The sequence below is a fragment of the Gordonia sp. JH63 genome (genome assembly GCF_009856645.1).
Taxonomy (GTDB): domain Bacteria; phylum Actinomycetota; class Actinomycetes; order Mycobacteriales; family Mycobacteriaceae; genus Gordonia; species Gordonia hongkongensis.
Window position 1 is genome coordinate 858850 of the sequence record NZ_CP047235.1, and the last position, 56676, is coordinate 915525.

The window sequence follows — 56676 nt, forward strand, 5'->3', positions numbered from 1 at the left end:
GATCACGGTCGACAAACCGCCTGCCTCGCTGTGGATTCCGGGGCTCAGCGCCCGGATCTTCGGGGTCAACCCGTGGTCGATCCTGGTGCCCGAGGCGCTGATGGGCGTCGCCTCGGTGGCGCTGCTCTACCTGATCACCCGGAAGTACTCCGGCCACTGGGCCGGCATCTTCGCGGGGGTGACCCTCGCGGTGACACCGGTCGCGGCGATGATGTTCCGCTTCGACAACCCCGAGGCGCTGCTCATCCTGCTGATGATCGCCGCGGTCTGGTCGATGATGAAGGGACTCGAGGACGGTCGCTGGCGGTGGTTGATCCTGACCGGCGTGTTCGTCGGCTTCGGTTTCCTCACCAAGCAACTCCAGGTCATGCTGATCGTGCCCCCGCTGGCGATCACCTACCTCGCGTTCGGACCGCGTGGTTGGTTGCGCCGGATCGGACAACTGTTCGCCGCGCTCGGCGCGATGATCGTCAGCGCGGGCTGGTGGATTCTGGCCGTCGAGCTGTGGCCCGCATCGTCGCGTCCGTACATCGGTGGCTCGCAGAACAACTCGATCCTCGAGTTGACCCTCGGTTACAACGGCCTCGGCCGGCTCAACGGCAACGAGACCGGTGCCGTCGTCCCCGGTGGTGGGGGAAACGCGATGGAGGGCATGGGCGGTGGACCGGGTGGGCCCGGCGGCGGGGGCGGCGCCTGGGGCGAGACCGGCTGGCTGCGGATGTTCGAACCCGCGCAGGGCGGTCAGATCGCCTGGCTCATCCCGACCGGCCTGATCCTCGCCGCAATGGCACTCGTACTGATCGGCAGGGCCCGACGAACCGACCCGCGCCGTGCGTATCTGGTCGTCTGGGCGCTGTGGTTGCTGGTCACGATGGGTGTCTTCAGCTTCATGGCCGGGATCTTCCATCAGTACTACACGGCGGCACTGGCTCCCGCGGTTGCCGCGGTCGTCGCCGGCGGCGCGGCGATGTGCTGGTCGCACCGGGACCGGCTGTGGGTGCGGATCGCGCTCGGGATCTCCGTCGCGGCCGCCGCGATCTGGGGCTTCGTCCTGCTCGATCGCACACCCGACTTCGTGCCGTGGCTGCGATACGCGGTCCTCGTCGTGGGGCTGCTCGCCGCGGTGGCCATGGTCTTTGCCCAGCGTCGGAGCATCGCGATCGCAGCGCTCATCGGGGCCATCATGGCCGGCCTGGCCGGGCCGGTCGCCTACACCGTCGACACGATCGCGACCGAGAAGAGCGGATCCATCATCACCGCCGGACCGCGCGTCGAGGGCGAATTCGGTCCCGGTGGCGGTGGACCGGGTGGACGAGGTGGCCCGGGTGGACCCGGCGGACGGGGCATGCCCGGCATGCCACCGCAGGGATCGGGAGCACCCGGGCAGGGGATGCCCGGTATGGGTCAACAGGATGGGGGCGGTCGCGGTGGCGACGGCGCCGGAGGACTGCTCCGCGGTTCGACGCCGTCGGCGGCGCTCGTGGACAGGCTCACCGCCGACGCCGACGAGTACACGTGGGTCGCAGCTGCCGTGGGCTCGATGTCGGCGTCGGGCTACCAGCTCGAGACCGGGCACTCGGTGATGCCGATCGGCGGATTCAACGGCAGCGATCCGTCGCCGACCCTGGCCGAATTCCAGCAGCTCTTGGCCGCGAAGAAGATCCACTACTTCATCGGTGGCGGTTCTGGTCCCGGTATGGGGGGCGGCATGGGCGGCAACTCGTCGCAACCGTCGTCGCAGATCAGCACCTGGGTGCAGGAGAACTTCACCGCCGTCACCGTCGACGGCGTGACCCTGTACGACCTCACCCAGCCCACGAGCTGACCGGCGCCGACACCGTTTGGGCGGTCACGGGTACCGGCGTTTAGAGTCATGGACGTGCGCGTACTCGTGATCGGCTCGGGCGGCCGCGAACATGCCCTCCTCATCGGTCTGGCGAACGATCCGGCGGTCACCGACCTGCACGTCGCCCCGGGCAACGCCGGCACCTCGTCGATCGCCACGAACCATCCCGTCGACGCCGTCTCCGGCGACGCGGTCGTCGCGCTGGCACGCGAGATCGGCGCCGACCTCGTGGTCATCGGTCCCGAGGTGCCCCTGGTCCTCGGGGTCGCCGACGCCCTGCGCGCGGCCGGCATCGCGACCTTCGGTCCGAGTGCCGAGGCCGCGCAGATCGAGGGGTCGAAGGCCTTCGCGAAGGACGTCATGAAGGCCGCGGGGGTCACGACCGCCCACGCCGAGATTGTCGACAATCCCGCCCGGCTCGACGCCGCACTCGACCGGTTCGGCCCGACCTGGGTCGTCAAGGACGACGGTCTGGCCGCGGGCAAGGGCGTCGTCGTCACCGCGGACCGTGACGTCGCCCGCGATCACGCGGCCGAGTGCCTCGAGAGCGGCCACCCCGTCCTGCTGGAGAGCTTCCTCGACGGGCCGGAGGTGTCGCTGTTCTGCCTCGTCGACGGTGAGACCGTGGTGCCCCTGCTGCCCGCGCAGGACCACAAGCGCGTCGGCGACGACGACGCCGGACCGAACACCGGCGGGATGGGTGCCTACACGCCGTTGCCCTGGCTGCCCGCCGAGATGACCACGCGCATCGTCGACGAGGTCGTCAAACCCGTTGCCGCCGAGATGGCTCGACGCGGCATCCCGTTCTCCGGCCTGCTGTACGCCGGCCTGGCGATCGGGTCGGACGGGCCCGCCGTCGTCGAATTCAACTGTCGCTTCGGCGATCCCGAGACCCAGGCGGTGCTGGCCCTGCTCGAATCGCCGCTCGGGCAGGCGCTGCACGCGACCGCCACCGGCACCCTCGCCGACCTCCCGCCGCTGCAGTGGCGCGACGGGGCCGCGGTCACCGTCGTGGTCGCCGCGGAGAACTACCCCGGCAAGCCGCGCACCGGCGACCTCATCACCGGTGCCGACACCGACGGGGTGCTGCACGCCGGCACCGCGCGCAACGCCGACGGCGCCGTCGTCTCCTCGGGTGGGCGGGTGCTCGCGGTGGTGGGTACCGGCGCCAATCTCGCCGAAGCTCGTGAGCAGGCCTACGCGCGGATCGCCAACATCAAGCTTCCCGGTTCGCACTTCCGCCGCGACATCGGCCGCAACGCCCTCGAGGGCCGGATCAGCATCTGAGCCGCGCTCACTCGTCCCCGTTCCCGCTCACCGAAATCGGTTGAGCGAGAACGAAATAGGGAACGACGGTCGACTCAGACCGCCAGGTTCCGCCCGAGGAACTCGACTTGCTCGGGCAGGACGCTGCGCCAGTAGCGGTTGGTGTGACCACCCGCCGCGGTCCCGAACGCCGCCGGCGGGCGGAGTCCGGCGGCCCACTGCCGCGTGTAGGTGTAGAATTGGTCGCTCGAGCCGATGTTGATCAGCAGCGGGATCTTCGCGAACTTCGGCTGGGCCCCGAACAGCGAGTTCGCCTGGTAGTCGGCGAGGCCGTCGAAGGCGCGCGGCGGGAAATTGCGCGGGTCGGCCCACATCGCGGGGGAGCTGACCGCGACCGCGGCGACCCGCGGCGAACCCAGCATGGCCGCCAGGCGCAACGCGCCGTACCCACCCATCGACCATCCGAACAGGCCGATGCGTTCGGTGGACAGGTCCAGGTCGGGATTGCTCGCGAGCATCGGCAGGAACTCGTCGAGGATCATCGCGCCCCCGTCGGCGCCGTCGGTGCGTCGGTGGTAGTAGTTGCGCCCGATGTCGGCGGCGGCCAGCGCGAACGGCGCGTTCCCGGCGTCGACGTACTGCTGCATCACCGACTGCATCTCGAGCTTCGGCCCGAAGATCGACTTCTCGTTGGTGTTGAGCGCGTGCAGCACGACGACGACGGGCAGGGTGCCCGTCACCCCGTTGGGCCGGGCGACGGCCCAGCGGGTGTCGCGCCCGCCCATGCGCGCCGAGCGGAAGCTGCCGGTGATCAGCGGTGGGCCGCCGGTGACCGGTGGCGGCGACGCCTCGACCGGTAGTTCGTCGTCGGCCCGACCCTCGAGCTTGCGGGGCTCCACGGACGTCGGCGGGGTCGACCCCGAGCACGCGGCGACCCCCAGGGCGGCGGCGCCGAGGCCGGCAGCCAGGACAGCACGACGCCCGACGAACGCACGGGCGTGTTCGTCGGGATTGCTCGGGAGGGGTGGCACTCGGGTCATCGAGTCAACAGGGTAATGGCCGACCCCCGTCCCGCCGCAACGGAATGGCTCCCGACGCGCACCGTTGTGAGGAATCTCCTCTCAGCTGTGCTGCCAGAAACCGGCGTGGACCTCGTGTGCGGCGTCGATTGCGAACGGACCGCGTACCACGATCGGCCGACTGCCCGCCTCGAAGATCCGTCGGCACGGCATCGCCAGCGTGGGATTGGCGGGATCGTCGCCGGTCATCTCCCCGCAGGTCGTCCTCGCCGAGCGCGTAGACGACCGTCCCGACCCCGGCCCAGTAGATCGCGCCGGCGCACATGGCGCACGGCTCGGTGCTGGTGTACAGCGTCAGCTCGGCGCGCGTGTCGAGATCGAGGTGCCCGACCGCGCGGACGACGTTCGTCTCGGCATGCCCGGTCGGGTCACCCGCGGTGTCCACGGAATTCATCGCTTCGGCGACCACGCTGCCGTCCGGCGCCACCAGCAGTGAGCCGAACGGGTGGTCGCCGCGCGTCCGGGCCCGGGCGGCGAGGTCGATCGCCTGCCGGAGATGGGTGATGTCTGGGTCCTCGCGACTGTCGGGGGACATGTCCCGATCGTCGCACGGTTCCGCACGCCGGCGTGGGGCGAACGGCGAGTGTCTCAGGCCTGCCCGACGAGTTCACAGCTGAAGTCGACGGGCCGCGCGCGCCGGTCGAACTCGACGTGCGCCACCGACTCGCCGTCGGTGACGTCGCAGATCGGCGACCGGCCGCCGTCGGAGCCGGTGCGCCAGCTGATGTGCCAGCCGCGGCGGGCGGCCATCCCGTGGATCGCCACCCGATGATCGTTGACCGCAAGTGATCTCATCACCGTCGGCATCGTGGTGGCGAAGTCGGCGAAGGTCGGTTCGGGCAGCGCGACGTCGTCGAGGAGGTACACCGCGAGATCCCCGTCGTCGTGCTGTGCCGTCCAGTACGGACTGATCCCGGTGCTCTCGACCGCGGCCGCGGCCACGATGTCGATCGCCTCTGTCCGGTAGTCGGCGATCTGGTCGCGAGACAGGCTGGGCGGCAACGACACCCGGGGAACGGCGAAATCGTCGACGCCGAATCGGGCGCCGACGTCGCGCAGCGCGGCGGCTGGACCCGCCGGTTCGCCGCGGGGATGGGCCCACCCCCACACGATCGCGTCCGATTCGATGACCGCGATCAGGGTGGCACGCGAACGGACACAGTCGCGCTGCCCGCCCGGGTCGGACGAGGTCGTCGAGGTGAAGACGACGGACCGCTCCGCCGGGTCGCAGCGCGACTCGAAGCTACCGAGCCGTTCGCGCAGGAAGTCGGCGAACGCGACCTGCCGCAGACAGGTGTAGAGCGCCGCGTAATCGGCGACAGCATGGAGGCCGTCGAACTGCATGAGGTCACGGTAACCGCGGGTATGGTCGTCGTACCCCTCTGTCCGACGTCCGACTGACGGCCGACCGCCGTCGGGCATTTCGCCGAGGTCAGCGGGCTTATACGGGAATCCGCCTGGGCGTGTATCGCTTTGGTGAAAGCGATACGACGGTACCGGCCCTTTGGCAGCATTGACTCCCATGATGACCTCGGCGGCGACACCGAAGGGTGCGCGGCGGCGGTCTCGACTGATCGAGGCTGCCGGCGAGTTGCTGCTCGAAGGAGGCTTCGATGCGGTGCGTCATCGCGCGGTGGCCGAGCGTGCGCAACTACCGCTGGCGTCGACCACCTACTACTTCGGTTCCCTCGACGACCTGATGGCCGAGGCCGCCGCCAATCTGTGCGCGCACGACGAGACCGCAGTCGCCGCCCGCTGCAGCGCTCTTCCGCGCCGGCACCGGGGCAGCACGGCGACGGCGGGTGCCCTCGCCGACGTCTTCGTCGGTTCCGACACCACCCTTCAGCAGCTGTCCGCGCGGTACGAGATGATCGCGCTCGCGGCGCGGTATCCGCTACTGCGCGAGGTCGTCGCGAGTCGGGGACAATCGCTCGCGTTCCATCACTGCGAGGTCCTCGTGAAGTCGCACCGGGTCGCCGATCCGGCGCACATCGCGCAACTGATCGGCATCGAGGACGGAGCCATCGTGGGAGCGTTGTCCCAGACGGCTGTACGACCGGTCGACGCGGTGCGCGACGCCCTGCTCAACGTCGTCGACGTCCTCGCCCCACGGGAGTGACCGGACGGAGTGTCCGGGCCGAACCTCGCGAACTCACCGTGCGGTGGACCCAGCGATGACACGATGGGTCGTCAGGTCACCGACGGGGAAGGGGATCGCGTGTCAGCGAGACGATGGATGGTGGGAGTCGGGGCCGCGCTCGGCGCGGCCGTCATGGCAGCGACGGCGTTCGTCGCCCCGACAGCGCAGGCGGCGCCGGCCGGGCGGGTCGATGCGTCGATCCCGTTCTCCTCGGCGGTCTACGGCACCGGCTGCACCTATCCGCTGACCGTGGCGGTCAACTCGTCCGGCTGGGTCGAGTTCTTCGAGGTCAAGGCGGGTCTGCCGCCGCGTTTCGTGGGCCGCGACCTGCCTCAGGGTGCGCTCGCCTCGACCACGTGGGTCCCACACCGGACCGGTGACAAGTACCTGTATGCCGTGCAGAACGGGAAGGTGTCGGCGCCGACGTTCGTCCGCGTGCGACAGGGTTACGGGTCCAACGGGGCGTGCATCGCGTTCTGACGGTGTGTGCTCGGCCCTCGCCGGGTTTTGAGGATCGCGACGGCCGCGACCTACACTGACCGGGTGTCGAAGCCCGTCATCGCCAACGTCCTGGCCAGCCGCTATGCCTCCGCCGATCTCGCCGAACTGTGGTCGGCGAGCACCAAGATCGAGCTCGAACGGCGACTGTGGATCGCGGTCCTCAAGGCGCAGCGCGACCTCGGCATCGATGTACCGGCCGACGCCATCGCCGACTACGAGCGCGTCGTCGACCAGGTCGATCTCGCATCCATCGCCGAACGTGAACGGGTCACCCGCCACGATGTGAAGGCCCGGATCGAGGAGTTCAACGCCCTGGCCGGCCACGAGCAGATCCACAAGGGCATGACCAGCCGCGACCTCACCGAGAACGTCGAGCAGCTGCAGATCCTGCGTTCGCTCGAACACGTCCATGCCCACGGCGTGGCGGTGCTGGCGCGCATCGTCGCGCGTGCCGCCGACTACTCGTCGACGGTGATGGCCGGACGCAGTCACAACGTCGCCGCCCAGGCCACCACGCTCGGCAAGAGGTTCGCCTCGGCCGCCGACGAGCTGATGATCGCGCTCACCCGGTTGCGCGAACTCATCGACCGCTACCCGCTGCGCGGGATCAAGGGGCCGATGGGCACCTCGCAGGACATGCTCGACCTCCTCGGTGGCGACGCGGTGAAGCTCGCCGACCTCGAGGGCCGGGTCGCCGACCACCTCGGGTTCGCCCGCTCGTTCACCTCGGTCGGCCAGATCTATCCGCGGTCGCTCGACCACGACGTGGTGTCGGCACTCGTGCAGCTGGCGGCCGCGCCGTCGTCGCTGGCCCACACCATCCGGCTGATGGCGGGCCACGAGCTGGTCACCGAGGGCTTCCAGCCCGGTCAGGTCGGCAGCTCGGCGATGCCGCACAAGATGAACACCCGCAGCTGCGAACGCGTCAACGGGCTCGCGGTCGTACTCCGCGGATACGGCTCGATGGCCGCCGAACTGGCGGGCGCGCAGTGGAACGAAGGCGACGTCTTCTGCTCGGTCGTCCGTCGTGTGGCCCTGCCCGACGCGTTCTTCGCGATCGACGGACTGATGGAGACCTTCTTGACCGTTCTCGACGAGTTCGGTGCCTACCCGGCCGTGATCGCCAACGAGCTCGACCGTTATCTGCCGTTCCTCGCGACCACCAAGGTCCTGATGGCCGCGGTGCGCGCCGGCGTCGGGCGGGAGACCGCGCACGAGGCGATCAAGGAGAACGCGGTCGCGGTCGCGCTCGCCATGCGGGAGGAGGGACGCGAACCCGACCTCCTCGACCGGCTCGCCGCCGACGACCGCATCCCGCTCGACCGCGCGCAGCTCGACGCGTTGCTGGCCGACAAGACGGCCTTCGTCGGTGCCGCCGAACAGCAGGTCGCCGACGTCATCGCGGCCGCGGAGAAGATCATCGGGCAGTACCCCGACGCCCCCGGCTACTCGCCGGCGCCGATCCTGTAGCTCTCCGCCACCTCACTCCGGCGCGCTGACGTCGGAGTGCCTGCTACCCCCTGCTCACTGAGGTGCGCGACCCCGTCTGCTCCCTGAGGTGCGAGCGAAGCGAGCCACGAAGGGCTCCGCAACGTGTCTCACCAGGCCCTTCGTGGCAGTGAGAATGGGTGTGGGTGGTTGACCGGGTTTGGGTCTGACTTACTTCGTGGCTGACGGTGCTGTCATGGGCGAGATGTGTCGGCCCGGAACTCCGGTCGATCACCTGCACCAAGTGACCTGTGAGGACCGGGGCGGGTGTGACCTGATTAGGACCCTGTCTGGCTGGTAGGCCGTGACTCTTCACTGTCCTGTCCACCCGCCCCGGTGAGGTCATCCCACACCGCAGTGAAGGAGACACCGCCAGAATGGCTGAGACAGCAGTGACCACGCAAGTGGTCGTACTCGGAGTCGACACCCATCAACAGACCCACCACGCCGCGATCGTCGCCACCGACGGCCGCCCGCTGGCCGATCGCGAGTTCCCGACCACCACCGCCGGCTACACCCAGTTGTGGCAGTGGGCGTGTGGCTTCGGCCGCGTCGAGGATGCCGCAGTGGAATCGAGCGCCTCCTACGGGGCCGGGTTGACCCGGATGCTCACCGCCGAAGGGGTGCGAGTGATCGAGGTCAACACCCCCGATCTGCCGCGCCGCTACGCCCACGGTAAGACCGATCAACTCGATGCCTACGCCGCAGCGATGGCAGTCATCACCGGCCGCGCGACCGCGGTGGCCAAAGACACCCGCGGCGCGGTCGAATCTATTCGGATGCTCACCGTGGCAAGGGCTTCGGCCGTCGAGGAAGCCACCCGCATCGGTAACCAGATCCGTGACCTGTGTACCACCGCACCAGCCGAGTACGCCGATCAAGCGCGCCAGGCCCGCACCATCGCCAAGCGGGCAGCATTCATCAAAGACTTGCCGGTACCAGCCGAGAAAGCTGATCTGTCCGGGCCGGCCGCGGCGTTCGTGCGCGCTGCGCGGTCGCTGCTCGACCGACACCGACTCGCCCAACAACAAGCCCGGTCTTTGGCCCGCGAACTCACACGACTGCTGAGCAAGCTGGTACCCACCCTGCTCTCGCGCCCGCAGATCGGGCCGATCACCGCCGCCCGCCTGGTGATCACCGCCGGTGACAACGTCGAGCGGATGGGCACCGAGGCACGGTTCGCCAAACTCGTCGGCGCCGCCCCGTTACCGGCATCCTCAGGCAAAACCAGCCGTCACCGACTCAACCGGGGCGGGGACCGGCAAGCCAACAGTGCTCTGCACATGATCGCGGTCGGACGCATGAAATCCCACGCCCCCACCCGCGCCTACGTCGAGCGACGTTCCGCCGAACACAAAACGAAGAAAGACATCCTCCGCTGCCTCAAGCGCTACATCGCCCGCGAAGTGTTCCGCGACCTCACCACTGACCTCGGAGCACTTGACAAGCTATAGGACCCTCTCGTCGCTATCGCTCCTCACACCTCAGGGAGCAATGGGGTCGTTCTTTCGGATTAGGAGACTGCTGAAATAGTCGGTGTCGTTTCGGTGTGGGGTGAGCGGGTTTGCCTGGTGGGCTGGGATCCTGGTGGGTATGCAGGGTGAGCCGGATCGTCAGGGTGAGTTTCTGGATGTGAACTCGGTCGTCGGGCATTTGCTGGCCGAGGGCAGTGTGTTCGCGTTTTTGGCTGCTCATCGCGAGCAGTTGTTTCCTGCGGAGATGTTCGCGGACCTGTTTCCCAGCGGCCGGGGCCGTCCGTCGATCCCGCCGGCCACGATGGCGTCGGTGATCGTGCTGCAAACGCTGCAGGGTTTGTCCGATCGCGAAGCCGCTGATGCGGTCACTTTCGATCTGCGGTGGAAAGCGGCGTGTGGATTCGTGTTGGGTAACAAAGGTTTTCATCCGTCGACTCTGACGTACTGGCGTCGGCGACTGGCAGCCAGCGACCGGCCGCACCGCATTTTCGAGGTGGTACGCGAGGTCATCACCACCACCGGGGTGCTCGCGGGTAAGAGCCGTCGAGCGCTGGATTCGACGGTCTTCGATGACGCGGTGGCCCGCCAGGACGCCATCACCCAGGTGATCGCGGCGATCCGGCGGGTCGCCCGAGAGGTCGACGGTGGTGCGGTGGTGGTCGAGCAGCACGCGACTCGTCTGGCCGCGTTGACCGGCGGCGGCTATGACCGGCCCGGCAAGCCGCGGATCGCCTGGGATGATGAGTGTGCTCAACAGGACCTGATCAGCGCCCTTGTCGAAGATGGGTTGGCCGTGCTCGACGGTCTGGACCTCGAGGCCATCGACAAGGAACCGAGTAACGAGGCCCAGGCGCAGGCGGTGGCATTGCTGGCATTGGTGACCGGCCAGGATGTGGAACCGGCACCAGGTTCTGATGGCACCGACGGACGCTGGCGCATCGCGCCCCGGACCGCCCCGGACCGGGTGATCTCCACCGTCGATACCGACACCCGCCACGCCCACAAAACCCGGGCACGCCAGCAGGACGGGTTCAAGGGCCACATCGTCAATGAACCGGAGACCGGGTTGGTCACCGCGATCGAGATGACCAAAGCCGCTGGTCCGGACACTTCCGACGGAGCAGTCGGGGCACGGTTGTTGCTGAGCGATCCGACCGTCGCCGACGACGCCGACGATCGTGAGGTGCTGGGTGATTCAGCGTATGCCTCCGGTGACATGCTGGCCACGCTGGCGCGGACACGATGGAACGCGGTGATCAAACCCAAGCCACACATGCCGGCGGTTGCTGGTGGTTTCGTCATCGACGATTTCACCTTCGACGCCGACTCGAACACATTGACCTGCCCCAACAACCTGACCCGACCGGTCAGCGCGAAAGGCCACGTCACCTACGGTGCGGCCTGCCACGACTGCCCACTTCGGGCACGGTGCACCACCGCGGTTCGTGGACGCAAAATCAGTTTCGGCGAACACCACCAACTCCAGCGCGAACACCGACAACACTTCTCTGACAACACTATTGCCGACACCTACCGCCAGCATCGACCCATGGTCGAACGGACGATTGCCTGGCTCACCCGCGGTAACCGGCGGGTGCCCTACCGTGGAATCGAACGCAACAACAACTGGCTGCACCACCGCGCCGCCGCGATCAACCTACGCCGCCTGATCACCCTCGGACTGACTATCACCAACGGCACCTGGACACTGGCCACCGCCTGAACCGCGGCACCGCCGCCCCACCTAGATCGATCACCACGACCACACCCCGGAACCGACACATCCCCGCAGCAGGAACCTCAACCCAGGCTGGACCCTAATTCAGCAGGCTCTTAGGGAGCAGAAGGTCGGCTCTGTCACTCGGGGGTCGAGACGTCGGAGTGCCCGAGGTTCCAATCCGGGAGCGCGGTGTCGCGCACGCGACGCTTGAGTTCGGGAGCACCGGGGAAGCCGCCGTCGCGCTTGCGTTCCCAGATCTGGGTGCCGTCGACGTCGATGACGAACACGCCGCCGGTGCCGGGGACGAGGGTCACCGAGCCGATCTCGGTGCCGAAGGTGTTCAGCAGTTCCGAGGCCATCCAGGACGCCCGCAGCAGCCAGTTGCACTGCGTGCAGTAGGTGATGGTGATGTGCGGCTCGCTCATCGGTCCAGGATCGCAGAACCCGGGGCCCACGGCCGGGCGGGTGGTCCCTGCCGCCCCGCGGGGTCACCTCACCCTCTAGGGTCGAGTCCATGCGTCCTGAACTGCAGTCCTACCGTCATCTGGCGTCGGGGAAGGTCCGCGAGATCTACGAGATCGACGCCGACACCCTGCTGCTGGTGGCGTCCGACCGGATCTCGGCCTACGACCACATCCTCAGTCCCGCGATCCCCGACAAGGGGCGCATCCTCACCGCGATGAGCTTCTACTGGTTCGACGAGCTCGGCGTGCCCAACCACCTGGCCGGCGGCCCCACCGACGAACGGATCCCGGCGTCGGTCGTAGGCCGGTCGATGGTGGTCCGTCGACTGCCGATGGTGCAGGTCGAATGCGTTGCCCGCGGCTACCTGACCGGCTCGGGCCTGCTCGACTACCAGGCGACCGGGTCGGTGTGCGGCGTCGAACTGCCGGCGGGACTGGCGGAGGCGAGCAAGCTCCCCGAACCGATCTTCACGCCGGCCACCAAGGCCGAGCAGGGTGAGCACGACGAGAACATCAGTTTCGAGCGGGTCGTCGAGCAGGAGGGGGAGGAGTTGGCGCAGGCGCTACGATCGGCCACCCTCGACATCTACGCCCGCGGCGCCGCCGTCGCCGCCGAGCGCGGAATTATCTTGGCCGACACCAAATTCGAGTTCGGCCGCGGGGCCGACGGTGAACTCGTCCTGGCCGATGAGGTGCTCACCCCCGACTCGTCGCGGTACTGGGAGGCCGCCACCTACGAGGCCGGCAAGGTGCAGCCCAGCTTCGACAAGCAGATCGTGCGAAACTGGCTCACCGGTGCCGAATCCGGGTGGGACCGGGCCTCCGATGAAGCGCCGCCGCCGTTGCCCGACGACGTCGTCGACCGCACGAGGCAGCGCTATATCGATGCCTACGAATGGATCTCGCGAAAGTCCTTCGCGGACTGGCCCGACGCAGAGGTGATCTGATGACCGACGAGAAGACCATCATGAACGCAGCGCCGGTCACCGCGCCGGTGGCCAAGAAGGTGCCCACCGAACGCACCCACCACGGCGACACCTTCGTCGACGACTACGAATGGTTGCGCGACAAGGACGATCCGGAGGTCATCGCCTACCTGGAGGCGCAGAACGCCTTCACCGAATCGCACACCGCGCAGCTGGCGGACCTGCGCACGCAGATCTTCGGCGAGATCAAGAGCCGCACCAAGGAAACCGACATGTCGGTGCCCAACCGGCGCGGGCGGCACTGGTATTACGGGCGAACCCATGAGGGCAAGCAGTACTCGACATCGTGCCGCTGCCCGATCCGGTCCGAGGACGACTGGACCCCGCCAGAGGTGGGCGACGACCCGCTGCCCGGCGAGGAGATCCTGCTCGACGCCAACGTCGAGGCGGAGGGTCACGATTTCTTCAGCCTCGGGGCGCTGACCGTCAGCGACGACGGCAACTGGCTCGCCTACAGCATCGACATCGTCGGGGACGAGCGATACACCCTGCGCGTCAAGGACCTTCGCACCGGGGAACTCCTCCCCGACGAGGTCCGCGACACCTCGGGGGGTGCGGTGTGGTCGGCGGACGCCCGGCACGTCTTCTACTCGACGGTCGACGCCGCCTGGCGCCCGGACACGGTGTGGCGCCACGACATCGGTGCCGGGACGGCCGACGTCAAGGTCTTCCACGAGCCCGACGAGCGGTTCTGGGTCGGGATGGGCACCACCCGGAGCGACAAGTACCTCGTCATCGGCGTCGGGTCCAAGATCACCTCGGAGAGCTACCTGCTCGCCGCCGACGACCCGACGGGTGAATTCCGCAGCGTCGCACCGCGGGTCGACGGGGTCGAGTACAGCGTCGAGCACGCCGTCATCGGCGGCGAGGACTATCTGGTCATCGTGCACAACGAAGTCCGCGACGGGCAGAAGGCGGAGAACTTCGCCATCGACCTCGCGCCGGTCGCCGACCCGTCGGACCGTCGTCCGCTGATCGCGCACGACCCGCAACGCCGGATCGAGGACCTCGACGCCTTCGCCGACTACCTGGTCCTGTCCTACCGCCGAGATGCGTTGCCGCGTCTCGCGATCGTCGATCTGCGGCAGATCGACGGCATACCGGTCGAATCGGATTTCCGCGAGGTGACGTTCGACCAGGAACTCGGCTCCGCGGGCCTCGGCGCCAACCCGGAATGGCGTGCCCCGAGGCTCCGCATCGGATACGGCAGTTTCATCGAACCGGCGGAACTGTTCGAGCTCGACGTCGCCTCCGGCGAGCGGACCCTGCTCAAGCGGCAGCCGGTGCTCGGCGGTTACGACCCGGCCGACTACGTGCAGTCGCGGGAGTGGGCCGTTGCCGAGGACGGCACCCGGATCCCGCTGTCGGTGGTGCGGCGCAAGGAAACCGACGCCGCCAAGCCGGCGCCCCTGCTCCTCTACGGCTACGGCTCCTACGAGGCGAGTATCGACCCGTACTTCTCGGTGGCGCGACTGTCGATGCTCGATCGCGGCATGGTGTTCGTCCTGGCGCACATCCGCGGTGGTGGGGAGATGGGTCGCTACTGGTACGAGAACGGCAAGGAACTCAGCAAGCGGAACACATTCACCGACTTCGTGGCCGCGGGACGGCATCTCGTCGACACCGGGTGGACGACACCGCAGCAGATGGTCGCCGAGGGCGGGTCCGCCGGCGGATTGCTGATGGGTGCGGTCGCGAACCTCGCGCCCGAGTTGTTCAACGGGATCCTGGCGTCGGTGCCGTTCGTCGACGCGCTGAACTCGATCCTCGATCCGTCGTTGCCCCTCACGGTGATCGAGTGGGACGAGTGGGGTGACCCGCTGCACGACCCGAAGGTCTACGAGTACATGAAGACCTACACGCCGTACGAGAACGTCGACGCGAAGCCGTATCCGCCGATCCTCGCCTTGACCTCGCTCAACGACACCCGGGTGCTGTTCACCGAGGCGGCGAAATGGGTTGCGCGACTGCAGGAGAAGACCACGTCTGGCAATCCGGTACTGCTGAAAACCGAGATGTCCGCCGGCCACGGCGGCGTCAGCGGACGCTACAAGCAGTGGGAAGAGGTCGCGTTCGAGATCGCGTGGATCCTGCAGCAGTCGGGCGCGCTCGATACTCCCGCCGGTTGAGCTCACCCTTCCGCTGGTTGAGCTCACCTTCCGCTGGTTGAGCTCACCCTCCGCTGGTTGAGCTCACCCTTCCGCTGGTTGAGCTCACCTTCCGCTGGTTGAGCTCACCCTCCGCTGGTTGAGCTCACCCTTCCGCTGGTTGAGCTTGTCGAAACCACAAAGCCCCACCGACCCGGGAGTCGGTGGGGCTTTGGTTTGCGATCAGCAGGAGATGATCAGTGCATCATGATCGGACCGCGGTCCATGTCCTCTTCGGTGAGGGGCGACGCGATCTTCTTGCGGGGCAGGAAGAACGCGGGGATCAGGGTGAGGACGATCAGGACCACCGAGATGGTGAACGTGCTCGAGAACACGTTCGCCGCGGTCTCGAAGAACGACTCCGGCAACGGGTTCGGCACGCCCGGCGGCAGCGGATCGTCGGAGGTGTTCGCCATGATCGCCAGTCCCGCCTCGGGTCGGCTAGCCAGGCTGCTGGCCAGGATCACCGAGATGACGGCCGTACCGATCGACGTGGCCGACTGCTGGATGACGTTCAGCAGCGTCGAACCGTCCGGGACCTGCGGGTTGCTGAGGGTCGCGAGGGCCGCGGACATGATCGGCATCATCGTCATGCCCATGCCGAGACCCTGCACGAACAGCGAACCGCAGATCAGCCAGTACGAGGTCTCGGCGCCGAGGAACATGAACGTACTCAGACCCAGCACGATCAGGACGATGCCGGCGAGCACGAACTTGCCCGGACCCATCTTGTCGGTGAGACGGCCGGCGATCGGCATGGTGAGCATGGCGCCGATGCCCTGCGGGGCCAGCAGCAGACCGGCGGTCAACGTGGACTCGCCGCGCACGCCGATGAAGTACTGCGGGAACAGCAGCGCCGCACCGAAGAACGCGACCATGAACAGCACCATCGTGATGACGGAGATGCTCAGTGTGCGGTTCGCGAAGAGCCGCAGGTCGAGCAGCGGGTTCTTCTTGCGCAGGGCGTGCACGATGAAAGCGACGATCAGGATGGCACCGATGATGGTCGGCACCAGAACCGATGCCGTGACGAACGTGCGGTGCTCGGCGCTCGAGGAGATACCGAACAGGAACAACGCGAGACCCGGCGACAGGAGCAACAGACCGACGACGTCGATCGAGGGGCGGCTGGTCTCCGCGTCATCGCGCAGGACGATCCACGAGTAGACCAGGGCGATGATGCCGATCGGGACGTTGATCAGGAAGATCCAGTGCCAGCTCAGCTGCTCGATGAGGACGCCGCCGAGGATCGGGCCCGAGATCGGACCCAGGAGCATCGGGATACCGAGCACGGCCATGACCGAACCGACCCGCTCGGGACCGGCCGCCTTGGTCAGCATCATCATGCCGATCGGCATCAGCATGCCGCCGCCGAGTCCCTGGATCACGCGGAAGGCCACGAGCATGCCGATGTTCGGCGCCAGCGCGCACAACACCGAACCCACCGTGAACAGGACCAGCGAGACGAGGTAGACGCGCTTGGTGCCGAAACGCGATGCCGCCCAACTCGACAACGGGATCACCGCCGCCAGTGCGAGGGTGTAGCCGGTCGCGGTCCAGGCGGCGCCCGCGGCGTCGGTGCCGAACTCCTGCTGGAAGGTGTTCTGGGCGACCGCCACCACGGTGACGTCGAGGATCGACATGATCGCGCCGAGCACGACCACGCCGGCGACCAGCAGGACGTGGCGGTCCAGCTTGGTGTCGGGTGGGCCGTCGTGCAGGTGGCCACCTGTGGATGAGGTCATTCGCGTGTTCCTATCGGTCGGGCGAGAAATGGGCGTGCCGCGGCCATCCGCGGCAGAGAAGTCTGTGGGCTCGTTCGACCCCGTGAGGGTCGGTGGTCAGAGATCAGGGAGCGACGAGGTAGGAGAGGGGAGTCACGAGGCCTGCCGTCCGTCGGTGGGCAGACAGAAATGGTCGACGCCGTCGTCGACGATGGGACGCAGTGCCGCGCAGAGGTTGTCGCGCATGTCTGCGGGCAGGTTGGCGACGAAGTGCCGGATGGTCCCGCGCTTCACGGCCAGATGGGTCTCGAGGTAGCGCCGGCCCGCGTCGGTGAGGGATATGCGCTTGACCCGACGGTCGGACGGGTCCTCTCGACGGTCGACGAGACCTCCGGTCGCCAGCTTGTCCACCGTCCGGCCGGCGGCCGCGAGGGACAGCTGAACGCGATCGGCGATCGCGTTGACCGGCATCGGCCCGGGTTGACATGCAAGCGTGGAGAGGATCCGGAGCTGCGAGAACGTGACCTCGCTTGCCGCCAGACTCTCCAGCGCCTCGGGCCGGCTCAGATCGAGGAGCCGCTCGAGGAAGGCGTTGAGCGCCGACGACGCAGCGTTCACCGACTCGTCGGCGCCGCTGTTCGACCTGCATTCTCCGGACACCGGAAGATGCTAACCCGAATGCAACTATTGCCGAAACGCAATTAACGGTGACGTTGCGCATACCGTGGCGGCACCTGTGACCCGGGTCTCCCGAAGGCGGCGCGGGCGCCGTCTAATCTGGCAGCCATGGCCAACATCAAGGACATCCCCGTTACCGCTCTGGACGGCTCCGACGTCTCGCTGAAGGACTTCGGCGGACCGCTGCTCGTGGTGAACGTCGCCAGCAAGTGCGGCCTCACGCCGCAGTATGCCGGCCTGGAGGAACTCGCCAAGACGTACGGAGACAAGGGACTCACCGTCGTCGGAGTGCCCTGCAACCAGTTCATGGGGCAGGAGCCGGGTACCGCCGAGGAGATCGCGACCTTCTGCTCGGCGACCTACGGGGTGACCTTCCCGCTGCTGGAGAAGACCGACGTCAACGGCGAGGCGCGTCACCCGCTCTACGCCGAACTCACCCAGCACGCCGACGACGACGGGGAGGCCGGCGACATCCAGTGGAACTTCGAGAAGTTCCTCGTGAACGCCGACGGTGAGGTGGTCAACCGCTTCCGTCCGCGCACCGAGCCGACCGATCCGACGGTCGTCGCCGCCATCGAATCCGTGCTCTGAGCCGATTTGGCGCACCCGGTAAGCTGACCGGCGTGAACTGATCGGGAGAACACCGGTCAGGCGACAACCGACCAGCAGACATTGAGGAGCGGTCCATGGCGCGAGTGGTGGTCGACGTGATGCCCAAAGCCGAGATTCTCGACCCGCAGGGGCAGGCCATCGTCGGCGCCCTGGGCCGGCTCGGGTTCAGTGGGATCGGCGACGTCCGTCAGGGCAAGCGCTTCGAGCTCGAGGTCGACGACACGGTCGACGACACGACGCTCGAGCGCATCGCCGAGGAGTTGCTGACCAACACCGTCATCGAGAACTTCAACGTCTCGCGCGTCGCGGAGTAGAGAGCAGCACATGACAGCACGAATCGGGGTCATCACCTTCCCCGGCACCCTCGACGACGTCGACGCCGCCCGCGCGGTCCGGCTGGCCGGCGCCGAGCCGGTCGCCCTGTGGCACGGCGACGCCGACCTGAAGGGCGTCGACGCGATCATCGTCCCCGGCGGATTCTCCTACGGCGACTACCTGCGCGCGGGGGCCATCGCCCGCTTCGCCCCGGTGATGGGATCGGTCGTCGAGGCCGCCGGCAAGGGGATGCCGATCTTGGGAATCTGCAACGGTTTCCAGGTGCTCTGTGAGGCCGGGCTGCTGCCGGGCGCGCTGACCCGCAACGAGGGCCTGCACTTCATCTGCCGGGACGAGTGGCTGCGCGTCGAGTCGAACACCACGGCCTGGACGACCCGCTTCGAGCAGGGTGCGGAGATCCTCATCCCGCTCAAGTCCGGCGAGGGACGTTACGTGGCCTCGCAGCGCAAGCTCGAGGAGCTCGAGGGTGAGGGACTCGTCGTGTTCCGGTTCCCGGAGCGGAATCCGAACGGTTCGTCCCTCGACATCGCCGGTATCTCGAGCCCGAACGGGCGGATCGTCGGCCTGATGCCGCATCCCGAGCACGCCACGGAGCCGCTCACCGGACCCAGCGACGACGGCCTCGGCCTGTTCTACTCGGCGATCGACTCGGTCCTCGCCTCGGCGTGAATGCGCGTTCGTCGATGAGTGCGTCCGCCAGGATTCCGACCAGCGCTACCGCACGCGGCCTCGGCGAGTTCGTCGACGCCTCGCCGTCGCCGTTCCACGTGTGCGCGACGGTGGCCCGCGAACTCGAAAGCGCCGGGTACACGCGGCTGTTCGAGGATCAGCCGTGGGCGGACGCCGGCCTCGACGCCCCGTCGGCGCGGCACTACGTCATCCGTGGCGGCTCGATCATCGCCTGGGAGACCGGGCAGACCGGCGCCTTCCGCATCGTCGGCGGACACACCGACAGCCCCAACCTGCGGCTCAAGCAGCATCCCGACCGCTCGTCGGCCGGGGTCGCGATGGTCGCGCTCGAACCCTACGGCGGCGCCTGGCTCAATTCCTGGCTCGACCGCGATCTCGGCCTCTCCGGCCGCCTCGCGTACCGATCGGGGAACTCGGTGGCGCACACGCTGGTTCACGTGACCGAACCGGTGGTGCGGGTACCCCAACTCGCCATCCACCTGTCCGAGGACCGGAAGGGCGTGTCGCTCGATCCGCAGCGGCATGTCAACGCGGTGTGGGGGATCGGCGACGACGTCCCCGACGTCCTCGGCTGGGTGTCGGAGTACGCGGGCATCGACCCGGACGCGCTCCTCGGTTGGGAACTCATGACCCACGACGTCGCGCCGTCGGCGATCATCGGCGCCGACGGAAACCTGCTCAGCGCACCGCGATTGGACAACCAGGGCACCTGCTACACGGGTCTGCGCGCGCTGCTCGACGCCGGCTCGTCGGCGCACACGAAGATGCTGGTGCTGTTCGACCACGAGGAGGTCGGCAGCGGTTCCGAGCGTGGTGCCGCCTCGGACTTCCTGGGGTCGATCTGCGAACGAATCGTGCTCGCGCGCGGGGGATCCCGCGCGGACTTCCTCCAGACGATGGCCGCGAGCGTCTGCCTGTCCGGCGACATGGCCCACGCGACCCACCCGAACTATCCCGAGCGCCACGAACCCGGGCACCGCATCTCGATCGGCGGCGGACCGGTGCTGAAGGTGAACCAGAACCTGCGCTATGCGTCGGATGCGGTGGGAGAGGCCGTCTTCGCGCTCGCGTGCGACGCCGCGGGCGTCCCCATGCAGCGATATGTCCATCGCGCGGATCTGCCGTGCGGGTCGACGATCGGGCCGATCACGGCGTCACGCACCGGTCTCACCACGATCGACGTCGGCGCGCCGCAGCTCGCGATGCACTCGGCAAGGGAACTCATGGGCTCCGACGACGTGCCGATGTATTCGGCTGCGCTGCAAGCGTTTCTGACGCAGGGCTAGGAACGACGCGCGAGCCGTCGAGCGCCTCACCTCGCTCCCTGAGGAGCGAGCTTGCGAGCGTCGCCTACTGCTCCCTGAGGAGCGCCCGGAGCTTGCGGAGGGCGCGTCACTAAGGGTCCTGGTGAGGCAGCGGGATCAGTATTCGCGGGCGAACCCGAGGACCTTGTTCACGTACTCCATCGAGTTGTTGTACCGCAGGACGGCGGTCACCAACGAAGACGAGTCGCGGAGGTCGAGGTTGTCGTCGCACAGGTAGTTCGCGGTGGTCAGCGCGGCGTCGAAGATGTTCTGCGGGTCGGACTTGCCGTCACCGTTGCCGTCGGCGGCGTACATCTTCCACGTCGACGGCAGGAACTGCATCGGGCCGACCGCGCGGTCGTAGACCGGGTCGCCGTCGAGTTCGCCGCCGTCGGTGTCACCGATGACCTGGTTGCCGGCGAGGGAGCCGTCGAGGCGCGGACCGAAGATCGCGCTGCGCAGCACGCCGTCGGGGTTCACGTTGCCCTGGTCGGCGTGGTGGGACTCGACCCGGCCGATCCCGGCGATGACCTTCCAGTCGATGCCGCAGCGCGGGTGGGTGCTCGTGACGGACTTCGCGGCCGCCTCATACGCGTCGTAGTTGGTCACCGGGACCGCACCGGTGGTGACGCTGGCCGGCCGAACCGGCGGCGGGGGAGTGGGTGCCAGCGGGTGGGCCTTCACAGCCGGCGTCACGGACGGTGGCGTGGTCGGGGCCTCGGACGTCACCTGCGGCGCGGACACCGGCGTGGGGGCCAGCGTATTGCCGGAGAGTTCGGCCCCGGCGGTCGCCGCGCCGGCCAGAACGCCCACCGGCAGCAGGGCGGTGGCCCACAACGGTGTGCGTGACTTCTTCCGTGGCTTGGAGTGCTTACCCAAAACTGATCGACCTCGCGTGTACATCTCGTGGTTCGTGCTTGCGGAACCGAGCCGACCGTACACGCGGCCGTGAGCAAAGCGTTACCTTGTCGTGATCAATTCAGGTCTGGACACCGCCACCGATTCGTGTCTCTGCAGGTGAGGCCGGAAGCTCGGCCCGGCATGTGAAACGGCCCACAAGAGGGATTGAGGCCCTCGGGTTCAGGGGAACGGAGGGGTCAGTTCGGACGGAGCATCGACAGGGTGCTGCCCTCGCTGACGACGATGTATCCGTCGACGACCCGCACGAGTCCGGGGGAGGACAGGCCGCGCTCCCAGGCCGCGGTGTTCGCCGGGGTGAGCCCGGTCAGCAGGCCCTGGTTGACGACGACCATGGTGGTGCCGCTGGACCCGACGCACCGCGGGTTGGCGAGGATCGGCTGCTGCGGTCCCGGCGGCGGCCCGCTGCCGATGTGCGTGCCGTCGGCGAGCGCGTAGGTCGTTCGCGAACCGTCCAGGCGGCCGAAGTTCACGAGAGATCCGCACGCGATGGCATTGGCCTTGGACAGTTCGCCGTCGCGGATCTGCCACAGCGCCCCCGGACGTGCCGGGTCGCGGACCTCGTACTGCCCCTCGGCGGCGAAGACCAGGTTCGCCGCGTTCAGGACCGGGAGGGTCGACGGCCCGGGCAGCACGCTCAGACCGTCGGCCTCGGCGACCGGATCGGCGTCCACCCGGCCGTTGACGGTGGCGTAGGTGACCACCTTCTCCTCGCCGTGCGTCTGGTGGTCGACGGTCACCCCGGTCGGGTAGAGCTTGATGCTGCACTGATCGCAACCGATGCGGTCCTCACCGGTGGCGGGGTTGACCAGGTGCTCGCTCGCGTCGGCGGTCCTGATGACCACGGTGTCGCCGGTGACCTCGATACCGACGACCGGCGCCGCGAAGGTCCGAGCCCAGATGCCGTTGCCGGCCGGCGTGTTCAGGGTGACCTGGTGCCCGACCCGGTTGACGCGCAGGAAGTTGTTGCCGAGGCCCTCCACCGATTTGGTGTCCAGGTATTCGGCGGTGCGGGTAGGGATGCCGGCGTCGTCGACGAGGTAGAAGCCGTCCTCGAGTGGGGTGCCGAGCTGTACCGCGCAACCGACCTGGCCGGCTTCGTTGACCGCGCAGTCGCCCTGCCCCGCGTTGATGGGGCTGTCCCACAGCAGGTTTCCCGATCGCCGGTCCACCATCACGAACGAGCGCCCCAGCCCGGAGGGGTAGGTGATGAGCCATCCCTCGTCGGAGGTGTCGGCGATCTCGATGGTGACCTCGCCGGAGTAGTCCGGTAGATCCTCCTGCCCGACGATCGTCCAGGCGGTCCCCGGTTCGCGTTCGTAGCCGCGCAGCTCGCCGTAGGCGTAGTCGCCGTCGTCGGTCTGGGCGGTGCCGCTCGCCAGCACCACGCCGCCGGTCACGACCAGCGCGGCGCACAGGGCGAAGACGACGGTCCCGATGCCGAAGGGCAGACGCGCGGACAGGGCCCGGACGCGGGAGCGAGAGGACATGGGTAAGAGTCAACCATGACGGTGGTGGCCGCTCCGGAGCCGGGAGCCGGACGGTGGAGCAGGAAATTCGCCGGTCCGGTCATGGTTTTCGCGCCCGCAGGGCACTGGACTGTTCCCATGGACCTGTTGCTTGATGTGTTGGTGACCCTGACGGTCGTGACCACCGGCCTCAGTGCCGGCGTACTGGCGGGGTTCGGCTATGCCGTGATCCCCGGCCTGACCCGGGCCGGCGCCGACGTCGCGGTCGCGGCGATGCAGCGGATGAACAGCGCCATCCTCAACTCGCTCTTCGCGGTGGTCTTCGGCGGCGGCGTGGTGTTCGGCGCGCTGACCGTCTGGACCTCGTGGGGTTCCGGGCTCCGATGGTGGGTCCTGACCGCGACGGTCCTGACCGCGCTCGGTGTCGTCATCACGATGGTCGTCAACGTCCCGGCCAATGACCGCCTCGACGCCGCGGGTGTTGTCCGCGGCGACGAGGCGGTGCGGGTCTGGACGCGGTTCACCGCCGTCTGGGTGCCGTGGAACATCGTGCGGTCCGTGCTGACCACCGCTGCGGCGGCGGTGCTCGTCGTCGGGTTGACCGTGGGGTGACTCAGAACAACTGACCGAGGTAGAACTGAGCGCCCTGGTCGTCGGTGCACCGCGCCGAGATGCCGTAAGGGGCCGCGTTCGGTTCCTCGAGCACCGTGCCGCCCGCGGCCCGGACACGTTCGACCGTGGCCACGACGTCGTCGGTCGTCCACATCGGCACCGCCACCGAGCTCTCGGCGCCGCCCGCGAGCCCGACCTGCGGTCGCGAGTCGTCGACCTCCCAGCCGTCGTCGATGCGTCCGCCGTGGAACGTCCAGCCGAGGACCGATCCGTAGAACGCGCGGAAGCGTCCGCTGTCGGGCGTCAGCACCGTCAGGTAGGTCATGGCCCCGGGGTCGCGCGGGTGTGCCTGCGGGCGTTCGTCGTCGAGGTTCGCGGCGTAGACCGCGAACCGGACGCCCTGATCGTCGACGGCGTCGACCAGGCGATGACCGTCGGGGCTCGAACCGAACTCGCCTCGCCCGCCCGCTGCGACGATGCGCTCGTGTGCGGCCTCGAGGTCGTCGACGGCGTACGCGCAGAACATCGTCGGTGCGCCGTCGGTCTCGAAGATGCCGAGGCGATGGCCGACGTTGGTGACGCGTCGGCCCTCGGCGTCGAATTTCCAGCCCAGGACGTCGCCGTAGAAGCGCCGGGCGCGGGCGGCGTCGGGCGTGTTCAGGGACATGTAACCGATGTCGCCCTGATGGACCATCTCGGTGCCCACGGTCTTCGACGGACCGCTCAGCATCCACCGATGCCCGAACGGGTCGATGATGACCGCGGTGCGGGTGCCGTGGGCTTCGTACGGCTCTCGGGTCACCGCGGCTCCCGCGCGGGCGGCCGACGCGACCGCGTCGTCGGTGTCGTCGACGGCGACCATCAGGCTGACCGAGACCTGTCCGGGTGCGGGCGCCCGGAGCCCGAGGTCCGGGAACTCGGCGGCGAGATAAACGGCGCCGCCGCCCAGTTCGAGTTCGGCGTGACCGATCACGCCGTCGGACATCACGATCGGCTCGCCGCGCAGCCGGGCGCCGAGCGTGTCGACGTACCAGTCGATCGCGGCCTGCGGTTCGGCGACGACGAGATACGGGAGGGCGCCGGGGCGTTCGACCGTCGGTTCCGGTCGGGCGGGCGCCTCGGTCCGGACGGTCTCGGTTGCGTCGAGTTGTGTTGCGGTGGCCATGACGACTCCTTCGGGTAGGGTCGCCCCGCGCTCGAGGCGGTCCCGCAGCGCGGCGGCGAAATCCAGGTCGGGACGGACCGGATCGTCGAAGCCCGGCGTGCGCGCTGCGTTCAGGACGTGCAGCGGATCTCGTGCTGCGTCGAAGCGCGAGCTGTTCCGGGTGCTCATGCGTGACCTCCTCTCCCGCTGGGCTGGGGTTGTGTTTCGGGGTAGGCGGCGCGGAACGCCCGCTTGGCCCTGGTGAGTAGCGCCTCGGTGGCGCCGACCGTGCGGCCCAGGATCTCCGCGCATTCGCCGACGGGGAGGTCGTCGACGTAGCGCAGCGTCAGCACCGAACGGTGGATCGGCGACAACTGGCCGAGGGTGTGATGGGCGACCATCCGGTCGAGTTCGGTGTCCCACGGGTCGTCCCCGTGGTCGGGCAGGTCGTCGACCGGTTCCGGCGTGCGCTGTGCACGTCGCCAGTGGTCGGCGAGCTTGTGCCGTGCGATCCCGATGAGCCACGGAGTGGTCGGTTCGGTGTCGCGGCGTCGTCGGACGGAGTCCATGGCGGCCAGGAAGGTCTCCGAGGTGACGTCCTCGGCGGTACGACGATCCGTGCAGCGCCGCACGACGAAGCCGTACACCTCCGGCAGTGCCTGGTCGTAGACCGCCAGCAATCCCTCTGGTCCCCGGGCCGAAGAAACCGGTTGGTCGCTGCTCACATCTCTATCGTCGCGGCCGGACCCGATGATCCGACGCCCGTGGCGAAAAAAACTTGCGCCGTTCTCCGGGCGGTCACGGAGCGGTGCGTTCTCCGACGGTGAGCTCGATGATCTCGTCGGCCAGAATCTGTGGCTGGTCGAGTGAGACGAAGGTCCGGGCGTCGGGAACCTCGACGAACGGCGCCCCGCCCGGGAAGACGGCGGCCAGGCGGCGTCCGTGGGCCGGGGTGAAACACCGGTCGTCGCGACCCCACACCATTCGGACCGGGAGTTCGACGCGCGACATCCGCAGGGTGATCTGCGCCAGTTCGGCGGGGCGGATGCCGCGGAGGAACGCGATGAAGTCGTTGCGGATGCGTACGTCGCGCTGCAGCGGTTCGAAGACCGAGCCGGTGAGGTCGGGATCGGGATCGTTCAACAGCAGACCGACGCCCAGCGCGGAATGGCGTAGTGCACGCAGGCGCATCGCCTCGGCCAGCGGTTTCAGCAGAAGCCGGTGCTTCATCAGCGCGAAGTACAACCGGAACGGCTGCGGCGGAAAGAGATCGAAGGCATCGCAGTTGGTGAACACCAGCCGGCTGACGAACGCGGGATCGTCGTCGAGGGCGAATTGGGTGATGGCGCCACCGGAGTCGTTGGCCACGAGGGTCGCGTCCGACAGGCCGAACCGGTCGACGAACTCACGTAGGAGCGTGCCCATCCCGCGCGGCGAGCGGTCGGTTCCGGGTCCGAGCGGGATGCGGTGCGAGCCCAGCGGCATGAGGGGCACATGGCACCGGAATCCGCGCTCGGCGAGCAACCGTGCCGTCGGCTCCCACAGCCGGTGGTCGACCACGGCCCCGTGGACGAACACGATCGGCGGATGCGTCGAGTCGTCCGGACCGTAGGTCGCGTACTCGACGACGCCGGACGGAAGTTCGACGGTCGGCAATGCAGTCGTCATGGCGAGACCCGCTTCTCGTAGACTCGGTAACTTACGAACACTTAGTACGAAAGTTACGTGCAACCTGTATGAAAGTCAACCGTCGTACCCAGGCCGAGCGGACCGCGGCGACCCGCGCGTCGTTGATCGACGCCGGCCGGAAGCTGTTCGGCGAACGCGGCTTCGCCGACGTCGGCACCCAGGAGATCGTCGCCGAGGCCGGCGTGACGCGCGGTGCGCTCTACCACCAGTTCGACGACAAGAAGGGGCTGTTCGTCGCCGTCTACGACGACGTGGAACAGTCGATCGTCGCGCAGATCGCGGCGGCCGTGGGGGAGCGCGCCGGCGAGGACCCGCTCGCCGCGCTGAAGGCGGGTATGCGTCTGTTCCTGCGGCTGTGCACCGAGCCGGAGGTGCATCGGATCACGCTCGTCGAGGCGCCGTCAGTGCTCGGATGGAGTGAATGGCGTGCTCGCGGTGAAGAATTCGGATTCGCACTCGTCGAAGGTCTGATCGCGGCCGCGATCGCCACGGGCCAGGCGGTCGAGCAGCCGACCCGCCCGCTGGCCCACGTCGCGATCGGCGCGCTCGACGAGGCGGCGCTCTACGTCGCCGTCGCCGACGATCGCGAGGCCGCCACCGAACAGGTAGCTGCGGTCCTGGAACGGATCGTCGACTCGTTCGCGACCTAGTCGCTCCTGGCGGTCAGCTGCTGTCGGCGCGCACCAGCTCGGCGCAGCGTTCGCCGACGAGCATCACGGTGAGGTTCGGGTTCACCGTCGTGTGTTCGGGGAACACCGATGCGTCGGCCACCCGAAGTCCTGCAACGCCTTTCACGCGGAGTTCGGGATCGAGGGGTGACAGCTCGTCGTCGGGCGCACCCATCCGCACGGTGCCGACCGGATGGTAGACGGTGTTGTGGGTGCGGGTGATGTAGTCGGCCAGTTCCGCATCGCTCGCGGCGGCGGGGCCCGGATAGAGTTCGCGCGCAACCCACGTCGCCAGCGGCTCCGCGGCGGCGATCTCCCGCGCCCTGCGCAGGCCCGCGATCATGATCCGCATGTCGTAGCCCTCGAGATCGGAGAAGTACCGCGGGTCCACGCGGGGCTTGTCGCGGAAGTCACGGGAGCGCAACCGCACCGTGCCCCGTGACCGCGCGTGCGTCACGTTCGGTGTCAGGCAGAAAGTGTTGTCACTGGTCGGATAACCCTGACGAAGGGTGTGCATGTCGAACGGCACGCTGCCGTAGTGCATCATCAGGTCCGGCCGGGTCAGACCCGCATCGACGGTGGTGAAGATGCCCGCCTCCCACCACTGGGTCGACTCGCGGACCATCGGCTTCGCGGTCTCGAACCCGATCACCCCTTCGGGGTGGTCCTGCAGGTGTTCACCGACCCCCGGCGCGTCGACGAGGGCCTCGATCTCGTGCTCGCGCAGGTCGTCGGCCGGCCCGATTCCCGAGAGCATCAGCAACTTCGGGGAGTCGATCGCCCCCGCCGACACGATCACCTCGCCCCGGGCCTCGATCCGTGTCGTGCGACCGAACGCGTTGTCGGTGATGTCGACGCCCACGGCACGCAACTCGCCGTCGACCCGCTCGATGACCACCCGTTTTGCCCACGATCCGGTGCGGATGGTGAGGTTCGGCCGGTCGAGGTGCGGGTGCAGATAACTGACCGACGACGAGGCGCGCACACCGTCGGGTCGTCGGTTGATCTGGAAGAAGTTGGCGCCGTTGACAACCGTGCTGCCGCTGTTGAACTCGACGCGGGGGATGCCGACCGACTCGCAGGCCTCGAGCAGGGCGACCCCGCACGGGTCGTTCGGCGGCACCGTCATGAGGTGGACCGGACCGCTGCGACCGTGGTGCGCGCCCGGCGCGTCGTTGGTCTCGATCTGCGGGTAGAGGCGGTACAACTCCGCCGAACCCCATCCGGCGCACCCGAAGTCACGCTCCCACGAGTCGAGGTCCTCGCGCGGCGCCCAGAAGGCGATGCAGCTGTTGTGCGAACTGCACCCGCCGAGGACCTTCGCCCGGGCGTGGCGCATGAAGTCGTTGCCGTTCTCCTGCGGTTCGATGGGATAGTCCCAGTCGTAACCGGATTCGAGGAGTTCCATCCACCGGTCGAGCCGCAGGATCGCGTCGTCGCCGACATCGGACGGACCCGCCTCCAGCAGGCACACCGAGACCGAGGGGTCCTCGGACAGCCGCGACGCCACCACGGCACCCCCGGAGCCGCCGCCGACGACCACGTAGTCGTAGGTCTCGCTCATCGTCGCTCCTCGCCGTCTCCGGACCGGTCCGCGAACCAGCCGGTCACGCCCGGTCGGAGATTCTCGTAGACATGTTTGGCCTCGCGGTACTCCGCCAGACCGGACGGTCCGAGCTCCCGCCCGAAGCCCGACTGGCCGTAACCGCCCCACTCGGCTTCCGGCAGGTACGGCCCGAAGTCGTTGACCCACACCGTTCCGGCCCGGATTCGTCCGGCGATGCGGCGGGCGCGTGCCGCGTCGGCCGACCAGACGGCCCCCGCGAGACCGTAGACGGTGTCGTTGGCCAGGGTCACGGCCTCGTCCTCGGTGGCAAAGGTCTCCACGGTGACGGTCGGTCCGAACGCCTCGTCGTGCACGCAGGCCATCGAACGGTCGGCGCGATCGATCACGGTGGGCAGATAGAACCATCCGTCGTCCAGGCGCCCCGAACCCGCATCGCCCGTGGCGAACGCGCCACCGGTGCGGATGATCGCGCCATCCGCACGAGCCTGTTCGACGTAGGCGTGCACCTTGTCTCGGTGTGCCGCCGAGATGAGCGGTCCGGTCTCGGTGCCCTCGGAGTAGGGCAGGCCCAGCCGGATCTGCTCCGCGCGGCGGACCAGCTCATCGACGAAGCGATCGTGTGCGGACTCCTCGATGATGAGCCGGGCTCCGGCCGAACAGACCTGCCCCGAATGCAGGAACGCCGCGTTGAGCGCGTTGTCGACCGCTGCCGCGAGGAGTTCGTCGGTGGCGCAGGCGTCGGCGAAGACCACGTTCGGGTTCTTGCCCCCGAGTTCGAGCGCGACCTTCTTCACCGTCGCCGCCGCCTCGCGGGCGATGACCCGGCCGGTCACGAGCCCACCGGTGAACGAGACCAGGTCGACGTCAGGATGAGACGACAGCGGAGCGCCGGCCTCGGCGCCCGCGCCCAGGACGAGGTTGCCCACGCCCGCCGGGAGACCGACCTGCTCGAGGACCTGCATGAGCAGGATCGACGTGTGCGGGGTGAGTTCGGCGGGCTTGAGCACGAAGGTGTTGCCTGCCGCCAGTGCCGGCGCGACCTTCCACGCCGCCTGCAGCAGCGGGTAGTTCCACGGTGTGATCAATCCGCAGACGCCGACCGGTTCGTACACGATGCGCGAATCGGCGTCGGGTGACCCGGTGTCGACCACACGCCCGGCGTCGGCCGCCGCGAGCTTGCCGAAGTACCGGAAGCAGTTCGCGATGTCGGTCATGTCGATGTCCGACTCGTAGGGCCGCTTGCCGGTGTCGAGGGTCTCGGCGCGGACGAACTCGTCTCGGCGCTCGGCGATCTGGGCGGCGACGCGGAGAAGGAGGTCCCCACGGTCGGCGGCGGGTGTGGCGCTCCACTCGCCGGCGTCGAACGCGCGGCGGGCCGCCGCGATGGCCTGCTCGGTGTCGGACACCCCGGCCTCGGCCACCACGCCGACGACTGAGTTGTTTGCGGGACACCGGATCTCGCGGGTCTCGCCGGAAGCGGAGGGCCGCCAGCGGCCGCCGATGTAGAGGGTCTCGCTCATCGAGCCGGTGCTCCTTCGGAACTGCTGTCGGGAATGTCCGTGTCGCTGTCGGGCACGGTACCGTCGCCGGCGGCTGCATCGGGTCCGGGGTCGTGGTGATCACCGGCTGCATCCCGCAGATGCAGGTAGCCGAGATGGCGTTCGTACTGGTCGAGGATGTCACCGATGATCTGGTCGCGGGTGTACCCGGTGAGCGAGTAGCCCTGGGACCCCTCGGTGAGATACACCTCGCACCGGAAGTATCGATCGTCGGATCGCTGGGTCCGGACCGCGTACGTCGGGGTCGGCGCCGAGACCGGCCAGACGCAGTACTCGAACCGGGGGACCTCGGCGAGTTCGACGATCAGGCGCGGCGACGGCAGCCCTTCGTTCTCGGCCGACTCGTCGACCGTCGCGGTGATCCCCTCCCGGCCGAATTGTTCGGCGACCTCGGTCATGGCCGGTACGACGTTGGCTTCGATGAACTTCCGGGTCGCAACCCGGCCGGGGAAGCGCAGGGTGCCGATGAGTCGCTGTCGCCAGCTGCCGTGTTCCGTCGGGCCGCGCCCGACGGCGATCACCTTGGGCAGCGTCGTCCGGAAGCTGTCGAGTTTCACCGACTCGTTGCGGACGGCACGGAGCAGTGAGATGCCGATGAGCCCGAGGACGAAGGAGAACGGCAGGCCCATGATCACCGTCGCGGCCTGCAGGGTGAGGATGGACCCGTCGCCGCCGCCGGCGAACAGCATCGACAGGGTCAGCAGACCGATCGCCACCGACCAGAAGATACGAAGCGACCGTGTGCAATCGGCCATCGGGTCGTCGAGGCGGCTGGTGAAATTGCCCATCACGAGCGAGCCGGAGTCGGCGCTGGTCACGTAGAACAGCAGGCCGGTGATGGTTGCGATCCCGATGAGCAGCGTCGAACCCGGGTACTGATCGAGCAGCGAATAGAACCCGGCCTCGGGTGTGGAGGCCGTCGTCTCGGCGAAATCCGCATCGCCGCGGGCCACCTGCAGGGCACTGTTCCCGAAGATCGAGATCCACACCAGGATGAAGCTGAACGGGACCACCAGCACGCCGAAGATGAACTGCCGCAACGTGCGTCCGCGCGAGATGCGGGCGAGGAAGAGTCCGACGAACGGCGCCCAGGCCACCCACCACGCCCAGAAGAACAGGGTCCAGCCGTCGACGAAGGCGCGGGCGTCGTTGCCGGGCGGCGGGTTCATCTGGTCCCAGGCGAAGGTGTCGAGTGTCCGGTCGGCAAATGTGGACACATAGTCGCCCGCGTTCTGGACGAGCCCGTTGAGCAGGAAGTCCGCGTCTTTGGCGACCGTGATGTATATGAGCAGGCAGATGGCCAGGATGACGTTGATCTCGGAGAGGCGTCGAATGCCCCTGTCGACACCAGAGGTCGCAGACGCGGTCGCGATCACCACAGCCAGGACGATCAGGCCGATCTGGGCCGCCTTGCCCTGCTCGATCCCGAAGATCTCGTTCAGCCCGAAGTTGAGCTGGACGACCCCGATCCCCAGTGAGGTGGCGATGCCGAAGATGGTGCCGAGGACGGCCGCGACGTCGATCGCGTCGCCCCAGCGGCCTTCGACACGTTTGCCGAAGATCGGGTAGAGCGCTGCCCGGATCGTCAGCGGGAGATTGTGCCGGAAGGCGAAATACGCGAGTGCGCCACCCATGAGCGCGTACATCGCCCAGCCGGTCACGCCGTAGTGGAAGACCGTCCAGGTGACCGCCTCACGTGCCGCTTCGTTGGTCTCCCCGGCCCCGGTCGGCGGGTTGAGGAAGTGGGTCACGGGTTCGGCGACCGAGAAGAACATCAGATCGATGCCGATGCCCGCGGCGAACAGCATCGACGTCCAGGTGAAGAGGCTGTACTCCGGACGCGATTCCTCCGGTCCGAGCCGGTAGCGCCCGTACTTGCTGAGGCCGAGGAACACCACGAGACCAACGATGGCGGTGGCGAGGATGAAGTACCACCAGCCGAACCAGCGGGTGATGAAGTCGCGTACGTCGTTGATCGTCGACTCGGCCGCTGCCGGTGCCGCCAGCGCCCAGACGGCGAAGGCGACCACGATGACAGCCGAGGCTATGAAGACGGTCAGATTGACCCGGCGCGTGGGCAATCGCCGCTCGCCGGTCTTGGTCTCGGCATGGACCGACGTGGACGGTCGAGCGGCGTCATCACTCATGGACCACGACGCTAGTCCGATCGCCGATGGGGCGGACCGTTTGGACGGATCCGTGTGAGTTGTTCTACCCGGTTCAGTGGGTGGCGAGTAGCTCCATCAGGTGTGCTTCGACGAGGGAGGGGCGGACCTGTCGTCGGCCGGGTCGGGGTGGTCGGACGTCGATGACGTGGCTGATCGTCGCCCATGAGCGGCGTGCGTCGTCGTGGGTGTGGCCGTCTGGGCGTGGTTGATCGCCGGGCCGGGTTGGTGGTCCGTGGATCTCGTCGCGCACGGTGTTCAGATGTTGTGCGAACCGCCTGGGTATGTCGGGTCGACGGTTGAGGCGTTCGGGGTTGGGTGGCGCCCCGGGTTCAGCATTCAACCGCCACATGCAGCGACCTTCGTCGGGCCCGGACCGGACGATGCGGGTGGTGTACTGCCCGGGCTTGTCGCCGACCATGCGGTTGTGGCGTGGGCACGCCGGGGCGAGGTCGTCGATGTTAGTGAGACCACCCTTCGCCCAATCCTTCTGGGCGTGATGCATGTCGACGTGGGTGGCGGGCTGATCACACCCGGGTGCCGAGCACACTTCACCGTCGGGGCGGGCAAACGACGCCAGGCGTTGTTCGCGCGTGGCGAGACGTTTCCCCCTACCGAAGTGCAGCGGCACGGTGGTGTGGTCTTTGAAGATCGCCAACCACGGTTGGATGTCGGCGGCCATTGCGATCAGGTCCGGGATGGGCAGCAGGGTGCCGGTGGCGGTGGTCGCGAGGCCGGCTTCACGAATCAGATCAGCGAGGTCGGCTTTGATGATCAGCTGCATCGGCAGCCCACGATGCGTGGTGCCGAGAGTGCCGTCAGCAAATTTGGCGGCCAGTGCGGCGTCGAGGGCGTCGTGATTGGTCTGGGCGGGGGTGCGGCCGTCGCGGTCGGCGGCGGCTGTCAGGGTGTCGGGGTCGGCGGTGCCGGCCGGTCCGCAGGGCGACTGTGGGTCGTCGGGGTTGTTGAGTCCGGGTTTGCCCCAGACGGCGAACATCATCGTCAGCCGGGCGTGGAGTTCGGGAGTTAGGGTGCCGGAGATGGTGGCGGTGCCATCGGCGCGTTGCCGGCCGATCCACAGGCCGCGGCGCCGTTTCTGGTCCGAATCGTCGGCGAGGGTGCCGTCGGGGTCGAGGTGAGCGAGCAGCCGGGCACCGAGTTGGGTGATGTCAGCAGGCGTGTGGTCGACGGCGATCTCGGCCATCTGTCGTTCGGCGGCGACCTTGATGTCGTGGTCGACGGCTACCGGGATGCGGTCGAGGACATCCAGGGTGGCCTGCACGTGCCCGGAGCCAACAGCTCCCACAGCGAACGCCTCGGCCAGCGTGGGGTGTTCGGGCTCCAGAATGTCGCCGCCCAGGCTGGTCCGGTGGGAGGTGGCATCCATCTGTATTCGGCGCCGCACCGGGTTGGACACCCGCAGCCGGTGGGTCATGAACTGCATGAGTGTCCTGCAGCCTGCCTTGCGGGGGAGGTCGCGGGCCTCGACCTGATCGATCTGCCGGTCACCGGCCACGGTCAGCCGGGCGATCGCTTTCTCGGTGTCGGCCGCCAGATCGGCCAACTCGGTATCGGTGCACGGCGCCAGGTCCACGGTCTGTAGTTCGTCGAGGATGCGGTGGAGGTCGGCCACCAGCTCGACGGCACGTGGTTGCGCCGTGGTGGTTTCGTCAGACATGGTCACCTCCCCCGAGTACCGTTGCTGCGAATGTACGTTCGAGTGTACACGGCCATCGGTCGCCGTCAATACCAAAAATGTTGTCGTGCAACAGAACTGAGCGCCTACATCTTGTCGGTGTCGTGTGATAGGCGTCCGCCGCGTGTCGTGGCCGTGCTCGCCGTGTACCGGGCCGTACCCGGATGCACCCTGCTGCTCGTTGGTGTGCGACGGTCGCAGTCAAGCGAGGGCCAGATCTACCGAGGCCCGGCAGCGGCCCGGGTGGTCCCCATTCGCCTCCTGTGGTCTCGTCGGCCGGCGGTTTCCGCGATACCCGGCTGCTGTCGGGCACAACGCGGGCGCCGCGTCGCGGGTCCCAGCGCCCGGTGGGGGCGCATCCCGGGCCGTCGGCGGCCCGTTCGCTCTCGGCGTAGACGGCGGGGAACACAGCCCCGGCCTGCGCAGTTGTACTGGGCACATCCCCGCCGCAACGGGGGATCCATGCACTCTGCGCAGGCGTTAACTGCAGGTGCACCCCAGACGACCTCTAGAGTGGAAGCAGGCTGGTCGTCGTCTATCCGCACCGGTTGTCCTCCGGGACCTCCGAGGTGGTCTCCGCGGCGGCCGGGGCGCTAGCAATGTGAGGGAGAACAATGTTCGAACGGTTCACCGACCGCGCGCGTCGGGTTGTGGTTCTGGCCCAAGAAGAAGCGCGCATGCTCAACCACAACTACATCGGTACCGAGCACATCCTCCTCGGCCTCATCCACGAGGGCGAGGGCGTGGCGGCCAAGGCGCTCGAGTCGCTCGGGATCTCGCTCGAAGGGGTTCGCAGCCAGGTCGAGGAGATCATCGGCCAGGGTCAGCAGGCGCCGTCGGGACACATCCCGTTCACCCCGCGTGCCAAGAAGGTGCTGGAGCTCTCGCTGCGCGAGGCCCTGCAGCTCGGCCACAACTACATCGGTACCGAGCACATCCTGCTCGGCCTGATCCGCGAGGGCGAGGGCGTCGCTGCCCAGGTGCTGGTGAAGCTCGGCGCCGACCTCAACCGGGTCCGCCAGCAGGTCATCCAGCTCCTCAGCGGATACCAGGGCAAGGAGCCGCAGGAGGCGGGCACCGGCGGTCGCAGCAGCGAGTCCGGCACCCCGTCGACCTCGCTGGTCCTCGACCAGTTCGGTCGTAACCTGACCGCCGCGGCCTCCGAGGGCAAGCTCGACCCGGTCATCGGCCGGGAGAAGGAAATCGAGCGGGTCATGCAGGTGCTCAGCCGCCGCACCAAGAACAACCCGGTGCTGATCGGTGAGCCCGGCGTCGGCAAGACCGCCGTCGTCGAGGGCCTGGCTCAGGCCATCGTCAACGGCAAGGTCCCCGAGACCCTCAAGGACAAGCAGCTCTACACCCTCGACCTCGGTTCGCTGGTCGCGGGCAGCCGCTACCGCGGTGACTTCGAGGAACGCCTCAAGAAGGTGCTCAAGGAGATCAACACCCGCGGCGACATCATCCTGTTCATCGACGAGTTGCACACGCTCGTCGGCGCAGGTGCCGCCGAGGGCGCCATCGACGCCGCCAGCATCCTCAAGCCGAAGCTGGCCCGCGGCGAGTTGCAGACCATCGGCGCGACGACCCTCGACGAGTACCGCAAGTACATCGAGAAGGACGCCGCACTCGAGCGTCGCTTCCAGCCCGTGCAGGTGGGCGAGCCGTCTGTCGAGCACACCATCGAGATCCTCAAGGGCCTGCGCGACCGGTACGAGTCGCACCACCGCGTCTCGATCACCGACGGCGCGCTGGTCGCCGCCGCCACGCTGGCCGACCGCTACATCAACGACCGGTTCCTGCCGGACAAGGCGATCGACCTCATCGACGAGGCCGGCGCGCGCATGCGCATCCGCCGGATGACCGCGCCGCCAGACCTGCGTGAGTTCGACGACCGCATCGCCGATGCGCGCAAGGAGAAAGAAAGCGCGATCGACGCTCAGGACTTCGAGAAGGCCGCCAGCCTCCGCGACAAGGAGAAGCAGCTGGTCGCCGAGCGCGCCGAGCGCGAGAAGCAGTGGCGCAGCGGTGACATGGACGTCGTGGCCGAGGTCGACGACGAGCAGATCGCCGAGGTCCTCGGCAACTGGACCGGCATCCCGGTGTTCAAGCTCACCGAGGAGGAGACCACGCGTCTGCTCCGCATGGAGGAGGAGCTGCACAAGCGGATCATCGGGCAGGAGGACGCAGTCAAGGCGGTCTCGAAGGCGATCCGTCGTACCCGTGCCGGCCTGAAGGATCCGAAGCGGCCGTCGGGCTCGTTCATCTTCGCCGGTCCGTCCGGTGTCGGTAAGACCGAGCTCTCCAAGGCGCTGGCGAACTTCCTCTTCGGCGAGGACGACGCCCTGATCCAGATCGACATGGGCGAGTTCCACGACCGCTTCACCGCGTCGCGTCTGTTCGGTGCCCCTCCCGGGTACGTCGGCTACGAAGAGGGCGGGCAGCTCACCGAGAAGGTGCGCCGCAAGCCGTTCTCGGTGGTGCTGTTCGACGAGATCGAGAAGGCCCACTCGGAGATCTACAACACCCTGCTGCAGGTCCTCGAAGACGGTCGTCTGACCGACGGTCAGGGCCGCACGGTCGACTTCAAGAACACCGTGCTGATCTTCACCTCGAACCTCGGTACCTCGGACATCTCCAAGGCCGTGGGCATGGGCTTCTCGTCGAGCGACGGAACCCAGTCGAACTACGAGCGGATGAAGCAGAAGGTCAACGACGAGCTCAAGAAGCACTTCCGCCCCGAGTTCCTCAACCGCATCGACGACATCGTCGTGTTCCACCAGCTCACGCGGGAAGAGATCATCCAGATGGTCGATCTCATGCTGACCCGCGTGGAGGGTGCATTGAAGAACAAGGACATGGCTCTCGAGGTCACCGACCGCGCGAAGGCCCTGCTGGCCAAGCGTGGCTTCGATCCGGTGCTGGGTGCGCGTCCGCTGCGTCGCACCATCCAGCGCGAGATCGAGGACCAGCTCTCGGAGAAGATCCTGTTCGGCGACATCGCTCCCGGACAGATCGTCCTGGTCGACGTCGAGAACTGGGACGGCGAGGGCGACGGCGACGACGCCCGGTTCGTCTTCACCGGCTCGGAGAAGCCGCGCATGGTTCCCGACGCGCCGGTCGAGCTCACCAAGGCCGGCGAGGCCGACGCGAGCTGAGCGCAGCCCGTCTGAGCTGATCTGACACCAGCGGCGGCGTCACCCGACAGGGTGGCGCCGCCGTTGTGTTGTGCCCGGCTGGTGCGCGGCTCCGCGCATTGACACAGCCGACGCGGAGTGTCCCAGCGCCCGATAGCATCGATCTGTGACGAGCGATACATCAGAGGTCGGGCGCAAGTCCCGACAGGACCAGCCCACCATCACCGTCGAGCGAGATGGGGAGATCGCGATCTTCCGGCTCAATCGACCCGACCGGCTCAACGCCTTCACCATGCAGATGGGGGAGGAACTGCGGGCCGCGTTCGACGAGACCGACGCCGACGACTCCGTTCGTGCCGTCGTGCTGACCGGCAACGGCCGCGCGTTCTGCGCCGGCGCCGATCTCGAGGCGGGCGGGTCGACGTTCGACGCCTCGTCAGTGGTGGACTCAGACGAGGTTCCGGCGGACGAGGGCGGGAAGTTGACGCTGCGGATGTTCGCCTCGCTCAAGCCGATCGTGGTGGCGGTGAACGGTCCGTCGGCCGGCGTCGGCGTCACGATGACGCTGCCCGCCGACGTCCGGATCGCCTCGGAGGACGCGAAGTTCGGGTTCGTCTTCGCCGCCCGCGGCCTGGTGCCCGAAGCCGCGTCGAGCTGGTTCCTGCCGCGGCTCGTCGGGTTGCCGACCGCACTGCAGTGGACGATCGGCGCGAAGATGGTGCCCGTCGCCGAAGCCCATGAACGCGGGCTGATCCAGCAGGTGGTCCCCAAAGACCAGGTGCTCGAGACCGCGATCGCCGTCGCCCGCGAGATGACCGCGAACAGCGCCCCCGTCTCGGCGGCGCTGACCCGACAGCTGTTGTGGCGGATGGCCGGTGCGCCCAGTCCGCTCGATGCCCACCACGCCGACTCGAAGGCGATCTTCTACCGCGGGCAGTCCGGTGACGTGTACGAAGGCGTCATGTCGTTCCTGGAGAAGCGTCCGGCGACCTACCCCAACACCGTGTCGGAAGATCTACCCGAGATCTTCTGATCACTCAGTCGAGGGTCCCGGCCTGGATGCCGATCTCGAGTACCACGAAGATCATCGCCAGCTGGATGGCGCAGCACCACGCAGCGGCCGGCCAGGCCGGGAGTCCTCGGCGCACGCGGCGGACGACGAGGGTCACCGACACCGCCACCAGCACCACGGCCGACCCGATGCCCACCCCGATGGCCACCTCGGTCCAGACCGGACTCCCGCACTCCTCGTAGGCGCACGCGTCGGTGACGAAGACCGTCAGACCCGCGACGGCGATCGTGATCAGCGCCAGCACCGCGTGCACCAGTCCCAGCACCACCGACGCGAACGCGTCGAGGGTCGACACGGGTGGCTGCGGAGGGGGATTCTCGGCGGTCTCCTCGGTGGGCATCCGCCGACGATAGCGCCGGACATTGTCCCGCGGGACCGGCACGCGGTGAAAAACTCCTGCAAACAGCCCGTGTGAACTGGGTGAACATCCGAACACGCCGGACATAAACGGTGGCAGCGTCCATCGACCGCGGTTATCGTGGCGACAGAGCAGGCCAGACCAACGAGAGGAGGTGACGCAGATGTCGATGGGTGACAAGGCTTTCGCCGGCGAGTGGCGGACGGCCCCCTCCGACCGTCCGTGCGGACTGAAGTCCGACGGAAGGCCGGGACCGATCACATCACGCGTCACCAGTTCCTGAGGTCATGAACCTCGGTGGTCGGCGCACTCACTCGCCCACGCATCGAGGAGCTGTCATGACCATCTTCGTCACCAACGCCGGACTGCAGATCCTGGCGCGCGTCACCTGGCGTCGCGCCGCGGTTCTGTTGACCACCGAGGTCGCGCGGAACGTCGAGGGCACGCCGCTGGTCCGCGTCGTCCATTCGCCGACGCTGTCCCTGCCGATCCACAAGGTGGTGGCGATCAAGCGAGATGCCTACCGCCCGTTCGCCGGTAAGACGATGGACTCCTACGCGTCGAACGCGACCATCCTGCGGCGCGATCAATGGATCTGCGCCTACTGCGACGGTCCCGCCGACACCGTCGACCACATCGTCCCGGTCTCGCAGGGTGGGCCGAGCACATTCGGAAACCAGGTCGCGGCGTGCAAGTCCTGCAACGGTTTCAAGGCCAACCGGACGCCGCGCAAGGCGGGGATGGCCCTACGGCACGCCCCGTTCGTCTACGACCCCTGGGCCGCGGACCAGAAAGAGGTGTGGGAGATGTTCATCCTGCATCCGAAGACGGACTAGACGTTCGATCCGTTGCCGCCCCTGCCATCAGGTCGGCAACGGGTCGGCGCCACGTTCCGCGAGCAGCATCGTCATCAGACCGATCTCGTCGCCCTGGTCGCCGATCATCATGAGCGCGAGGTCCTTCGTCGCGGAACCGGTCCGCTCGTCGTTGTATGCCGCCTGGGCCATCGACATCCCGCCACGGTGGTGCCGAATCATCAACTGCAGGAACAAGATCTCCGCCTCGCCGGGTGGCAGGGTGGAGAGACTGCCGATCTCGTCGATACTCGCCATGCCGGGCATCGGCCGAGGGGATTCGTCGTGATGGGTGCCCTCGTGGTGAGGGTCTCCGCCGGACATCCAGGACATCGGCTCCGGCGCGGTCACCGGTTCGTCGAACCACAGCAACCAGCCACGCATCGTGGCGGTTTCGGCGGTCTGCGTGTGGACGATCCGGTCGGCGACGCCGCGGATCTGCGGCGCGACTCCGGGCACCGCACCGATCGTCCGCGACATGAGGATCGCCTGGTCGTGGTGCGCCGACATGTCCTGCGCGAAGCCGATGTCGGACACGCTCATCGCGGATGAGTCGTGATCGCGTCCCTGCCACACCGCCCCGACGACGACACCCATGGTGACGAGCAGGGCCGCGGTCACGCCGAGGACCATCGCGCGCACCAGCGGGACGCCGAGGCGAGAAGCGCTCATCCGATCGAGGAGTTCTGGTCCGGCGGTGGCGTGTACACCGCGGGACTCAACCGCAACACCTGGAAGCCGCCGTCGGAACAGGTGACCCGCAGCTCGTTTCCGCGGAACTCGGGTGGGGACATGCACCAGTCCGTCGACATGTCACCGCCGACGATCATCCCGCTACGTGGACCGACCATCTCGTTCAACCGGACCTTGCCGTTCGCGATCGACATACCGAGGCTGAGGAATTCGACGGCGGGCAAGCCCATCAGCGAGCCGACGACGTGCGGCGAGTTGGGCGACTCCGCGATCGTGGTGCCCTTGCGGGCCGGCGGGTTGTAGTAGGCGATCTCGCGAATCCGGTCGAAGTCGCGGATGTCGAAGACCCGGATACCCGACGATTCCCAGCCGCACGCGAGCGCGGTGGGATCGGTCGCCCGGTCGACCGTGCAGTAGTGCGGATTGCTGCTGAACAGCGACCCGCCGGTCGACGACCGCAGATTGGTGTCGAGGTGCTCGGGGAGATTGATCTCGAGTTTGATCTGCGCGGTGTATCGGGGCTTGTTCACCCGCGTCACGTCGAAGATCTTGACGCCGCCCGAACCTGCTTCGTCGGCGGTGACGATGTGGGGCCGGCCCCGGTAGGTGATCGGGATCGAGTGCTGGTTCAGCTGGCCGTCCGGCCAGAGATAGGCCGCGGTGTGCGGGACCTGCGGGTGCGGCCGTCGCTCCTGGACGTCGCTGACGTCGAGCACCGTCACACCCGCCATGTTGGACAGGTACATCCGGTTGCCATCTGGCGACATGCCGAAGCCGTGACCGAGGAACGAGTGGAGCCCCTGCCAGATCACGCGGGGCGACCGGGGATCGGCGATGTCGATGGCACTGAGGTGCCCGGGGAACACCCCGGACGCCCAGTAGGTGCGGCCGTCGGGGGAGAAGCCGCCCTCGTGCGAGGTGAACGGCAACGGCGTCGTCGTGCCCGGGCCCGTGTTGAGGAGTCTGGGGCGGGTGCAGTCGGAGATGTCGTATACGGCGAAGAACCCGCCGCCCCAGAGCAACGGCACCGACGTCGCGGCCAGGAGCTTGCGTTCTTTGTTGACCTTCAGCGTCTCCCACGTGCCGCCGCGCATCGCCGGATCCGTCAGGGACCCGACGACTCGCGGCGCGCTCGGGTCGGATGCGTCGATGACCTGTACGCCCGGCGGGTTCACCCAGTTGTTTCCGGGGAACAGGCTGCCGGTGTAGCTGCAGTGCTCGAAGTTGGCCGAGACGATCCCGCCGCCGGCGCCGCGGACACCGCCGATCCGTGTGATGTTGCATCGGTAGCCGCGCATGCTGCGTCCGGACAGGCGGTCCTCGGCGCTGACGTCCCCCTGCAGGCCCGGTTCGGGGAGCGAGCCCGGTCCGCAGTCCGCCTGGGGAACCGCGACCTCGGAGATGTCGGGGAAATAGTGGTTGGCCGCGCCGGCCGGTGCCGCCACCAGCATTGTCGAGACAAGTGTCGCGCCGGCCAGGAGGCAGGTGACGGCATGGCGACGGCGGACCCCCGAACGGGCCGTGTGTCGCGCGTCGAACCGAGTAGGCATCATCGCATCCCCCGATCGTGATCTGAGACACGCTAGTGGGCGAGCCGAGACGACATCGGCGAATCGTCAAATCCGAGCGGACGAACAGAGCCGGCCCGGGGTCTCCGGGCCGGCTCGTGTCGGGTGCAGGTTGCGGCAGACGTCAGACGGCGTCGCCGCCGTCGATGCTGCCGAAGTCGCCGACCTCGACGTTGCCTTCGTCGTCGACCGCGGTGTCGAAGGTGCCGTCGCCGTCGGTGTCGGCGACGGCGATGTCGGTGTAGCCGTCGGCGTCGGTGTCGGCTTCGATGATGTCGATCTCGCCGTCGGCATTCGTGTCGTAGGCGATGGAGTCGGCCTGGCCGTCGCCGTCGGTGTCGAGGATGGCGTCGGTGGTGCCGTCACCGTCGACGTCGGTGAGTGCGGCGTCGACGGCTCCGTCGCCATCGGTGTCGATGAGAACGGCGTCGGCGGGGATCTCGGTGCTCATTGGTATGTCCTTCCAAGTGGGGTGAGTGCTTCTGGGCGGTTCATGTACTTGGAGGCGACGTCGAGGACGAATGTTCCCGGGGTGCCGGGAGTCGTTCGGATGACCGATCCGGCGACCGACTACCGTTTGGTCTCGTATCACTCGACTTCGGAGGTTCACTGTGCAACAGATCGGCGTCATCGGCGGAGGCACCATGGGAGCGGGCATCGCGGAGGTGTGTGCGAAGGCCGGCAGCGATGTCGTGATCGTGGAGGTCAAGCAGGAGTTCGCCGACGCCGCGCGGGCGCGGGTGGAGAAGTCGCTGGCCAAGGCGGTCAGCAAGAACAAGCTGGCGCAGGACGACGCCGACGCCGCCCTCGGACGTCTGCGGGTGACGACCGACTACGCCGACCTCGCCGATCGCGAGCTGGTGATCGAGGCGGCCCCGGAGATCGAGGAGCTCAAGCGGCAGATCTTCGCGAACCTCGACGAGGCGACCGGCGCGAACACCATCCTCGCGACCAACACGTCGTCGATCCCGATCATCAAGGTCGCGACCGCGACGAAGACCCCCGAACGCGTTGTCGGCGTGCACTTCTTCAACCCGGTACCGGTGATGCCGCTGGTCGAGATCATCTCCACGCTGACCACCGCGCCGGAGACGGCCGACGCCGTGAGCGCATACGTCACCGACACCCTCGGCAAGACCGCGGTCCGCGCGGGTGACCGCTCCGGCTTCATCGTCAACGCGCTGCTCATCCCGTACCTGTGCCAGGCCATCCGGATGTTCGACTCGGGCTACGCCTCGGCCGAGGACATCGACCTCGCGATGAAGGGCGGCTGCGGCTACCCGATGGGTCCGCTGACCCTGCTCGACACCATCGGTCTCGACGTGACGCTCTCCGCCGCGGAGTCGCTGTACGCGGAATTCGCCGAACCCCACTACGCGCCGCCGGCGCTGCTGCGTCGCATGGTCGATGCCGGCCGCCTCGGACGGAAGACCGGTCACGGTTTCTACACCTACTGACAGCTGGATCGCCGACGCCGAGCCCCGGCTCACCTTCGGGTGAGCCGGGGTTCGGCGTATGGCGGAGTCTTTCGGCTCCGGGATTGTCGGCCCGCGTGCTCCCCGCTAAGCTGACAGCAATCAGACAACAAGCGTTATCAGAATGGGTGGGGTCATGACGCAATCCGATGAGCGGATGTCGCGGGTGGAGATGGACAACATCGACAGCAGCTTCTTCGCGCGTTCCCTGCTCTCGATGGGGCAGACGATGAGCACGACGAACGTCATCATGCAGCTCGCCAATCCGGCGGTCGGCTACGGTGTCGCGCACAGCAAGGTCGAGAACGGGCGGCTCGACAAACATCCGGTCAAACGCGCACGGACCACCGCGTCGTATCTGGCGGTCGCGATTCTCGGCAACGCCGACGACCGGCGCCGGTACCGGCACGCCGTCAACCGCCAGCACGCGAAGGTGCGCTCCGACGAGAACAGTCCCGTGGAGTACAACGCGATGAACACCGACCTGCAGCTCTGGGTCGCGGCGTGCCTCTACTTCGGGTGGGAGGACATCTACGAGCGTGTCCACGGACCGCTGCAGGGCGCGGATCGCGAGAAGTTCTACCAGCAGGGCAAGGTCTGCGGGACGACGCTGCAGATGCCGGCCGAGGCGTGGCCCGCCACGCGCGACGAGTTCACCACCTACTGGGACGACCAGGTCTCGCGCATCGAGATCAGCGACGAGATCCGGGACTTCCTCCTCGACATCGCCAATTTCGGTTACGCGCCGGAACGCATCCAGGAGAAGTACGGTCCGGTCAAACTGCGGCGGACCATCGGCTATCTGCCGCAGCCGTTCCGCGACGCACTCCGGGTCGAGTGGACCGACGAGGATCAGGCGTGGTTCGACGGCTACGTCGGCCGGTTGGTGGAGAAAGAGCGTCGCACTCCGCTGTGGGTGTCGCAGTTGGGTTTCCGGCTCCTGCTGGCCGATGTCCGGCTTCGGGTCAAGATGGGGCGGCCGCTCGTCTAAGAGGCGCCGGCGCCGCTCCGGCGCGCGGCCAGGAAGGCGAGTGTTCCGGCGCCCAGGCACGCAACGGCGCCGACCGCGAGACCGACGCGCGCGCCGAATGTCTCGATGATCGCGCCGACGATCGGACCACCGATCGGCGTCGAGCCCATGAACGCCACCGACCACAGCGCCATCACCCGGCCCCGCATCCGCGGTTCGGAATTGAGCTGCAGGGTCGCGTTTCCCGTCGACATGAAGGTGACACTCAACCAGCCGACCCCGAAGAGTGCGCAGATCGCCGTCGGGAGGTTCGGGGCGAGTGCGGTCGCCGCGACGGCGACCCCGAAGCCGAAGGCCGCCAGCGTGAGTGGGCGCAGTCCGGTGTTCCCGCGAGCCGCGACCACGAGTCCGCCGACGACCGCACCCACTCCCATCGCCGACGTCATGAAACCGAGGGCTTGCGGCCCGCCGTCGAACACGAAGTCCGCGGCGGCGGGCAGCGTGACCGGGAAGTTGTACGTCAGGGTGCCGACGAGCGCCATCGTGGCGAGCGGGATCCACAGCACAGGACGACTCCGCACGTATCGAAGACCCTCGCGCAGCTGGCCTTTGGCGCGCGGAACCGGTGATTCGGCGGTGATCTTCGATGAGTCGAGCGCAAGCAGCGACGCGACCACGGCGATGAAGCTGACCGCGTTGATCGCGAAGCACAGACCGGAACCGACGAGGGCCAGGATCACCCCGGCCACCGCCGGGCCCACGGCGCGAGCGGCGTTCACCATGACCGAGTTGAGGGTGACCGCGTTGCGGATGAGGTCCTTGCCGACGATCTGATGGATGAACGCCTGTCGCGCCGGCTGTTCGAAGGCGTGGCCGAGCCCGAGCATCACCGCCAGCACGCCGACGTGCCAGACCTGCACCACCCCGGTGAGGGTGACGGCGGCGAGCGCCGCGGCCAGCAGCCCCATCATCGACTGCAGGACGATGAGCAGGCGTCGGCGGTCGACGCGATCGGCGATAACGCCCGCGTACGGCCCGATGAGCAGAACCGGTAGCGCCTGCAGAGCGACGATGAGTCCCAGGACGGACGCCGATCCGCTCAGCGTCAGCACGAGCCACGCCTGCGCCGTTGCCTGCATCCACGAACCCGTCATCGAGACGGCCATGCCGGCGTAGAACAGGCGGTAGTTGGGGATGCGCAACGACGCGAACATGCTCGTCCGGTCGGCGTCGTCGGGGCGACGACCGCCCGGTTCGCGCTCCCGCGGCACGTCTCCGATCTCGGGAACACGGTCGTCGGTCATCGACGACCATCGTAGGCGCGTGCGCCTCCACCCAGGGGTCCGCCTCCAGTAGGGTCGGCGGGATGACGCAGACGGTGATCGTGTCGGGCGGGACGGGCGGCCTGGGGTCGGCGGTCACCCGCACGTTGCTCGACGACGGATGGCGCGTGGTGGTGCCCGGGCGCACCGAAGCCGGGTTGTCACGCCTCCCGGAATCGGACCGGTTGGTCGGTGTGCACGCCGACCTCTTCGACGAGGCGTCGGTCGCCGAGGTCGTGGCGATCGCCGCGAGCGACGCGTCGGCGCCGGTCACCGCGGTGGTGAACCTGGTGGGCGGGTTCGCGATGGGGGAGCGGGTCGACGCGACGCCGGTCGACGAGTTCGAGCGACTGCTCCGGCTCAACCTGCGGCCGCTGTATCTGCTGTCCGCGGCGGCCATTCCGACGATCATCGAGGCCGGCGGCGGGTCGATCGTCGGGGTGTCGGCGAAGGCGGCGTTCGCGCCCTTCTCCGGTGCGGCGGGCTACATCACGTCGAAAGCAGCGGTGTGGGCGTTCATCAGTGCGCTCGCCGCCGAGTACAAGTCCGACGGCATCCGGGCCAATGCGATTCTGCCGTCGGTGATCGACACCCCGGGCAACCGCGCTAGTCAGCCGGATTCGTCGCGGGCGGGCTGGGTGTCGCCCGAGTCGATCGCTCAGACGATCTCGTTCCTGGTCTCCGACGCCTCGAGTGCGATCACCGGCGCGCAGGTCCCCGTGCCGGGCGTCGGCTGAGCCGGAGAACCGCTGGTGCGCAAGAATCTGCGTTGAGCGATGGTGTAATCGATCGCACCGCAGACGATTCAACGATGCCTGCGTGGAAGTCGCATGCGGGATCGCATCTGTCGACTACCCCGGCAGCGGGTCACCGTTCTCGCGCTTGCGCGGGAGCCATGTTGCGAGGGTCCGGCCCAACGTCTGAACCAGCTCGGAACCGAACACGCACAGCGTCTTCTCCCACGGATGTCCGAATGTGCCAGTGCTGAAGTCGGGCCGAGCGAAGATGTAGTAGTCGCCGTTCGGGAACACCGGCACCGGCCACTCTGCGTCGAACGTCTCGGCATGTGCCGCTGCATTGAGCCGATAGCCGGGATGCTGCCAGTCGAGCACAATCCAGTAAGGATCGTCCTGCACGTGGACGAAGCAACGCTGCGCCTCGGCGTTGATCGCATCGAATTGGGCGCTCCACACGCCGGGAGAGTTCTCCGGGACAGACAGGTCGAAGGTTACCGACGGAGCAGGATCGACAACTGCGGGCCAGTCTGTCGGGTAGATGCTGGGCCGGAACGATCGAAACCGATCACGGAACAACTCCCACGCCACGTCCTCTTCGTCTCGGGGCAGGTAGCTCCATCCCGGCGGTAGCGGGTTTCCGTGGTCGAGGGCCCAACGCATCATCGGACCATCGTCGCAGAGCGTAGCGGGCGGAACACCTTCATCACGTTCCGCCACAGCACTCTCAGACGACATCCGATGGTGCGCGGCGCCAGACGAAGAGACCCACCGCGACGAGGATCTGCCCGCAGATCAGCGCGGCGGGGAGGGCAAGCAGTTCCCAACCGGTCGTGCCGAAGTTCGTCGCCCACACGACGATCGCTGCGCCGAGCGCTAGGGTGGTCAACTGGCCGAGGGTCGTGAGGATCGACGCCACCGTGCGCGAGCGTCCCCGAAAGACACACGCGCCGCCGACGATCAGTGCAACGAAGGCGCACAGCAAGCCGATCAGCGTCGGGAACACCACCATGTACTCGAAGCCGCCTGAGACCTCGACAACACCTGACAGAACGAGTGATGGCACGACGAACGACAAGATGACCACCGTGCACAGCACCGAGATGATCGAGGCGAATCGCAGTGTCTTCATCCAGTCACGGTATCTGCGGTACGGATTCCATTCGGTTCTCCGTCCGTCGTGTCTCGTCCCCCCACGGCCAGGGGTTCGTTCCGACCGTCGGCCCACGCGGATGTGGCCGGTCCACAGCAACGAAAACAGCCGTACTGCTGCCGTCAACACGTACATTGAGCATGTGCTGCTCGCCGAGGCCGGACTGTCGGAATGCGCGAGAGACGCTGCGTGCAGCGCTGACTTCAACCGGCCGTTCTACATCGCGTTCGCATTGCTGGTCTTGTTCTCGGTGTGGTTCACCCTGTCGATGTTCGCGACCGTCGACGTCGTCGGTCATCATCTCGGCCTACGAGGCAGTCTGTCGTGGGTGGGGGTCGTGTGGCTTGTCCCGGTCGTCGGAGCAGCTGTGTGGCGGCTGAGCCGGTGGCAATGGCTGGTCAGGCGCAACTCTCTCGAGTGACGCGAGGACTCGAACGTGATGGAAGCCGGAGACGTACGGTGAGAACCGCGGCAGCGCAACCGAAGATGTCAATCGCGATTGGGTCGCGCGTGCACATAGGCTTCGACGACGGTGCGCATCACCGGTTTTCCGTCACCGTTGCGCAGCTCCGCCGACGAGGTGACCAGAGCGCGGGCACGGTCATCGAACTCGATCGCGTCGATGACGGTCGACCCGGTGAGGGTGTCGCCGGGGCGGACGGGACGCAGGAATTCGACGTCGCCCAGTCGCTTGCCCGCGATCACCCGCCAATTGTTCAGCACGCCGGTGACATTGAGCCTCTGGTAGATCGACATCGTGTGCAGCCCACTGGCGATCAGCCCGCCGTAGGGGCCGCGTTCGGCAACGGCCTTGTCCACGTGGAAGTCCTGCGGATCCCATGCGCGGGCGAAGTCGAGCAGTTCGTCTTCGCTGACGTGATGCGTGCCGAACTCGAAGATCTGGCCCACGGACAGGTCATCGGCCCACAAGCGGTCCGATGCGTCGCTCACCTCAGGTCTGCCGCGATCTTCGGCCAGGTGGTCTCGAGGTCGCGTTCCCAGTAACCCCAGGAGTGGGTGCCGCTCGGCCGGAAGGTGACTTCGTGCGGCACCTTGAGCGCCCGCATGCGCGACACCATCTGCTTGGTGCACTCGTTGACCGCGGCCTCGATGATGCCGCCGATGACCATCTGGTTGGCCAGTGTCAGCGGATCGCCGGCGACCAGCGGTGCCTCGAGCCGGTCGAACTGTCCGGGCATGCCGGTGCCGCTGGTCATGTAGACCTTGGTGCCGCGCAGCTTGTCCGCGTGGATGTACGGGTCGTTGTCCCGCCACCCGGCCGAATTGACCGGTCCCCACATGTTGTTCAGGTTGCCCTGCCCGCGGTCGGCGACGACCATCCGGATGTAGGCCTGTCCCACCGGGTCGCTGGTACGCGCGCATCCGCTGTAGGCGGCGGCCGACCGGTAGAGCTTCGGTGCGGCGATCGCGAGGTTGAGCACCGATGTCCCGGCCATCGAGATCCCGGCGATGGCGTTGACCTTGGTGGTGTCGAATTCCTTGTCCACCAGCGGCGGGAGCTCCTTGGTGAGGAACGTCGTCCACTTGTTGCGGCCGAGTACCGGATCGTCGTGCTGCCAGTCGGTGTAATAGGAGAACGCGCCGCCGATCGGCGTGACGACGTTGACCTCTTTGTCGGAGAAGAACTTCGCGTACTGGGTCTTGGCCGCCCAGGTCGCGGAGTCCTCGCCGCCGCCGGCGCCGTTGAGCAGGTAGAGCGTGGGGCGCGACTTGGTGGTGTCCTTGGGGCGCAACACGTTGACGGGGATGAGTTTGCGCATCGCCGCCGAGTACACGATGAGTGTCGACTGCTGGGCGGAGTCGTGGACCACGGTGTCTATGCGAGCGCGATCGGGATCGGGGGTGGGCTCGGCAAGCGCGGCCGGAGCCCATCCGGCGGTCGCGACCGCAACGGCAGATCCGACGACGCACAGTCGTCGCAACCAGGAGGATCGCACCACTAGCCCCTTCTGTTAACAGAATTCTCAGACGTAACAAAGGTAGCCGAGTTCGACTGGCGCTCCCAAGTCGAGAAGGTGCTCGTCACCCAGTTGTGACGTCACGTTCGAGGGGAGAACCCGATTACTTGACGCGATCCTTGAGCAGGAGCCGGACGGTGAGTTCGAGCCGGTTCGTGACGTCGGTCGCCGACGCGCGACGGGTCAGCCACTGCACCAGGTTCGACATCCACACATCGGAGAGGACGCGCGCGATCGCGAGATCTTCCTCGGTGGGTTCGCCGTCGTCGACGATCGCTCCGGCGAGGAGCCGGTCGATGATCCCGGCGACCTGGTCGACCTCGGCGGTCGCCGACGCGTCGGCGAACATGAACGCACGCGTCATCGCCTCGGTGAGAAGCGGATCGCGCTGCATGGCGAAGGTGATCATGTCCAGGACATGACGGAGGCGGTCGATCGCGGTGTCGCCGCGCAACTGCGAACGATCGACCTTCGACTCGACTCGCTCGAACTCGCGGGCGAGCGCGGTGACGAGAAGGTGGACCTTCGACGGGAAGTAGCGGTACAGCGTCCCGACGGCGACGTCGGCCTTGTCGGCGACGGTGCGCATCTGCACGGCGTCGTATCCGCCCTTGGACGCCAGCGCGAGGGTGGCGTCGAGGATGCGGCGGCGGCGTTCGCGCTGCGCGGTGGAGCCGGCTTCGGGCGAGGCGGCCGGCGCCGCAGCCCCGTTGGGGGCGTCGACCGCGGCGTTGCCGGGTGCAGAACGGGCCATGTGCTCTCGAACATCCTCACGTGATCAAACGTCTCAATGGGTGGATCGTGGGTGGCTACCCGATCCGAGTACACCCATGGCATATTAGAACAGGTTCTAATTATTCGGCACAACTCGACATACAGGGATTGCCAGTGACAATCGCCACGTCTTCCGAGCAGATCGCGGTCCGTGACAGCATCGCGTCCTGGGCGCGCTCCACCAGTGTGACCGACATCGTGCGGTCCGACCTCGACAAGCCGAGCGACCAGTGGACCGGTCTATTTTCGCAGATCGCCGATCTGGGCGTGTTCGCCGCCGCGGTCCCCGAGGCGTCCGACGGTCTCGGCGCGAGTTTCCTCGACGTGGCCGCCATGCTCGAGCAGTGTGGGGCCGATCTCGTCCCCGGCCCGCTCGGTCCGACGGTGACCGCAGCGATCGCGCTGGCGGTTCGCCGTGCGGATTCGCCGCAGGGCGACACCGACCGGTCTGCCGGACTGCTGGGCGAGGTGCTGGCCGGGTCGGTGCCGGTGGTGACGCCCGCGACGAGTTACGCCGGGGTGGCCCTCGAACTGTCCGGCGGCGACCTCGACCTCGGACTCGTCGGCGGGTACGTCGAGGGGTGCGCCGTGCTGGTCGAATTCGGGACCGACGATCGGGAACGGTCCTGGTGGATCCTCCCGCCGGGTGCGGGAGTCGCCGACGTCACGCCGCAGACCCCGCTCGACGGAACCGCGTCGGTCAGCCACGTGACACTGTCCGGGGTCGCCGTCGAGGACCTCGTCGAACTGGGCGACGGGACGTTCGTCGCGGGCCTGCTGTCGGCGGCGCTCGCCGCTTATCAGAGCGGCGTCACCCGGTGGGCTCTCGACACCGCCGTCGAGTACGCGAAGGTCCGCACCCAGTTCGGCGTGCCGATCGGGTCGTTCCAGGCGATCAAGCACATCTGCGCCGAGATGCTGTGCCGCAGCGAACGCGTCACCGCGGTCGCGTGGGATGTCGCCGGCGCGGTCGACGACGTGCTCGCGGCCGGGACGGGGGACGGGCTCGCTCCGGCGCTCGAGCAACTCGAGATCAGCAGGCTGGCGGCCGACGTCGTGGTCGGTCGCGACCCGGTCGCCAACACCAAGGACTGCGTCCAGGTCCTCGGCGGCATCGGGTTCACCTTCGAGCACGATGCCCACCTGTATCTGCGCGCCGCACTCGCCGCGCAGGCGGCGCTCGCGAACGCGTTGTCGCACGCCGCCGCCCTCGCCCGGCTCGGGCTCGCGGGGGCGCGGCGGCGCTTCCGTCTGGATCTCTCGCAGGTCGAGGACCGGCGCGACGAGGTCCGCACCACCGTCGCGAGGATCGCCGACGCCGAACCCGATGATCGTCGCCGTCTCCTCGCCGAGACCGGCTACCTGACCCCGCACTGGCCGGCGCCGCACGGTCTGGGGGCGGATGCCGCGATGCAGCTGCTGATCGACACCGAGCTCGAGGTGGCCGGGATCGAGCGGCCCGACCTGGTGATCGGCGCATGGGCGATCCCGACGATCCTGGAACACGGCACCGACGCGCAGCGCGAGCGGTTCGTCGCCCCGACGCTGGCCGGCGACATCGTGTGGTGCCAGCTGTTCTCCGAACCCGAGGCCGGCTCGGACCTGGCCGCGTTGCGCACACGGGCGGAACGGGTCGACGCCGGCTGGCGCCTGGACGGCCAGAAGATCTGGACCTCGCAGGCGCACAACGCACAGTGGGCGATCTGCCTCGCACGCACCGATCCCGAGGCGCCGAAGAACAAGGGCATCACCTACTTCCTCGTCGACATGGGTTCGCCTGGCATCGACATCCGGCCGCTGCGCGAGCTGTCCGGGCGGGCCAACTTCAACGAGGTCTTCCTCGACGGTGTGGTCGTGCCGGACGACTGTGTCGTCGGCGAGATCAACGGCGGCTGGCGGCTGGCCCGCACCACCCTCGCGAACGAGCGGGTGGCGATGGGCGGTACCGGCCTCGGCAAGGAGATGGAGTCGCTGCTCTCGCAGGTGCGGTCGATGGATCGGGAGCTGACCGCCGAGGAGCTCGCGTCGCTCGGCACCCAGCTCGCCGACGCACACGTCGGCCGGGTCCTCGACGCGCGGGCGGCGACCAGGCAACTGGCCGGGCTCGACCCCGGTGCGTTGTCGAGCGTGCGCAAGCTGATCGGCGTCGAACATCGCCAATCGGTACCCGATCTCGCGCTGCGGCTCCTGGGGGTCGCGGGTCTGGCGGCGACCGAGGCGTCCGACGCGGTCCTGCAGAACCGCTGCCTCTCGATCGCGGGCGGCACGACTCAGATCCTGCGCACGGCCGCGGCGGAACGCATTCTCGGTTTGCCGCGGTAACCGGCTGCGGCGAAAGTGCCGAAACCGCAGATAAACGCCGATTCCGACACCCTTGCGCGCGGACTCTGATACAACTAGAACAGGTTCTAGTTCTTGACGGGTTCATGGTGAGGGAGGCACAGGGTGGACTTTGCCCTGGACGGCACGGCGATCGCGGTTCGCGACGTCGCCGAGGACGTGTTCGCGCGACGGCAGCCCGACTGGGAGTCGACGTTCGGTGGGCGTCATTCCGGTGGGACGGCAGCGGCCGAGCAGGAGGCGACCCGCGGCGGGTTCGAGGCCGATGGCTGGCAGGCGCTCGTCGACGCCGGACTGCTCGCCCTGCCCCTGCCGGCCTCGCTCGACGGTGACGAGGTCGACGAGTCGGGTCTGCTCCCGTTGTTCCGCCGGATGGGCCGGGCCGCGGCGGTGACGCCGGCGCTCGGATCGCTGACCGCGGCGCTCGTGTTCGCCAGGGCCGACGCCCAGGACGGCGAGGGATCGGTGTGGTCGCGGTTCGGCAGTTCGCTCACCGGCGGCAGCTGGGTGTCGGTGGCGATCGGCGAACACGGCGACGCCCTGACGGCGCATCCGCGGACCTCGGTCCGTGACGGGCGGCTCACCGGCACGAAGGTCGGCGTCCTGCACGCCGACGGTGCCTCACTGTTCCTGGTGGCCGCCGATGCCGGTGTCGTCGCCGTCTCGCCTGATGCCGACGGGGTCACCGTCACGCGCACACCGGCCTCGAGCGGCTGGGGCGAGTACACGGTGGCCTTCGACGACGTACCCGTCGACGACGCCGACATCCTGGTCCGCGACCTTGCGATCCTCCGCGATCGCTACCGCCTGGCGTTGTGCGCCTACGCCGACGGCCTGGTCGCCGGCGCCACCCGACTGACCGCCGACCACGTCTCCACGCGCGAGCAGTTCGGCAAGCCGATCGCCTTGTTCCAGGCGGTGGGCCAGCAACTCGCCGACATTTACGTCGTCGGCCGGTCGATGGAGCTCGCGACCACCTCGGCGGCCTGGCGGTTGTCCGAAGGTCTGGACGCCGCAACCGATCTCGCGATCGCCGCCTACTGGCTGGCCGAGGAGGTCCCGCCGACCACGCGGACGATGACCCACCTGCACGGCGGCATCGGAGTCGACATCACCTATCCGCTTCACCGCTACTTCTCGCTCACCAAAGACCTCGCGCGTCTGGTGGGCGGAGCGCACGTGCGGCTCGACGAGCTCGCCGACATCACCGACGTCCCCGCCGACGACACCCGTATCGCAGAGGTGCCCGATGTTCATTGATCTCACCCCCGAACAGCGCGCGCTGCGCGCGGAACTGCGCGAGTACTTCGCCGACCTCGTCACCCCCGACGAGGCAGCGGTGATGCTGACCGAACGCCACGGCCCGACCTACCGCAAGGTCATCAAGCGGATGGGCGACGACGGCTGGCTGGGCGTCGGCTGGCCGACGGAGTTCGGCGGCAAGGGTTTCGGTGAGATCGAACAGCAGATCTTCACCAACGAGGCCGTGCGCGCCGACGTCCCGCTGCCGGCGGTGACGCTGCAGACCGTCGGGCCGACGCTGCAGGTCCACGGCACCGAGGAGCAGAAGCAGAAGTTCCTGCCCGCGATCCTGGCCGGCGATGTGCACTTCGCCATCGGGTACACCGAACCCGAGGCCGGCACCGACCTGGCGTCGCTGACCACCACCGCGGTCCGCGACGGCGACCACTACGTGGTCAACGGGCAGAAGATCTTCACCACGGGCGGACACGACGCCGACTACATCTGGCTCGCCGTCCGCACCGATCGCGACGCACCCAAGCACAAGGGCATCTCGATCCTGATCGTCGACACCTCCGACCCCGGTTTCACGTGGACGCCGATCATCACCGCCGACGGCGCACACCACGTGAATGCCACCTACTACCAGGATGTTCGGGTTCCGGTGTCGATGCGGGTCGGCGAGGAGGGGGGCGGCTGGAAGCTGATCACCACCCAGCTCAATCACGAGCGCGTGATGCTCGGCCCCGCCGGCCGCATCGACGGACTCGCAGCACGGGTGCGTGCCTGGGCGCAGCGGCCGGGCCCCGACGGGACGGTCATCGCCAAGCATCCCGACGTCCGTCGCGCGCTCGCGACCATCGACGCCTACGGCCGTATCAACGAGTTGCTCAACTGGCAGGTGGCCGCGACGGGTGAGGCCATCTCGATGGCCGACGCGGCGGCCACCAAGGTGTTCTCGACCGAACGCATCCAGACCGTCTGCCGGATGGTCGACGAGATCATCGGGCGCTACGGCGATTTCGCCGATCCGGAGACCGCGGCGCTGGTGAACTGGCTCGACGTCCAGGAGAAGCGCCACGTCGTCATCACGTTCGGCGGTGGCGTCAACGAGGTCATGCGCGACATGATCGCGACCGCCGGCCTCGGACTCCCGCGGGCCAAGCGGTGAGCGCGCCCGAGCTCGCCCGCGACGGCGTCGCCGGAGACGAGGCGATCCGAGCCGCCGCGCAGGAGATCATCGACGCCGGACCGAGCGCACCGGTCGCCGGGCGGGACCCGATCAATCAGCCCATGATCAACAACTGGGTCGAGGCGATGGGCGACACGAACCCTGTCTACACCGACGACGCGGCGGCCCGGGATGCCGGCCATCCCGGCATCGTCGCGCCGCCCGCGATGGCGCAGGTGTGGACGATGCGCGGCCTCCACGGGGTGCGGACCGCGGACGATCCGCTGGGTCGCGCGAGCGAACTCTTCGACGAGGCCGGCTTCACCTCTGTGGTGGCGACCAACTGCGACACCGTCTATCACCGCTACACCCGTCCGGGCGAGGAGGTCGCGCTGTCGGCCGAACTCGTGGAGGTGGTGGGACCGAAGAACACCGCACTCGGTGAGGGCTGGTTCTTCACCACCCGCAACGTCTGGTCGGTCGGCGGAGACGACGGGGCGCGTGAGGTCGTCGCCGAGATGCGGTTCCGCATCCTGAAGTTCCGCCCCGCCGCACGCGCTGCTGCCGAGCCGGTTTCCGACGCCGGGGTGCCCGACGATCTCGACCCGGCGCGGCTGCTCAAGCCGAGCGCATCCCGGGACACCGCCTTCTTCTGGGAGGGCGTGGCCGCCCACGAGTTGCGCATCCAGCGCGACGGCGACGGGGCGCTGCGGCACCCGCCGGTGCCGGCGACCTGGAAGCCGCGCGAGGCCGACGGAACCGTCCCGCCAGCGGATTACGTGGTCGCGGCCGGTACCGGCACCGTGTACAGCTACGTGGTCCACCGCGCGCCGAAGGTGCCCGGGCGGCGGTTGCCGTTCGTCGTGGCCCTCGTCGAACTCGACGAGGGAATCCGCATGCTCGGTGAGCTCCGGGGCGTCGAACCCGAGCAGGTGGCCATCGGCATGCCGGTGCGCGCGACCTATCTCGACTTCCCTGCCGATGACGAGGCCGGGACCCCGGCCTGGACCCTGCACGCGTGGGAACCGGCCGTGCCTACCGAAGGGGAGCCCGCATGACAAGCGTTGCCACCGACCCCGCTGCCGTCGGAACGACGCTGCCGGCGTTGACGATCGAGGCTACCCCCACGTTCGTCGTGGCGACCGCGCTCGCCACACGCGACTTCCAGGACGTGCATCATGATCGCGACCTCGCGCAGGCGAAGGGGTCCAAGGACATCTTCGTCAACATCCTCACCGACACCGGGCTGGTCGAGCGGTTCGTCACCGACTGGGCCGGACCGAATGCCCGAATCCGTTCGATCGCACTGAAACTCGGCGTCCCCTGGTATGCCTACGACACGGTCACCTTCACCGGCGAGGTCACCGCGGTCGACGCCGGGGTCATCACCGTCGCCGTGACCGGGACGAATTCTCTGGGCAAGCACGTCATCTCGACCGTCACGCTGACGATCGGTGCGACCGAACCCGACACGGTCGGTTCGCCTGCGGGTCGAGGAGAGGGACTCTGATGGGATCACTGTCCGGTCAGGCGGTCATCGCCGGTATCGGTGCCACCGAGTTCTCCAAGGATTCCGGGCGCAGCGAACTGCGACTCGCCGCGGAGGCGGTGTCCGCGGCGATCGCCGACGCCGGTCTCACACCCGCCGACGTCGACGGTCTCGTCACGTTCACGATGGACACCAACAGCGAGATCTCCGTCGCCCGGGCCGTGGGGATCGGGGACCTGACCTACTTCTCGCGCATTCACTACGGCGGTGGTGCGGCGTGCGCCACAGTGCAGCAGGCCGCGATGGCGGTGGCGACGGGTGTCGCCGACGTCGTGGTGGCCTACCGCGCGTTCAACGAACGGTCGGGACTGCGCTTCGGGCAGGTGAATTCGGCGGTGGCGAACC

53 protein-coding genes (2 of these 53 cut by a window edge) are annotated in these 56676 nt (G+C 68.0%); 28 read left to right on the forward strand and 25 right to left on the reverse strand.

Annotated elements, in window-relative coordinates:
* Both GR168_RS03880 and purD read left to right on the forward strand, forming a co-directional pair.
* A protein-coding gene (locus GR168_RS03880; protein WP_159370075.1) for a glycosyltransferase family 39 protein crosses the window boundary here: on the forward strand, positions 1-1825 show its 3' portion. The gene continues 251 nt to the left of window position 1, outside the view; only the last 1825 of its 2076 coding nucleotides appear in the window; the start codon falls outside the window, past its left edge; it ends in the stop codon at positions 1823-1825.
* 54 nt (positions 1826-1879) lie between these two features.
* On the forward strand, positions 1880-3133 hold the full coding sequence (gene purD, locus GR168_RS03885; protein ID WP_203235892.1) for a phosphoribosylamine--glycine ligase: 1254 nt from the start codon (positions 1880-1882) through the stop codon (positions 3131-3133).
* Between the two features lie 74 nt (positions 3134-3207).
* On the opposite strand, the gene GR168_RS03890 is transcribed toward purD, so the two are convergent.
* The 3 genes from GR168_RS03890 to GR168_RS03900 are packed head-to-tail and all read right to left on the reverse strand — an operon-like array spanning position 3208 to position 5535.
* On the reverse strand, positions 3208-4152 hold the full coding sequence (locus tag GR168_RS03890) for an alpha/beta hydrolase-fold protein (protein ID WP_159370077.1): 945 nt from the start codon (positions 4150-4152) through the stop codon (positions 3208-3210).
* A 4-nt stretch (positions 4153-4156) separates the two neighbouring features.
* A complete protein-coding gene (locus GR168_RS03895) occupies positions 4157-4726 on the reverse strand; it encodes a nucleoside deaminase (RefSeq protein ID WP_238995017.1) in 570 nt (189 codons plus the stop codon).
* Between the two features lie 53 nt (positions 4727-4779).
* The gene (locus GR168_RS03900) at positions 4780-5535 is read right to left on the reverse strand and encodes a DUF6882 domain-containing protein (protein ID WP_159370078.1); all 756 of its coding nucleotides are present in this window, start codon (positions 5533-5535) and stop codon (positions 4780-4782) included.
* Positions 5536-5716: 181 nt separating this feature from the next.
* Between GR168_RS03900 and GR168_RS03905 the strand changes: the two genes are divergently transcribed.
* The 5 genes from GR168_RS03905 to GR168_RS03925 all read left to right on the forward strand — a co-directional run bounded on the left by GR168_RS03905 (position 5717) and on the right by GR168_RS03925 (position 11518).
* A complete protein-coding gene (locus GR168_RS03905) occupies positions 5717-6310 on the forward strand; it encodes a TetR family transcriptional regulator (protein ID WP_203235925.1) in 594 nt (197 codons plus the stop codon).
* A gap of 99 nt (positions 6311-6409) precedes the next feature.
* The gene (locus GR168_RS03910; protein ID WP_159370079.1) at positions 6410-6811 is read left to right on the forward strand and encodes a hypothetical protein; all 402 of its coding nucleotides are present in this window, start codon (positions 6410-6412) and stop codon (positions 6809-6811) included.
* A gap of 63 nt (positions 6812-6874) precedes the next feature.
* A complete protein-coding gene (gene purB / locus GR168_RS03915) occupies positions 6875-8302 on the forward strand; it encodes an adenylosuccinate lyase (RefSeq protein WP_159370080.1) in 1428 nt (475 codons plus the stop codon).
* A 395-nt stretch (positions 8303-8697) separates the two neighbouring features.
* Complete coding sequence (locus GR168_RS03920; RefSeq protein WP_137811085.1) at positions 8698-9774, forward strand: IS110 family transposase; 1077 nt, start codon at positions 8698-8700, stop codon at positions 9772-9774.
* A gap of 139 nt (positions 9775-9913) precedes the next feature.
* Positions 9914-11518: an IS1182 family transposase gene (locus GR168_RS03925; protein WP_159371816.1), complete on the forward strand. Its 1605-nt coding sequence runs from the start codon at positions 9914-9916 to the stop codon at positions 11516-11518.
* Between the two features lie 134 nt (positions 11519-11652).
* On the opposite strand, the gene GR168_RS03930 is transcribed toward GR168_RS03925, so the two are convergent.
* Positions 11653-11940 (reverse strand): SelT/SelW/SelH family protein, encoded by a 288-nt coding sequence (locus GR168_RS03930; RefSeq protein ID WP_058251226.1) that lies wholly within the window; start codon positions 11938-11940, stop codon positions 11653-11655.
* Positions 11941-12029: 89 nt separating this feature from the next.
* On the opposite strand from GR168_RS03930, the gene GR168_RS03935 reads away from it, so the two are divergent.
* Both GR168_RS03935 and GR168_RS03940 read left to right on the forward strand, forming a co-directional pair.
* Complete coding sequence (locus GR168_RS03935) at positions 12030-12926, forward strand: phosphoribosylaminoimidazolesuccinocarboxamide synthase (protein ID WP_137810234.1); 897 nt, start codon at positions 12030-12032, stop codon at positions 12924-12926.
* Positions 12926-15094 (forward strand): S9 family peptidase, encoded by a 2169-nt coding sequence (locus GR168_RS03940; RefSeq protein ID WP_159370081.1) that lies wholly within the window; start codon positions 12926-12928, stop codon positions 15092-15094. Before GR168_RS03935 ends, GR168_RS03940 begins: the two co-directional genes overlap by 1 nt.
* Positions 15095-15309: 215 nt before the next feature.
* Here GR168_RS03940 and GR168_RS03945 read toward each other — a convergent pair whose 3' ends face one another.
* Both GR168_RS03945 and GR168_RS03950 read right to left on the reverse strand, forming a co-directional pair.
* A complete protein-coding gene (locus GR168_RS03945; RefSeq protein ID WP_159370082.1) occupies positions 15310-16857 on the reverse strand; it encodes a DHA2 family efflux MFS transporter permease subunit in 1548 nt (515 codons plus the stop codon).
* A gap of 132 nt (positions 16858-16989) precedes the next feature.
* Complete coding sequence (locus tag GR168_RS03950; protein ID WP_159370083.1) at positions 16990-17496, reverse strand: MarR family transcriptional regulator; 507 nt, start codon at positions 17494-17496, stop codon at positions 16990-16992.
* Positions 17497-17622: 126 nt separating this feature from the next.
* On the opposite strand from GR168_RS03950, the gene GR168_RS03955 reads away from it, so the two are divergent.
* From GR168_RS03955 to GR168_RS03970, 4 genes are all read left to right on the forward strand, one after another.
* Complete coding sequence (locus GR168_RS03955; protein WP_159370084.1) at positions 17623-18105, forward strand: glutathione peroxidase; 483 nt, start codon at positions 17623-17625, stop codon at positions 18103-18105.
* A gap of 95 nt (positions 18106-18200) precedes the next feature.
* On the forward strand, positions 18201-18440 hold the full coding sequence (gene purS, locus GR168_RS03960; RefSeq protein ID WP_010844201.1) for a phosphoribosylformylglycinamidine synthase subunit PurS: 240 nt from the start codon (positions 18201-18203) through the stop codon (positions 18438-18440).
* Between the two features lie 10 nt (positions 18441-18450).
* The gene (purQ, locus tag GR168_RS03965; protein ID WP_058251220.1) at positions 18451-19131 is read left to right on the forward strand and encodes a phosphoribosylformylglycinamidine synthase subunit PurQ; all 681 of its coding nucleotides are present in this window, start codon (positions 18451-18453) and stop codon (positions 19129-19131) included.
* A gap of 14 nt (positions 19132-19145) precedes the next feature.
* Positions 19146-20438: a M18 family aminopeptidase gene (locus tag GR168_RS03970; RefSeq protein WP_159370085.1), complete on the forward strand. Its 1293-nt coding sequence runs from the start codon at positions 19146-19148 to the stop codon at positions 20436-20438.
* A gap of 135 nt (positions 20439-20573) precedes the next feature.
* Here GR168_RS03970 and GR168_RS03975 read toward each other — a convergent pair whose 3' ends face one another.
* Both GR168_RS03975 and GR168_RS03980 read right to left on the reverse strand, forming a co-directional pair.
* Positions 20574-21335: a lytic murein transglycosylase gene (locus GR168_RS03975; protein WP_068970499.1), complete on the reverse strand. Its 762-nt coding sequence runs from the start codon at positions 21333-21335 to the stop codon at positions 20574-20576.
* A 218-nt stretch (positions 21336-21553) separates the two neighbouring features.
* The gene (locus tag GR168_RS03980; RefSeq protein ID WP_137810228.1) at positions 21554-22864 is read right to left on the reverse strand and encodes a PQQ-binding-like beta-propeller repeat protein; all 1311 of its coding nucleotides are present in this window, start codon (positions 22862-22864) and stop codon (positions 21554-21556) included.
* Between the two features lie 117 nt (positions 22865-22981).
* Here GR168_RS03980 and GR168_RS03985 point away from each other — a divergent pair, with 117 nt between their 5' ends.
* Positions 22982-23455: an anthrone oxygenase family protein gene (locus GR168_RS03985; RefSeq protein WP_159370086.1), complete on the forward strand. Its 474-nt coding sequence runs from the start codon at positions 22982-22984 to the stop codon at positions 23453-23455.
* 1 nt (position 23456) lies between these two features.
* Here GR168_RS03985 and GR168_RS03990 read toward each other — a convergent pair whose 3' ends face one another.
* From GR168_RS03990 to GR168_RS04000, 3 genes are all read right to left on the reverse strand, one after another.
* Entirely contained in the window at positions 23457-24788 is a 1332-nt protein-coding gene (locus GR168_RS03990; RefSeq protein WP_159370087.1) for a VOC family protein, read from the reverse strand.
* Positions 24785-25324, reverse strand: a complete 540-nt coding sequence (locus tag GR168_RS03995; protein WP_175404299.1) for an RNA polymerase sigma factor — start codon at positions 25322-25324, stop codon at positions 24785-24787. Before GR168_RS03995 ends, GR168_RS03990 begins: the two co-directional genes overlap by 4 nt.
* A 73-nt stretch (positions 25325-25397) precedes the next feature.
* Positions 25398-26267, reverse strand: a complete 870-nt coding sequence (locus GR168_RS04000) for an alpha/beta hydrolase (protein WP_159370088.1) — start codon at positions 26265-26267, stop codon at positions 25398-25400.
* 68 nt (positions 26268-26335) lie between these two features.
* Between GR168_RS04000 and GR168_RS04005 the strand changes: the two genes are divergently transcribed.
* Positions 26336-26938 (forward strand): TetR/AcrR family transcriptional regulator, encoded by a 603-nt coding sequence (locus GR168_RS04005; protein ID WP_159370089.1) that lies wholly within the window; start codon positions 26336-26338, stop codon positions 26936-26938.
* A gap of 13 nt (positions 26939-26951) precedes the next feature.
* Here the strand turns inward: GR168_RS04005 and GR168_RS04010 are convergent, their stop codons facing one another.
* From GR168_RS04010 to GR168_RS04025, 4 genes are all read right to left on the reverse strand, one after another.
* On the reverse strand, positions 26952-28520 hold the full coding sequence (locus GR168_RS04010) for a GMC family oxidoreductase N-terminal domain-containing protein (RefSeq protein WP_159370090.1): 1569 nt from the start codon (positions 28518-28520) through the stop codon (positions 26952-26954).
* Positions 28517-30043: an aldehyde dehydrogenase family protein gene (locus GR168_RS04015; RefSeq protein WP_159370091.1), complete on the reverse strand. Its 1527-nt coding sequence runs from the start codon at positions 30041-30043 to the stop codon at positions 28517-28519. Before GR168_RS04015 ends, GR168_RS04010 begins: the two co-directional genes overlap by 4 nt.
* Complete coding sequence (gene betT, locus GR168_RS04020; protein ID WP_068970473.1) at positions 30040-32229, reverse strand: choline BCCT transporter BetT; 2190 nt, start codon at positions 32227-32229, stop codon at positions 30040-30042. The genes GR168_RS04015 and betT overlap by 4 nt, the downstream gene beginning before the upstream one ends.
* Before the next feature lie 73 nt (positions 32230-32302).
* Positions 32303-33925, reverse strand: a complete 1623-nt coding sequence (locus GR168_RS04025) for an HNH endonuclease signature motif containing protein (protein WP_159370092.1) — start codon at positions 33923-33925, stop codon at positions 32303-32305.
* 632 nt (positions 33926-34557) lie between these two features.
* Between GR168_RS04025 and GR168_RS04030 the strand changes: the two genes are divergently transcribed.
* Positions 34558-37098 carry an ATP-dependent Clp protease ATP-binding subunit gene (locus tag GR168_RS04030; RefSeq protein ID WP_058251205.1) on the forward strand — a complete coding sequence of 847 codons (2541 nt, stop codon included), beginning with the start codon at positions 34558-34560 and terminating at the stop codon, positions 37096-37098.
* Between the two features lie 145 nt (positions 37099-37243).
* A complete protein-coding gene (locus tag GR168_RS04035) occupies positions 37244-38110 on the forward strand; it encodes an enoyl-CoA hydratase-related protein (RefSeq protein ID WP_068970474.1) in 867 nt (288 codons plus the stop codon).
* 4 nt (positions 38111-38114) lie between these two features.
* Here GR168_RS04035 and GR168_RS04040 read toward each other — a convergent pair whose 3' ends face one another.
* Complete coding sequence (locus GR168_RS04040; RefSeq protein ID WP_058251203.1) at positions 38115-38489, reverse strand: hypothetical protein; 375 nt, start codon at positions 38487-38489, stop codon at positions 38115-38117.
* A 356-nt stretch (positions 38490-38845) separates the two neighbouring features.
* Between GR168_RS04040 and GR168_RS04045 the strand changes: the two genes are divergently transcribed.
* A complete protein-coding gene (locus GR168_RS04045; protein ID WP_058251202.1) occupies positions 38846-39343 on the forward strand; it encodes an HNH endonuclease in 498 nt (165 codons plus the stop codon).
* A 27-nt stretch (positions 39344-39370) separates the two neighbouring features.
* On the opposite strand, the gene GR168_RS04050 is transcribed toward GR168_RS04045, so the two are convergent.
* From GR168_RS04050 to GR168_RS04060, 3 genes are all read right to left on the reverse strand, one after another.
* Complete coding sequence (locus GR168_RS04050) at positions 39371-40033, reverse strand: DUF305 domain-containing protein (RefSeq protein WP_068970475.1); 663 nt, start codon at positions 40031-40033, stop codon at positions 39371-39373.
* Positions 40030-41607, reverse strand: coding sequence for a hypothetical protein (locus GR168_RS04055; RefSeq protein ID WP_159370093.1), 1578 nt, complete (start codon positions 41605-41607; stop codon positions 40030-40032). Before GR168_RS04055 ends, GR168_RS04050 begins: the two co-directional genes overlap by 4 nt.
* Before the next feature lie 139 nt (positions 41608-41746).
* Positions 41747-42073, reverse strand: a complete 327-nt coding sequence (locus tag GR168_RS04060; protein WP_065629118.1) for a hypothetical protein — start codon at positions 42071-42073, stop codon at positions 41747-41749.
* Positions 42074-42233: 160 nt separating this feature from the next.
* On the opposite strand from GR168_RS04060, the gene GR168_RS04065 reads away from it, so the two are divergent.
* Both GR168_RS04065 and GR168_RS04070 read left to right on the forward strand, forming a co-directional pair.
* Complete coding sequence (locus GR168_RS04065; protein WP_068970478.1) at positions 42234-43079, forward strand: 3-hydroxybutyryl-CoA dehydrogenase; 846 nt, start codon at positions 42234-42236, stop codon at positions 43077-43079.
* Between the two features lie 142 nt (positions 43080-43221).
* Complete coding sequence (locus GR168_RS04070) at positions 43222-44088, forward strand: oxygenase MpaB family protein (protein ID WP_068970479.1); 867 nt, start codon at positions 43222-43224, stop codon at positions 44086-44088.
* On the opposite strand, the gene GR168_RS04075 is transcribed toward GR168_RS04070, so the two are convergent.
* Positions 44085-45371 (reverse strand): MFS transporter, encoded by a 1287-nt coding sequence (locus GR168_RS04075; RefSeq protein WP_068970480.1) that lies wholly within the window; start codon positions 45369-45371, stop codon positions 44085-44087. The genes GR168_RS04070 and GR168_RS04075 overlap by 4 nt on opposite strands.
* Positions 45372-45433: 62 nt before the next feature.
* Between GR168_RS04075 and GR168_RS04080 the strand changes: the two genes are divergently transcribed.
* Positions 45434-46126 carry an SDR family NAD(P)-dependent oxidoreductase gene (locus tag GR168_RS04080; RefSeq protein ID WP_159370094.1) on the forward strand — a complete coding sequence of 231 codons (693 nt, stop codon included), beginning with the start codon at positions 45434-45436 and terminating at the stop codon, positions 46124-46126.
* A 114-nt stretch (positions 46127-46240) separates the two neighbouring features.
* Here the strand turns inward: GR168_RS04080 and GR168_RS04085 are convergent, their stop codons facing one another.
* Together GR168_RS04085 and GR168_RS04090 are read right to left on the reverse strand one after the other, a co-directional pair.
* Complete coding sequence (locus GR168_RS04085; protein ID WP_159370095.1) at positions 46241-46789, reverse strand: DUF2716 domain-containing protein; 549 nt, start codon at positions 46787-46789, stop codon at positions 46241-46243.
* 61 nt (positions 46790-46850) lie between these two features.
* Entirely contained in the window at positions 46851-47255 is a 405-nt protein-coding gene (locus tag GR168_RS04090) for a hypothetical protein (protein ID WP_159370096.1), read from the reverse strand.
* 163 nt (positions 47256-47418) lie between these two features.
* Between GR168_RS04090 and GR168_RS04095 the strand changes: the two genes are divergently transcribed.
* The gene (locus GR168_RS04095; RefSeq protein ID WP_139114201.1) at positions 47419-47697 is read left to right on the forward strand and encodes a hypothetical protein; all 279 of its coding nucleotides are present in this window, start codon (positions 47419-47421) and stop codon (positions 47695-47697) included.
* A 68-nt stretch (positions 47698-47765) separates the two neighbouring features.
* Here GR168_RS04095 and GR168_RS04100 read toward each other — a convergent pair whose 3' ends face one another.
* From GR168_RS04100 to kstR, 3 genes are all read right to left on the reverse strand, one after another.
* Positions 47766-48227: a MaoC/PaaZ C-terminal domain-containing protein gene (locus GR168_RS04100; protein ID WP_058251191.1), complete on the reverse strand. Its 462-nt coding sequence runs from the start codon at positions 48225-48227 to the stop codon at positions 47766-47768.
* The gene (locus GR168_RS04105; RefSeq protein WP_065629288.1) at positions 48224-49234 is read right to left on the reverse strand and encodes an alpha/beta hydrolase family protein; all 1011 of its coding nucleotides are present in this window, start codon (positions 49232-49234) and stop codon (positions 48224-48226) included. Before GR168_RS04105 ends, GR168_RS04100 begins: the two co-directional genes overlap by 4 nt.
* 124 nt (positions 49235-49358) lie before the next feature.
* Positions 49359-50009, reverse strand: coding sequence for a cholesterol catabolism transcriptional regulator KstR (kstR, locus tag GR168_RS04110; protein ID WP_065629124.1), 651 nt, complete (start codon positions 50007-50009; stop codon positions 49359-49361).
* Positions 50010-50143: 134 nt separating this feature from the next.
* Here kstR and GR168_RS04115 point away from each other — a divergent pair, with 134 nt between their 5' ends.
* The 6 genes from GR168_RS04115 to GR168_RS04140 all read left to right on the forward strand — a co-directional run.
* A complete protein-coding gene (locus GR168_RS04115; protein WP_159370097.1) occupies positions 50144-52351 on the forward strand; it encodes an acyl-CoA dehydrogenase in 2208 nt (735 codons plus the stop codon).
* Between the two features lie 123 nt (positions 52352-52474).
* Positions 52475-53629: an acyl-CoA dehydrogenase family protein gene (locus tag GR168_RS04120; protein ID WP_065629126.1), complete on the forward strand. Its 1155-nt coding sequence runs from the start codon at positions 52475-52477 to the stop codon at positions 53627-53629.
* Entirely contained in the window at positions 53619-54782 is a 1164-nt protein-coding gene (locus GR168_RS04125) for an acyl-CoA dehydrogenase family protein (RefSeq protein ID WP_058251187.1), read from the forward strand. The genes GR168_RS04120 and GR168_RS04125 overlap by 11 nt, the downstream gene beginning before the upstream one ends.
* The gene (locus GR168_RS04130; protein WP_159370098.1) at positions 54779-55840 is read left to right on the forward strand and encodes an OB-fold domain-containing protein; all 1062 of its coding nucleotides are present in this window, start codon (positions 54779-54781) and stop codon (positions 55838-55840) included. Before GR168_RS04125 ends, GR168_RS04130 begins: the two co-directional genes overlap by 4 nt.
* Positions 55837-56292, forward strand: coding sequence for a MaoC family dehydratase (locus GR168_RS04135; protein WP_159370099.1), 456 nt, complete (start codon positions 55837-55839; stop codon positions 56290-56292). The genes GR168_RS04130 and GR168_RS04135 overlap by 4 nt, the downstream gene beginning before the upstream one ends.
* A protein-coding gene (locus GR168_RS04140) for a lipid-transfer protein (protein WP_159370100.1) crosses the window boundary here: on the forward strand, positions 56292-56676 show its 5' end (the start). 788 nt of this gene lie beyond the right edge of the window; 385 of the gene's 1173 nt are visible here — the first part of the coding sequence; it begins with the start codon at positions 56292-56294; its stop codon lies beyond the right edge, outside the window. The genes GR168_RS04135 and GR168_RS04140 overlap by 1 nt, the downstream gene beginning before the upstream one ends.

Bases quoted from the DNA above. Each gene is read 5' to 3' on its own strand.
- GR168_RS04070 (WP_068970479.1), top strand. From the start codon at position 43,222: ATGGGTGGGGTCATGACGCAATCCGATGAGCGGATGTCGCGGGTGGAG.
- GR168_RS04005 (WP_159370089.1), top strand. From the start codon at position 26,336: ATGAAAGTCAACCGTCGTACCCAGGCCGAGCGGACCGCGGCGACCCGC.
- purS (WP_010844201.1), top strand. From the start codon at position 18,201: ATGGCGCGAGTGGTGGTCGACGTGATGCCCAAAGCCGAGATTCTCGAC.
- GR168_RS04085 (WP_159370095.1), bottom strand. From the start codon at position 46,789: ATGATGCGTTGGGCCCTCGACCACGGAAACCCGCTACCGCCGGGATGG.
- GR168_RS03955 (WP_159370084.1), top strand. From the start codon at position 17,623: ATGGCCAACATCAAGGACATCCCCGTTACCGCTCTGGACGGCTCCGAC.
- GR168_RS03945 (WP_159370082.1), bottom strand. From the start codon at position 16,857: ATGACCTCATCCACAGGTGGCCACCTGCACGACGGCCCACCCGACACC.
- GR168_RS04080 (WP_159370094.1), top strand. From the start codon at position 45,434: ATGACGCAGACGGTGATCGTGTCGGGCGGGACGGGCGGCCTGGGGTCG.
- GR168_RS03905 (WP_203235925.1), top strand. From the start codon at position 5,717: ATGACCTCGGCGGCGACACCGAAGGGTGCGCGGCGGCGGTCTCGACTG.
- GR168_RS04040 (WP_058251203.1), bottom strand. From the start codon at position 38,489: ATGCCCACCGAGGAGACCGCCGAGAATCCCCCTCCGCAGCCACCCGTG.
- GR168_RS04000 (WP_159370088.1), bottom strand. From the start codon at position 26,267: ATGACGACTGCATTGCCGACCGTCGAACTTCCGTCCGGCGTCGTCGAG.
- betT (WP_068970473.1), bottom strand. From the start codon at position 32,229: ATGAGTGATGACGCCGCTCGACCGTCCACGTCGGTCCATGCCGAGACC.
- GR168_RS04030 (WP_058251205.1), top strand. From the start codon at position 34,558: ATGTTCGAACGGTTCACCGACCGCGCGCGTCGGGTTGTGGTTCTGGCC.
- GR168_RS03990 (WP_159370087.1), bottom strand. From the start codon at position 24,788: ATGAGCACCCGGAACAGCTCGCGCTTCGACGCAGCACGAGATCCGCTG.
- GR168_RS04090 (WP_159370096.1), bottom strand. From the start codon at position 47,255: ATGAAGACACTGCGATTCGCCTCGATCATCTCGGTGCTGTGCACGGTG.
- GR168_RS03935 (WP_137810234.1), top strand. From the start codon at position 12,030: ATGCGTCCTGAACTGCAGTCCTACCGTCATCTGGCGTCGGGGAAGGTC.
- GR168_RS04050 (WP_068970475.1), bottom strand. From the start codon at position 40,033: ATGAGCGCTTCTCGCCTCGGCGTCCCGCTGGTGCGCGCGATGGTCCTC.
- GR168_RS03980 (WP_137810228.1), bottom strand. From the start codon at position 22,864: ATGTCCTCTCGCTCCCGCGTCCGGGCCCTGTCCGCGCGTCTGCCCTTC.
- GR168_RS03985 (WP_159370086.1), top strand. From the start codon at position 22,982: ATGGACCTGTTGCTTGATGTGTTGGTGACCCTGACGGTCGTGACCACC.
- GR168_RS03900 (WP_159370078.1), bottom strand. From the start codon at position 5,535: ATGCAGTTCGACGGCCTCCATGCTGTCGCCGATTACGCGGCGCTCTAC.
- GR168_RS04125 (WP_058251187.1), top strand. From the start codon at position 53,619: ATGTTCATTGATCTCACCCCCGAACAGCGCGCGCTGCGCGCGGAACTG.
- GR168_RS04015 (WP_159370091.1), bottom strand. From the start codon at position 30,043: ATGAGCGAGACCCTCTACATCGGCGGCCGCTGGCGGCCCTCCGCTTCC.
- GR168_RS03970 (WP_159370085.1), top strand. From the start codon at position 19,146: ATGAGTGCGTCCGCCAGGATTCCGACCAGCGCTACCGCACGCGGCCTC.
- GR168_RS03930 (WP_058251226.1), bottom strand. From the start codon at position 11,940: ATGAGCGAGCCGCACATCACCATCACCTACTGCACGCAGTGCAACTGG.
- GR168_RS04060 (WP_065629118.1), bottom strand. From the start codon at position 42,073: ATGAGCACCGAGATCCCCGCCGACGCCGTTCTCATCGACACCGATGGC.
- GR168_RS04010 (WP_159370090.1), bottom strand. From the start codon at position 28,520: ATGAGCGAGACCTACGACTACGTGGTCGTCGGCGGCGGCTCCGGGGGT.
- GR168_RS03895 (WP_238995017.1), bottom strand. From the start codon at position 4,726: ATGTCCCCCGACAGTCGCGAGGACCCAGACATCACCCATCTCCGGCAG.
- kstR (WP_065629124.1), bottom strand. From the start codon at position 50,009: ATGGCCCGTTCTGCACCCGGCAACGCCGCGGTCGACGCCCCCAACGGG.
- GR168_RS03940 (WP_159370081.1), top strand. From the start codon at position 12,926: ATGACCGACGAGAAGACCATCATGAACGCAGCGCCGGTCACCGCGCCG.
- purQ (WP_058251220.1), top strand. From the start codon at position 18,451: ATGACAGCACGAATCGGGGTCATCACCTTCCCCGGCACCCTCGACGAC.
- GR168_RS04025 (WP_159370092.1), bottom strand. From the start codon at position 33,925: ATGTCTGACGAAACCACCACGGCGCAACCACGTGCCGTCGAGCTGGTG.
- GR168_RS03925 (WP_159371816.1), top strand. From the start codon at position 9,914: ATGCAGGGTGAGCCGGATCGTCAGGGTGAGTTTCTGGATGTGAACTCG.
- GR168_RS03890 (WP_159370077.1), bottom strand. From the start codon at position 4,152: ATGACCCGAGTGCCACCCCTCCCGAGCAATCCCGACGAACACGCCCGT.
- GR168_RS04075 (WP_068970480.1), bottom strand. From the start codon at position 45,371: ATGACCGACGACCGTGTTCCCGAGATCGGAGACGTGCCGCGGGAGCGC.
- GR168_RS04135 (WP_159370099.1), top strand. From the start codon at position 55,837: ATGACAAGCGTTGCCACCGACCCCGCTGCCGTCGGAACGACGCTGCCG.
- GR168_RS04045 (WP_058251202.1), top strand. From the start codon at position 38,846: ATGACCATCTTCGTCACCAACGCCGGACTGCAGATCCTGGCGCGCGTC.
- GR168_RS03920 (WP_137811085.1), top strand. From the start codon at position 8,698: ATGGCTGAGACAGCAGTGACCACGCAAGTGGTCGTACTCGGAGTCGAC.
- GR168_RS04055 (WP_159370093.1), bottom strand. From the start codon at position 41,607: ATGATGCCTACTCGGTTCGACGCGCGACACACGGCCCGTTCGGGGGTC.